The organism is Arthrobacter sp. P4_F10, assembly GCF_056401435.1.
In genome coordinates this window covers 1-57,671 of the sequence record NZ_JBFUJJ010000018.1, presented here as the reverse complement: position 1 = coordinate 57,671, position 57,671 = coordinate 1, and the positions used below count along the sequence as shown (strand labels likewise).

51 protein-coding genes and 1 pseudogene (1 of these 52 running past the window's edge) are annotated in these 57,671 nt (G+C 66.4%); 31 read left to right on the top strand and 21 right to left on the bottom strand.

What is annotated here, in order from left to right; translation table 11 throughout:
- The 8 genes from AC1DR1_RS16580 to AC1DR1_RS16545 form a co-directional block, all read left to right on the top strand.
- Positions 1 to 682 carry the 3' portion of a YebC/PmpR family DNA-binding transcriptional regulator gene (locus AC1DR1_RS16580; RefSeq protein ID WP_229995062.1) on the top strand. It extends 74 nt beyond the left edge of the window, so 682 of the gene's 756 nt are visible here — the last part of the coding sequence; the start codon falls outside the window, past its left edge; the stop codon is at positions 680 to 682.
- A 34-nt stretch (positions 683 to 716) separates the two neighbouring features.
- Positions 717 to 1,295 carry a crossover junction endodeoxyribonuclease RuvC gene (ruvC, locus tag AC1DR1_RS16575; RefSeq protein ID WP_090578046.1) on the top strand — a complete coding sequence of 193 codons (579 nt, stop codon included), beginning with the start codon at positions 717 to 719 and terminating at the stop codon, positions 1,293 to 1,295.
- Between the two features lie 92 nt (positions 1,296 to 1,387).
- Positions 1,388 to 2,032 carry a Holliday junction branch migration protein RuvA gene (gene ruvA, locus AC1DR1_RS16570; protein WP_476992916.1) on the top strand — a complete coding sequence of 215 codons (645 nt, stop codon included), beginning with the start codon at positions 1,388 to 1,390 and terminating at the stop codon, positions 2,030 to 2,032.
- Positions 2,025 to 3,173 carry a Holliday junction branch migration DNA helicase RuvB gene (gene ruvB / locus AC1DR1_RS16565; protein ID WP_476992915.1) on the top strand — a complete coding sequence of 383 codons (1,149 nt, stop codon included), beginning with the start codon at positions 2,025 to 2,027 and terminating at the stop codon, positions 3,171 to 3,173. Before ruvA ends, ruvB begins: the two co-directional genes overlap by 8 nt.
- Before the next feature lie 261 nt (positions 3,174 to 3,434).
- A complete protein-coding gene (gene yajC / locus AC1DR1_RS16560) occupies positions 3,435 to 3,857 on the top strand; it encodes a preprotein translocase subunit YajC (protein WP_476992918.1) in 423 nt (140 codons plus the stop codon).
- 105 nt (positions 3,858 to 3,962) lie between these two features.
- Positions 3,963 to 5,738 (top strand): protein translocase subunit SecD, encoded by a 1,776-nt coding sequence (secD, locus tag AC1DR1_RS16555; RefSeq protein ID WP_229995066.1) that lies wholly within the window; start codon positions 3,963 to 3,965, stop codon positions 5,736 to 5,738.
- Positions 5,739 to 6,758: a protein translocase subunit SecF gene (gene secF / locus AC1DR1_RS16550; RefSeq protein WP_476992914.1), complete on the top strand. Its 1,020-nt coding sequence runs from the start codon at positions 5,739 to 5,741 to the stop codon at positions 6,756 to 6,758.
- 254 nt (positions 6,759 to 7,012) lie between these two features.
- A complete protein-coding gene (locus AC1DR1_RS16545) occupies positions 7,013 to 9,304 on the top strand; it encodes a RelA/SpoT family protein (RefSeq protein ID WP_364743768.1) in 2,292 nt (763 codons plus the stop codon).
- A gap of 62 nt (positions 9,305 to 9,366) precedes the next feature.
- Here the strand turns inward: AC1DR1_RS16545 and AC1DR1_RS16540 are convergent, their stop codons facing one another.
- From AC1DR1_RS16540 to AC1DR1_RS16530, 3 genes are all read right to left on the bottom strand, one after another.
- Positions 9,367 to 10,059 carry a hypothetical protein gene (locus AC1DR1_RS16540; RefSeq protein WP_476992913.1) on the bottom strand — a complete coding sequence of 231 codons (693 nt, stop codon included), beginning with the start codon at positions 10,057 to 10,059 and terminating at the stop codon, positions 9,367 to 9,369.
- Positions 10,060 to 10,160: 101 nt separating this feature from the next.
- Positions 10,161 to 11,837 (bottom strand): DUF349 domain-containing protein, encoded by a 1,677-nt coding sequence (locus AC1DR1_RS16535; protein WP_476992912.1) that lies wholly within the window; start codon positions 11,835 to 11,837, stop codon positions 10,161 to 10,163.
- 61 nt (positions 11,838 to 11,898) lie between these two features.
- Positions 11,899 to 12,705: a peptidylprolyl isomerase gene (locus AC1DR1_RS16530; RefSeq protein WP_229995069.1), complete on the bottom strand. Its 807-nt coding sequence runs from the start codon at positions 12,703 to 12,705 to the stop codon at positions 11,899 to 11,901.
- Positions 12,706 to 12,982: 277 nt separating this feature from the next.
- Between AC1DR1_RS16530 and hisS the strand changes: the two genes are divergently transcribed.
- Positions 12,983 to 14,323, top strand: coding sequence for a histidine--tRNA ligase (gene hisS / locus AC1DR1_RS16525; protein ID WP_229995070.1), 1,341 nt, complete (start codon positions 12,983 to 12,985; stop codon positions 14,321 to 14,323).
- Between the two features lie 40 nt (positions 14,324 to 14,363).
- Here the strand turns inward: hisS and AC1DR1_RS16520 are convergent, their stop codons facing one another.
- On the bottom strand, positions 14,364 to 15,701 hold the full coding sequence (locus tag AC1DR1_RS16520; RefSeq protein WP_229995071.1) for an APC family permease: 1,338 nt from the start codon (positions 15,699 to 15,701) through the stop codon (positions 14,364 to 14,366).
- A 126-nt stretch (positions 15,702 to 15,827) separates the two neighbouring features.
- Here AC1DR1_RS16520 and aspS point away from each other — a divergent pair, with 126 nt between their 5' ends.
- Together aspS and AC1DR1_RS16510 are read left to right on the top strand one after the other, a co-directional pair.
- Positions 15,828 to 17,615: an aspartate--tRNA ligase gene (aspS, locus tag AC1DR1_RS16515; RefSeq protein WP_476992911.1), complete on the top strand. Its 1,788-nt coding sequence runs from the start codon at positions 15,828 to 15,830 to the stop codon at positions 17,613 to 17,615.
- A 101-nt stretch (positions 17,616 to 17,716) separates the two neighbouring features.
- Positions 17,717 to 18,610: a GNAT family N-acetyltransferase gene (locus tag AC1DR1_RS16510; protein WP_476992910.1), complete on the top strand. Its 894-nt coding sequence runs from the start codon at positions 17,717 to 17,719 to the stop codon at positions 18,608 to 18,610.
- Positions 18,611 to 18,940: 330 nt separating this feature from the next.
- Here AC1DR1_RS16510 and AC1DR1_RS16505 read toward each other — a convergent pair whose 3' ends face one another.
- The 5 genes from AC1DR1_RS16505 to AC1DR1_RS16485 all read right to left on the bottom strand — a co-directional run bounded on the left by AC1DR1_RS16505 (position 18,941) and on the right by AC1DR1_RS16485 (position 24,155).
- Positions 18,941 to 20,353, bottom strand: a complete 1,413-nt coding sequence (locus AC1DR1_RS16505; RefSeq protein WP_364743603.1) for an MFS transporter — start codon at positions 20,351 to 20,353, stop codon at positions 18,941 to 18,943.
- A gap of 10 nt (positions 20,354 to 20,363) precedes the next feature.
- On the bottom strand, positions 20,364 to 20,693 hold the full coding sequence (locus AC1DR1_RS16500) for a Dabb family protein (RefSeq protein WP_364743600.1): 330 nt from the start codon (positions 20,691 to 20,693) through the stop codon (positions 20,364 to 20,366).
- A 1-nt stretch (position 20,694) separates the two neighbouring features.
- A complete protein-coding gene (chcC1, locus tag AC1DR1_RS16495; RefSeq protein ID WP_229996054.1) occupies positions 20,695 to 22,377 on the bottom strand; it encodes a 4-oxocyclohexanecarboxylate 2-dehydrogenase in 1,683 nt (560 codons plus the stop codon).
- A gap of 95 nt (positions 22,378 to 22,472) precedes the next feature.
- Complete coding sequence (locus AC1DR1_RS16490; RefSeq protein ID WP_229996055.1) at positions 22,473 to 23,234, bottom strand: SDR family NAD(P)-dependent oxidoreductase; 762 nt, start codon at positions 23,232 to 23,234, stop codon at positions 22,473 to 22,475.
- Positions 23,235 to 23,369: 135 nt separating this feature from the next.
- Entirely contained in the window at positions 23,370 to 24,155 is a 786-nt protein-coding gene (locus AC1DR1_RS16485) for an IclR family transcriptional regulator (protein ID WP_229996056.1), read from the bottom strand.
- Positions 24,156 to 24,287: 132 nt separating this feature from the next.
- Between AC1DR1_RS16485 and chcC2 the strand changes: the two genes are divergently transcribed.
- The 3 genes from chcC2 to AC1DR1_RS16470 all read left to right on the top strand — a co-directional run bounded on the left by chcC2 (position 24,288) and on the right by AC1DR1_RS16470 (position 28,827).
- Positions 24,288 to 26,009 carry a 4-oxocyclohex-2-ene-1-carboxylate 5-dehydrogenase gene (chcC2, locus tag AC1DR1_RS16480; RefSeq protein ID WP_229996057.1) on the top strand — a complete coding sequence of 574 codons (1,722 nt, stop codon included), beginning with the start codon at positions 24,288 to 24,290 and terminating at the stop codon, positions 26,007 to 26,009.
- Between the two features lie 21 nt (positions 26,010 to 26,030).
- Complete coding sequence (locus tag AC1DR1_RS16475) at positions 26,031 to 26,804, top strand: IclR family transcriptional regulator (RefSeq protein ID WP_229996058.1); 774 nt, start codon at positions 26,031 to 26,033, stop codon at positions 26,802 to 26,804.
- Between the two features lie 265 nt (positions 26,805 to 27,069).
- Entirely contained in the window at positions 27,070 to 28,827 is a 1,758-nt protein-coding gene (locus tag AC1DR1_RS16470; protein ID WP_476992909.1) for an HNH endonuclease signature motif containing protein, read from the top strand.
- 138 nt (positions 28,828 to 28,965) lie between these two features.
- Here AC1DR1_RS16470 and AC1DR1_RS16465 read toward each other — a convergent pair whose 3' ends face one another.
- Together AC1DR1_RS16465 and AC1DR1_RS16460 are read right to left on the bottom strand one after the other, a co-directional pair.
- On the bottom strand, positions 28,966 to 29,850 hold the full coding sequence (locus tag AC1DR1_RS16465) for a 3-hydroxyacyl-CoA dehydrogenase family protein (RefSeq protein ID WP_476992908.1): 885 nt from the start codon (positions 29,848 to 29,850) through the stop codon (positions 28,966 to 28,968).
- Entirely contained in the window at positions 29,847 to 30,608 is a 762-nt protein-coding gene (locus AC1DR1_RS16460) for an enoyl-CoA hydratase/isomerase family protein (RefSeq protein WP_476992907.1), read from the bottom strand. Before AC1DR1_RS16460 ends, AC1DR1_RS16465 begins: the two co-directional genes overlap by 4 nt.
- A 181-nt stretch (positions 30,609 to 30,789) precedes the next feature.
- Between AC1DR1_RS16460 and AC1DR1_RS16455 the strand changes: the two genes are divergently transcribed.
- The 4 genes from AC1DR1_RS16455 to AC1DR1_RS16440 all read left to right on the top strand — a co-directional run bounded on the left by AC1DR1_RS16455 (position 30,790) and on the right by AC1DR1_RS16440 (position 36,993).
- The gene (locus tag AC1DR1_RS16455) at positions 30,790 to 32,211 is read left to right on the top strand and encodes an NAD-dependent succinate-semialdehyde dehydrogenase (RefSeq protein WP_356815817.1); all 1,422 of its coding nucleotides are present in this window, start codon (positions 30,790 to 30,792) and stop codon (positions 32,209 to 32,211) included.
- A gap of 32 nt (positions 32,212 to 32,243) precedes the next feature.
- Entirely contained in the window at positions 32,244 to 33,443 is a 1,200-nt protein-coding gene (locus tag AC1DR1_RS16450; protein WP_476992906.1) for a thiolase family protein, read from the top strand.
- Positions 33,444 to 33,561: 118 nt separating this feature from the next.
- Positions 33,562 to 34,623 carry a hypothetical protein gene (locus AC1DR1_RS16445; protein WP_229995303.1) on the top strand — a complete coding sequence of 354 codons (1,062 nt, stop codon included), beginning with the start codon at positions 33,562 to 33,564 and terminating at the stop codon, positions 34,621 to 34,623.
- 384 nt (positions 34,624 to 35,007) lie between these two features.
- Positions 35,008 to 36,993: an aconitate hydratase gene (locus AC1DR1_RS16440; RefSeq protein ID WP_476992905.1), complete on the top strand. Its 1,986-nt coding sequence runs from the start codon at positions 35,008 to 35,010 to the stop codon at positions 36,991 to 36,993.
- Positions 36,994 to 37,145: 152 nt separating this feature from the next.
- Here the strand turns inward: AC1DR1_RS16440 and AC1DR1_RS16435 are convergent, their stop codons facing one another.
- A complete protein-coding gene (locus AC1DR1_RS16435) occupies positions 37,146 to 37,484 on the bottom strand; it encodes an Ig-like domain-containing domain (protein WP_229995301.1) in 339 nt (112 codons plus the stop codon).
- Between the two features lie 247 nt (positions 37,485 to 37,731).
- Here AC1DR1_RS16435 and AC1DR1_RS16430 point away from each other — a divergent pair, with 247 nt between their 5' ends.
- On the top strand, positions 37,732 to 38,838 hold the full coding sequence (locus AC1DR1_RS16430) for a DUF3616 domain-containing protein (protein ID WP_229995300.1): 1,107 nt from the start codon (positions 37,732 to 37,734) through the stop codon (positions 38,836 to 38,838).
- Between the two features lie 60 nt (positions 38,839 to 38,898).
- On the opposite strand, the gene AC1DR1_RS16425 is transcribed toward AC1DR1_RS16430, so the two are convergent.
- On the bottom strand, positions 38,899 to 39,747 hold the full coding sequence (locus AC1DR1_RS16425; RefSeq protein WP_229995299.1) for an alpha/beta fold hydrolase: 849 nt from the start codon (positions 39,745 to 39,747) through the stop codon (positions 38,899 to 38,901).
- A gap of 80 nt (positions 39,748 to 39,827) precedes the next feature.
- Between AC1DR1_RS16425 and AC1DR1_RS16420 the strand changes: the two genes are divergently transcribed.
- The 4 genes from AC1DR1_RS16420 (at position 39,828) to AC1DR1_RS16405 (ending at position 42,530) form a co-directional block, all read left to right on the top strand.
- Positions 39,828 to 40,139: a hypothetical protein gene (locus tag AC1DR1_RS16420; RefSeq protein ID WP_229995298.1), complete on the top strand. Its 312-nt coding sequence runs from the start codon at positions 39,828 to 39,830 to the stop codon at positions 40,137 to 40,139.
- A gap of 72 nt (positions 40,140 to 40,211) precedes the next feature.
- Positions 40,212 to 40,727, top strand: coding sequence for a hypothetical protein (locus tag AC1DR1_RS16415; protein ID WP_476992904.1), 516 nt, complete (start codon positions 40,212 to 40,214; stop codon positions 40,725 to 40,727).
- 128 nt (positions 40,728 to 40,855) lie between these two features.
- On the top strand, positions 40,856 to 42,130 hold the full coding sequence (locus AC1DR1_RS16410) for an MFS transporter (RefSeq protein WP_229995309.1): 1,275 nt from the start codon (positions 40,856 to 40,858) through the stop codon (positions 42,128 to 42,130).
- Positions 42,131 to 42,227: 97 nt separating this feature from the next.
- Positions 42,228 to 42,530 (top strand): hypothetical protein, encoded by a 303-nt coding sequence (locus AC1DR1_RS16405; RefSeq protein WP_229995296.1) that lies wholly within the window; start codon positions 42,228 to 42,230, stop codon positions 42,528 to 42,530.
- A 38-nt stretch (positions 42,531 to 42,568) separates the two neighbouring features.
- Here the strand turns inward: AC1DR1_RS16405 and AC1DR1_RS16400 are convergent, their stop codons facing one another.
- Positions 42,569 to 42,820: a hypothetical protein gene (locus AC1DR1_RS16400; RefSeq protein ID WP_476992903.1), complete on the bottom strand. Its 252-nt coding sequence runs from the start codon at positions 42,818 to 42,820 to the stop codon at positions 42,569 to 42,571.
- 91 nt (positions 42,821 to 42,911) lie between these two features.
- Positions 42,912 to 43,964 carry a PKD domain-containing protein gene (locus AC1DR1_RS16395; protein WP_476992902.1) on the bottom strand — a complete coding sequence of 351 codons (1,053 nt, stop codon included), beginning with the start codon at positions 43,962 to 43,964 and terminating at the stop codon, positions 42,912 to 42,914.
- Here AC1DR1_RS16395 and AC1DR1_RS16390 point away from each other — a divergent pair.
- Positions 43,942 to 44,130, top strand: a complete 189-nt coding sequence (locus tag AC1DR1_RS16390; protein ID WP_476992901.1) for a hypothetical protein — start codon at positions 43,942 to 43,944, stop codon at positions 44,128 to 44,130. The two genes, AC1DR1_RS16395 and AC1DR1_RS16390, sit on opposite strands and share 23 nt — an antisense overlap.
- Here AC1DR1_RS16390 and AC1DR1_RS16385 read toward each other — a convergent pair.
- A complete protein-coding gene (locus AC1DR1_RS16385) occupies positions 44,119 to 45,054 on the bottom strand; it encodes a hypothetical protein (protein WP_476992900.1) in 936 nt (311 codons plus the stop codon). The genes AC1DR1_RS16390 and AC1DR1_RS16385 overlap by 12 nt on opposite strands.
- 202 nt (positions 45,055 to 45,256) lie before the next feature.
- Here AC1DR1_RS16385 and AC1DR1_RS16380 point away from each other — a divergent pair, with 202 nt between their 5' ends.
- The 5 genes from AC1DR1_RS16380 (at position 45,257) to lepB (ending at position 51,000) form a co-directional block, all read left to right on the top strand.
- On the top strand, positions 45,257 to 45,769 hold the full coding sequence (locus AC1DR1_RS16380) for a hypothetical protein (RefSeq protein WP_364742863.1): 513 nt from the start codon (positions 45,257 to 45,259) through the stop codon (positions 45,767 to 45,769).
- Between the two features lie 117 nt (positions 45,770 to 45,886).
- Positions 45,887 to 47,440, top strand: a complete 1,554-nt coding sequence (locus tag AC1DR1_RS16375; RefSeq protein ID WP_476992899.1) for a response regulator — start codon at positions 45,887 to 45,889, stop codon at positions 47,438 to 47,440.
- Complete coding sequence (locus tag AC1DR1_RS16370) at positions 47,424 to 48,776, top strand: sensor histidine kinase (protein ID WP_476992898.1); 1,353 nt, start codon at positions 47,424 to 47,426, stop codon at positions 48,774 to 48,776. The genes AC1DR1_RS16375 and AC1DR1_RS16370 overlap by 17 nt, the downstream gene beginning before the upstream one ends.
- 230 nt (positions 48,777 to 49,006) lie before the next feature.
- The gene (locus AC1DR1_RS16365) at positions 49,007 to 50,494 is read left to right on the top strand and encodes a multicopper oxidase family protein (protein WP_364742872.1); all 1,488 of its coding nucleotides are present in this window, start codon (positions 49,007 to 49,009) and stop codon (positions 50,492 to 50,494) included.
- 5 nt (positions 50,495 to 50,499) lie between these two features.
- The gene (gene lepB / locus AC1DR1_RS16360; RefSeq protein WP_229995308.1) at positions 50,500 to 51,000 is read left to right on the top strand and encodes a signal peptidase I; all 501 of its coding nucleotides are present in this window, start codon (positions 50,500 to 50,502) and stop codon (positions 50,998 to 51,000) included.
- Positions 51,001 to 51,077: 77 nt separating this feature from the next.
- Here lepB and AC1DR1_RS16355 read toward each other — a convergent pair whose 3' ends face one another.
- Both AC1DR1_RS16355 and AC1DR1_RS16350 read right to left on the bottom strand, forming a co-directional pair.
- Entirely contained in the window at positions 51,078 to 52,781 is a 1,704-nt protein-coding gene (locus AC1DR1_RS16355) for an alkaline phosphatase D family protein (protein WP_364742875.1), read from the bottom strand.
- 66 nt (positions 52,782 to 52,847) lie between these two features.
- A complete protein-coding gene (locus AC1DR1_RS16350) occupies positions 52,848 to 53,633 on the bottom strand; it encodes a potassium channel family protein (RefSeq protein WP_229995294.1) in 786 nt (261 codons plus the stop codon).
- A gap of 265 nt (positions 53,634 to 53,898) precedes the next feature.
- On the opposite strand from AC1DR1_RS16350, the gene AC1DR1_RS16345 reads away from it, so the two are divergent.
- Positions 53,899 to 54,765, top strand: coding sequence for an MIP/aquaporin family protein (locus AC1DR1_RS16345; RefSeq protein WP_229995293.1), 867 nt, complete (start codon positions 53,899 to 53,901; stop codon positions 54,763 to 54,765).
- Between the two features lie 69 nt (positions 54,766 to 54,834).
- A complete protein-coding gene (locus AC1DR1_RS16340; RefSeq protein ID WP_364742879.1) occupies positions 54,835 to 56,001 on the top strand; it encodes an alanine racemase in 1,167 nt (388 codons plus the stop codon).
- A 26-nt stretch (positions 56,002 to 56,027) separates the two neighbouring features.
- Here AC1DR1_RS16340 and AC1DR1_RS16335 read toward each other — a convergent pair whose 3' ends face one another.
- The 3 genes and pseudogenes from AC1DR1_RS16335 to AC1DR1_RS16325 all read right to left on the bottom strand — a co-directional run.
- Positions 56,028 to 56,312 carry a hypothetical protein gene (locus tag AC1DR1_RS16335; RefSeq protein ID WP_229995291.1) on the bottom strand — a complete coding sequence of 95 codons (285 nt, stop codon included), beginning with the start codon at positions 56,310 to 56,312 and terminating at the stop codon, positions 56,028 to 56,030.
- Between the two features lie 493 nt (positions 56,313 to 56,805).
- Positions 56,806 to 57,441, bottom strand: a pseudogene (locus tag AC1DR1_RS16330) (FMN-binding negative transcriptional regulator); the annotation flags it as partial.
- Positions 57,399 to 57,671: integrase core domain-containing protein (locus AC1DR1_RS16325; protein WP_476992897.1), on the bottom strand; the 273-nt coding region annotated here is incomplete at its 5' end. The pseudogene AC1DR1_RS16330 and the gene AC1DR1_RS16325, both read right to left, overlap by 43 nt.

The window sequence follows — 57,671 nt, the reverse complement described above, 5'->3', positions numbered from 1 at the left end:
CGCCAAGCTGATCAAGAACATCGAAGTCGCCGCGCGCATGGGCGGCCCTGACCTGTCCGGCAACCCGAGCCTGGAACTCGCCGTCACCAAGGCGAAGAAGACCTCGGTGCCCGCCGACAATATCGACCGCGCCATCAAGCGCGGCGCCGGGCTCACCGGCGAAGTCGTGGACTACACCGAAATCATGTACGAGTGCCGCGGCCCGCAGGGCTCCGCGCTGCTGATCGAGTGCCTCACGGACAACAAGAACCGCGCCGCCTCCGAGGTCCGGCTCGCCATCTCCCGCAACGGCGGCACGATCGCCGATCCCGGTTCGGTCAGCTACCTCTTCAGCCGCAAGGGCGTCGTCTCGCTGCCGAAGAACGGCCTCAGCGAAGACGACGTCCTGATGGCAGTCCTCGACGCCGGAGCCGAGGAAGTCAAGGACAACGGCGACGGCTTCGAGATCCACTCAGAGCCGACCGACCTCCAGGCCATCCGCGATGCCCTCAAGGAAGCCGGAATCGAGTACGACACCGATGAGGCCGAGTTTGTGCCGTCGATGCAGGTGCCGCTGGACCTCGACGCCGCCAAGAAGTTCATGAAGCTCGTGGACGCCCTGGAAGAACTCGACGACGTCCAGAACGTCTACAGCAACGCCGACCTCAGCGACGAAGTGCAGGCCGCACTGGAAGCCGAGTGACACCCTCACCCAGCCGTGATTTTGAGGCCCGGTCTTGACCCTGCGCGTCCTGGGGGTTGACCCGGGCCTCACCCGTTGCGGGATCGGCGTCGTCGACGTCGAGAGGAACCGGCGGGCCACCATGGTGGCCTTCGGCGTGGTGGGCACGTCCCCCGAGGAGAGCCTGGACCAGCGGCTGCTTGTCATCGCCACGTCCATCGACGAGTGGCTGGACAAGTACGAGCCGCACGTCCTCGCCGTGGAGCGGGTCTTTTCCCAGCTCAACGTCAGCACGGTCATGGGGGTGGCCCAGGCCTCCGGCGTGGTCATTGCGGCCGCCGCGCGCCGCGGCATCCCGGTGGCGCTTCACACCCCGTCCGAGGTCAAGGCCGCCGTCACGGGAAGCGGGACCTCGAACAAGGATGCCGTCACGAAGCTGGTGACCAAGATCCTCCGGCTGGACGCGCCCCCGCGCCCGGCCGACGCCGCCGACGCCCTCGCGCTGGCCATTACGCACGCCTGGCGGGCCGGCAGCGGCGCCGCCGTGGCGACGACGGGGCCTGGCAGCCAGTCCCTCACTCCGGCCCAGCGGGCGTGGGCGGACGCAGAGGCAAAAGCGCGCCGTGCGCGCTGAATGTCCGGCTGTCCCCCCTTGGAACTTGGTAGGGTATTCGTAGATATGTTCGGATAGTCGGGTTACCCGGCTGCAGACCCAGGAGCCCGGCCTTGATCAGTTTTCTTCGCGGAACCGTTGCGCACGTTGGCCTGTCCTCCGCCGTGATCGACCTCAACGGCGCCGGCATGAGCGTCAGCGCCACGCCCCAGACCCTCAGCGGCCTCCGGGTGGGGGAGGAGGGGAAGCTGTTCACGTCCCTGATCGTGCGGGAGGACTCGCTGACCCTGTTCGGCTTCGCCAGCGATGACGAACGTGTTGTGTTCGATATCCTGCTCAGCGTCAGCGGCGTCGGACCCCGCCTGGCCCTGGCCGTGCTGGCAGTCCACGAGCCGGAAGCCATCCGCGTGGCCGCCCACTCCGGCGACGGCAAGGCCTTCACGAAGGTCCCCGGAATTGGACCGAAGGTGGCCGGCCGGATCGTGCTGGAACTCGCCGGCAAGCTCGTGCCGCACGGCACCGCTGGTGCGCCCGTCGCGGCGGTTTCCGCGGAATCCGTCTGGAAGCCGCAGGTCGTCGCCGCGATGACCAGCCTTGGCTGGTCCGAAAGGGACGCCACCGCCAGCATCGACAAATCCCTGGCCGATTCCCCGGACCTGGCCGCGAACGGCAATGTGGCGGAAATCCTCCGCGCGACGCTGCGCTGGCTGGGGCAGGACGGCGCCCGCGCCGGAAACCGGGTAGGCGCGCGTGGCTGAGCCATCGATTGTCGCAGGGGGAGAAGAGCCGGAGGAGCGCGTCATCGAAGCCGCCCTCCGGCCCAAGAATCTGCACGACTTCGTGGGCCAGCACCGGGTCCGCAAGCAACTGTCCCTCGTCCTGGAAGCCTCGCGCATGCGTGGCCGCAGCGCGGACCACGTGCTGCTCTCCGGCCCTCCAGGGCTGGGCAAGACCACGCTGTCCATGATCATCGCCGCCGAAATGAACGTCCCGCTGCGGATCAGCAGCGGCCCGGCCATCCAGCACGCGGGCGATCTCGCAGCCATCCTGTCCTCGCTCTCTGAAGGCGAGGTCCTGTTCCTGGACGAAATCCACCGCATGTCCCGCCCGGCCGAGGAAATGCTGTACATGGCGATGGAGGATTTCCGCGTCGACATCGTCGTCGGCAAAGGCGCCGGCGCCACGGCCATCCCGCTGGAACTGCCGCCCTTTACGCTGGTCGGCGCCACCACGCGGGCTGGCCTGCTTCCAGGGCCGTTGCGGGACCGGTTCGGTTTCACCGGCCACCTTGAGTTTTACTCAGTGGAAGAGTTGGAACTGGTTCTGCGCCGTTCCGCCGGCTTGCTGGACCTCAAGGTCAACTCGGCCGGATTCAGCGAGATCGCCGGCCGGTCCCGGGGCACGCCGCGCATCGCCAACCGGCTCCTGCGCCGGGTCCGGGACTGGGCACTCGTGCACGGCATCGAGCAAATTGATGCCAGGGCGGCGTCCGCCGCCCTGGATATGTACGAGGTAGACAAACGCGGCCTGGACCGGCTGGACCGCGCCGTTCTCGAAGCCCTCATTACCAAGTTCGGCGGCGGGCCGGTGGGCCTGTCCACCCTCGCGATCGCCGTCGGCGAGGAAACGGAGACCGTGGAAACGGTCGCCGAGCCCTACCTGGTGCGGGAGGGGCTGCTGGGCCGGACGCCACGCGGCCGCATAGCCCTGGCGCCGGCGTGGACGCACTTGGGCTTCGCCGTTCCTGCCGGCGTCTTCGGCCAGGACCCGCTGGAGCTGTTCCGGGCCGATGAGCTGTCCGATGAGCGGGCCGATGAGCCGGGCGGGGGCCCGCAGGGCGAGTCCGGCGGGGTTCTCGGTGACGAAACAGGTCCGCAGCGAATCAGAAACAGCCGCTAGCACCGTACTTTCAGCTTTTCCCTTTAGACTGGTATGACGCTCGGCACGTTCGGGTTTTGTTTCCGTGGGCGGAGAGCAGGTAGCCGCCGGCGGTTTGGGGATGGTCTCTTTGCCAGCTTGCTGTGCAGACCCCTGCCCGCGCCGCCCGGAGCAAACGGACGTTGCTGAAAAACAGCTATGCAAGTAGAGAACGGAACAATCCCTGTGTTCGGACTTATTTCTGCCCAGACCCAGCCGCAGGCCGGCGGCGGCATCGACATCATGACGGTTCTCCTGTTCGTCATGCTCGGACTTTTCGTCTTCATGATGTTCCGCCGCAACAAGAAGACCCAGCAGCAGCAGGCCAAGCTTCAGTCCAAGTTCGAGCCCGGTGTGGAGGTCATGACGAGCTTCGGACTGTTCGGGCGGATCATCAACATCGATGAGGCCGAGAACAAGGTCACGCTCGAGCTCTCCCCGGGCAACACCGCCACCGTGCACCGGCAGGCCGTCACCAAAATTGTGGAGCCGGTTGTTGCGGCCGAGGAGCCGACGGTTGTTCCCGACGACGCGTCCTCGCTGACCACTGAGAAGGTGAACGCTGAGAACACGGACAGCGCCGCCGCTGTCAACGAATCGCCCATCAATGAAACTCCCGAGGAAACCCTGCGCCGCCTCAATGACGAAGGTAAAAAAGACAGCTAGTCTGCCTACCTGAGCTGTCCCGCGAAGCAACGGTTGCGGGCATCCGTCGGCGGGGGCCCAGAGCCCGCGCCGGCGGATCCGCCGCAAATAATAGAAAGATCGACAATGGCACGAACTGGCCCCAAAAACTCAGCCATCAGGATGCTGGTCTGGCTTGGCGTACTCATCGCCGCCATGACGGCTGTCCTGGCGGGCGGCACGATTGCCGGCCAGGCGGGCTGGGCTCCAAAGCTCGCCCTGGACCTTGAAGGCGGCACCCAGATGATCCTGGCGCCCAAGGTTGAGGGTGGTTCGGGTATTACCGAAGACCAGCTCAACCAGGCCGTGGCGATCATTCGTCAGCGCGTGGACGGCTCGGGCGTAGCGGAAGCGGAAATCAGCACGCAGTCCGGCCGCAACGTGGTCGTCAGCCTCCCGGGAACGCCTGCCAAGGAGACCCGTGCGCTGATCCAGGCCTCCGCCGACATGAACTTCCGCCCGGTTATCCAGACTGGCCCCGGCGCTGCGGTCCCAGAGGCGTCCCGGACCCCGGCCGACCAGCTGCCGAAGCCGACGGCGGAACCCGCCAACAGCAGCGACGAGAACTGGATTACCCCCGAGGTCTACAAGCAGTTTGAGGCACTCGACTGCGACAACCCGTCCCAGGACAAGCAGCAGCGCTCCGACCCGACCAAGCCGCTGGTGACCTGTGAGCCGGCGTCGGCCAATTCGCCGGCGATCAAGTACATCCTCGGTCCGGTTGAGGTGAAGGGCTCGAACATCAAGTCGTCCTCGTTCCAGCTGCAGCGCGGCGCCCAGGGTGCCGTGACCAATGAATGGGCCGTCAACATCCAGTTCGATGACGCGGGCACCACCAAGTTCAAGGAAATCACAGAGCGTCTGTACAAGTTCTATGCCGCCGGCGGCGGCCAGACCGGCTCGGATCCGAAGTCCCAGTTCGCAATCGTCCTGGACGACCAGGTCATCTCCGCCCCGCGCTCTCTCGCCGTCATCACCGACGGCCGGCCGCAGATCACCGGCGGGTTTACCGAGGAGTCGGCCAAGGCCCTCTCGGACCAGCTTCGTTTCGGTGCCCTGCCGATCAGCTTCGAAATCCAGAGCGAACAGCAGATCTCGGCAACCCTCGGCGGGGAGCAGCTCCGCATGGGTATGCTCGCCGGCGTGATCGGCCTCCTGCTGGTGTTTGTCTACTCGCTGTTCCAGTACCGGGCCCTTGGCCTCGTGACCGTGGCTTCCCTCGTGATCGCCGGGGTGCTGACGTTCCTGGCCATCGCCATCCTCGGCTGGACCGAAAACTACCGGCTTTCGCTCGCCGGCGTCGCCGGCCTGATCGTGGCGATCGGCCAGACGGCCGACTCGTTCATCGTCTACTTCGAACGCATCCGCGATGAGCTCCGCGAAGGCCGCGGCCTCGTCTCGGCCGTGGAAAACGGCTGGAAGCGGGCCAAGCGCACCATCCTCGCCTCCAAGGCCGTGAACCTCCTCGCGGCCGTGGTGCTGTTCTTCGTGGCGGTGGGCAACGTCCGCGGCTTCGCGTTCACCCTCGGCCTCACCGCGATCGCCGACCTCATCGTCGTGTTCATGTTCACCCACCCGACCCTGCAGTTGCTGGCCCGGACCAAGTTCTTCGGCGAAGGCCACAGGTTCTCGGGTCTGGACCCGAAGCGCCTGGGAGCCGTCCCGCTGTACCGCGGTGCCGGCAGGATGCGTACCCCGGAGGACAAGCCCGTGGCAGTGGTGCGCGCGAAGAACACCGGCGCCGCCGCCGAGGCAGAACGCCGGATGACCATTGCAGAACGCCGTCTCGCCGAAAAGCAGGATCAGGCACAACAGGCACAGCTCGCCGGTACCTCCAAGAGCGCGTCCAAGGAGGGCAAGTAAATGGTCAACTTCTCAACATTCGGCAATGAGCTGTACACGGGCAAGCGCTCGTACGACTTCGTCGGTTACAGGAAGATCTGGTTCCTGATCGCCGGGATCGCCGTCGCCCTCTCGATCCTGATCCCGATCGCCAAGGGTGGTTTCAACCTCGGCATCGAGTTCCGCGGCGGCTCTGAATTCACGGTCTCCAACGTCAAGACCACCGATGCCTCCCTCGGCGAGAAAGCCGTCCAGGGAGTCGTGACGGGATCCGTGCCTCGCGTGGCTAACGTCGCCGGCACCACTATGCGCATCCAGACGGACAAGCTCACCGACGACGAGACGCTGCAGATCAAGGAAGGCCTCACCACGGCCTACGGCGTGACGGATAACGAGGTCACCTCAACCTTCGTCGGCCCCACCTGGGGTGCGGACGTCACGAAGCAGGCACTGATGGGCCTGGCAATCTTTGTGGGTCTGGCCGCCGTCCTGATGGCGCTCTACTTCCGGACCTGGAAGATGTCGCTCTCGGCACTTGTCGGCATGGCCGTCACAATGTTCATGACCGCCGGTATCTACGGCCTCAGTGACTTCGAAGTGACGCCGTCGGCCATCATCGGCTTCCTGACGGTGCTCAGCTATTCGCTGTACGACACCGTGGTGGTGTTCGACAAGATCCGCGAAAACACCTCGGACATGCAGGCGTCCACCCGGCGGACCTTCGCCGAAGAGGTCAACCTCGCCATCAACCAGACCCTGGTCCGGTCCATCAACACCATGGTGGTTGCCATCCTGCCGGTCGGCGCGATCCTCTTCATCGGTGCCGGGCTGCTCGGTGCCGGAACGCTGCGGGACCTGTCCCTGGCGCTGTTCGTGGGCATCCTGGTGGGCACCGCCGCGACGATTTTCATCGCGGCTCCGCTGTACGCCGCGCTGCGGCAGGGCGAACCTGAACTCGTCAAACAGGCCAAGCGGGTGGAACAGCGGCGCGCCGAAGCGGCCGCCAAGACCACGTCTTCTGCGTCGCCAGCTACGGCCTGAGCCTCCCGCCAGACCCTAAGCACAAGCCCAGCAGACGGGCCGGAGGCGTCAATTTCGACGGCCCCGGCCCGTCGCCGTATCCCGGCCGGTTATCGAAGTATCCTGCCGCGGGAATACACTTGAATAATTAACCGGTCGCGAGAGGTGCTCCCTTGGAAGAACGTTCGACGCCGGTGCCGAAGGCACCTGCGGACGAGGGCCTGGGTCAGGGTTCTCAGACTGACCTAGTGGGTCCCGGACGTCCCGATGTTTCCGTGCCGGTTCACAATTCAGGTGCCCGGCCGACGTTTCCTGGCCGGCGCGAGCGCACGAGATCACGCCTTGCCCGGCTGACTGGCCGCGGTGCTCCCGCGTACTCGCCGATCCTGGAGCCGTTGCTGCGCACGGTCCGTGCCAACAACCCCAAAGAGGATTTCGACCTCATCCAGCGCGCCTTTGTGGTTGCCGAGCGCTGCCACCGGGGCCAAAAGCGCAAGAGCGGGGACCCGTACATCACGCACCCGGTCGCGGTGGCCACCATCCTCGCCGAACTTGGCCTCAGCGGCACCACGCTGGCCGCGGCCTTGCTGCACGACACTGTCGAAGACACCTCCTACACGCTGGCAGACCTGAAGGCCGAGTTCGGCCCGGAAGTGGCCATGCTCGTGGACGGCGTCACCAAGCTGGACAAGGTCAGCTTTGGTGAGGCGGCCCAGTCCGAGACCGTGCGCAAGATGGTCGTCGCCATGGCCAAGGACATCCGTGTCCTGATGATCAAACTCGCCGACCGGCTCCACAACGCCCGCACGTGGCGCTTTGTCTCGGCTGAGTCCTCGGCCCGCAAGGCGCGCGAAACCCTGGAAATCTTTGCGCCGCTGGCCCACCGGCTGGGCATGAACACCATCAAGTGGGAGCTGGAGGATCTGTCCTTCGCTGCCCTGTATCCCAAGGTGTACGAGGAAATCGTGCGCATGGTGGGGGACCGGACGCCGGAGCGCGAAAAGAACCTTTCGGTCATCCGTAACCAGATCACCGAAGACCTCCGGGCAGCGAAGATCAAGGCCACGATCACCGGACGGCCAAAGCACTACTACTCGATCTACCAGAAGATGATCGTCCGCGATAAAGACTTTGACGACATCAACGACCTCATGGGCGTCCGTGTCCTGGTCGATTCAGTCCGCGACTGTTATGCGGCCCTGGGCGCGATGCACTCGCGCTGGAACCCCCTGCCCGGGCGGTTCAAGGACTATATCGCGATGCCCAAGTTCAACATGTACCAGTCGTTGCACACCACGGTGATCGGTCCCGGCGGCAAGCCGGTGGAAATCCAGATCCGCACCCATGAAATGCACCGGCGGGCCGAGTACGGCGTCGCCGCGCACTGGAAGTACAAGGACCAGCCGAACAGGACGGCCGCCGGGCCAGGCAGCCCGCGCGACGGCGACATGGGCTGGCTGCGCTCCCTCGTGGACTGGCAGCAGGAAACGTCGGACCCCGGCGAGTTCCTCGACTCCCTGCGCTTTGAAATCAACGCCCGCGAAGTGTTCGTGTTCACCCCCAAGGGCGAGGTCATGGCCCTGCCTGCCGGATCCACGCCCGTGGACTTCGCCTATGCCGTGCACACCGAGGTGGGCCACCGGACCATAGGCGCGCGCGTCAACGGCAAGCTCGTTCCACTCAACAGCGAACTGAACCACGGCGACTGGGTGGAAATCTTCACCTCCAAGGCTGAAGGCGCCGGCCCCAGCCAGGACTGGCAGCACTTCGTCAAGAGCGCCCGGGCCCGTAACAAGATCAGGCAATGGTTCAGCAAGGAACGCCGCGAGGAAGCGATTGACCGCGGCAAGGACCTGCTGACCAAGGCGATGCGGAAGCAAAACCTCCCGCTGCAGCGGCTCATGACCCACGACGCCCTCGCCGCGATCGCGGAGGACTTCAAGTATGTCGACATCTCCGGGCTCTACGCCGGCGTGGGCGACGGCCACACCTCCGCACAGTCCGTCATGGAACGCCTGGTGGAGAGCCTCGGTGGAAACGAGCACCCGGACGACGCCCTCACCGAAGTCTCCATCCCCACCCAGGTCAGCAAGACCCGGTTCTCCGATTCCGGTGTTGTTGTCCGCGGCGTGGACGACGTCTGGGTGAAGCTGGCCCGGTGCTGCACGCCGGTCCCGCCGGACCCGATCCTTGGCTTTGTCACGCGCGGCTCCGGCGTCTCTGTGCACCGGACCGACTGCACGAACGTGAGCGGTCTGATGGGTCAGCCGGACAGGATCGTGGAAGTGGACTGGGCGCCCACGCAGGCCAGCGTGTTCCTCGTGGAGATCCAGGTCGAAGCACTGGACCGCAAATCGCTGCTCTCCGACGTCACCCGCGTGCTCTCGGAAAACCACGTCAACATCCTGGCGGCGAGCGTCCACACGTCCACGGATCGCGTGGCAATCTCGAAGTTTGCGTTCGAAATGGGCGATCCCAAGTACCTCAGCCATGTGCTTAGCGCAGTCCGCCGGATCGACGGCGTCTTCGACGTGTACCGCACCACCGGAAACCGCCGCCGCAGCTGATCCGGCCCCGGCGGTCGGACCCGGGAAGCCGGGCCAGGATACCTGTCCGGCACCCAGCAACGCTAGCCCGCTGCATCGGGCGCCTCCGGCTGTGCCGGGAGGGCGGCCAGCTTCGCCAGCGCCGCCCGTTTGTGCGGGACGCGCGGGCTGGCCTCGACGGCAAGCCTGAGCAGCCGGAGACGCACGCCCAGCTCGGGACGGGCCAGTAACGCCCTCAGGGCCGGCACGGCCCGTTCCGCCTCCACATGCAAGGCCACGTCCACGGCCGTGCGCAGCGGGCTGGACACCATCAGACCTCCCATGCTGACGACGTCGAACGGCCCCAGCCGAACTTCGTGGAAGGTGCAGCCGCGCACGGACCTCAGGCTGGAAATCCGTCGGTTGGCGTCAACCAGCAGCGCCAGGCGGTCCGGCTCCGCGGCGCAACCATAGATCCAGGCCGCGGTCATCCGCCCCGCCACGACCCGCTGCCGGATCGCCGGCGCCACAGCCAGTGACGCGGCACGGGCGCGCAGCTGCGGACTGGCAGGGGCGCCCGGGGGCAGATAGCCGCGCTGGTACAGCTGCGTCAGCACGCCGTCGGCGGCCATGGCCTGCAGCTCCGGCCAGGAGAACAGTGCGCCGGGGGAGTAGAGCTCGCAGTGCTCCGGCCCCGGCCCGGGAGCGCGCCGGCCCGGAACAGGCATTCCGGGGGCGCACCGGTCCGGAGCAGGCTGCCCGGAACGTGCGGCGGGAGCGCGGGGCATGAGTACCATTCCGCCATCGTTCCCGGTTCCCTGGACATGGAACAGGCCCCGTTCCGGTCATGTGGATAACCGAAACGGGGCCTCGACTGGCTTGCTGGTGTGCCGTGTGCCTAGGAGAGCTCGCTCGCCGAGCGCTCGAGCTGCTCCAGCCAGGCCTGGCGCGCCTCGAGGGCTTCCCGGGCTGCCGTGATCTTGCGCTCGTCGCCCGCCTTCTCCGCCTTGGCCRGGTCTTCCTTGAGACCGGCAATGGCGGCTTCGAGCTGGGTCAGGGCACTGTTGGTGCGCGCCTTCGTCTCCGGGTTGGAGCGCTTCCAGTTTTCGTCCTCGGCGTGGCGGACGGCGTCCTCCACCTTCCGCAGGCCGGCTTCGATACGGCCCATGTCGGCGCGCGGAACCTTGCCGGCTTCTTCCCAGCGGTCACGGATGGACTGCAGCGCCTTCTTGGCCGCCGGTAGGTCCTTGATCGGCAGGAGCTCGTTGGCCTCCACCAGGAGCGCTTCCTTCACCACCAGGTTCGCACCGTATTCCTGGTCGATCTCGTCGTTGGCTGCCTGCCTGTTCGTGAAGAAGACGTCCTGGGCGGCGCGGAAGCGGGCCCACAGAGCGTCGTCGTCCTTGCGGCTGGCGCGCGGGGAGGCTTTCCACTCATCCATGAGGCGGCGGTATTCGCCGGCGGCGAAGCCCCAGTCGGTCGAGGAGGAAAGGGCCTCAGCCTCGGCGATCAGCTTCTCTTTGGCTGCCTTGGCTGCCGAGTTGGTGCTGTCCAGCTGGGAGAAGTACGCGCGGCGGTGCCGGTCAAACACAGTGCGGGCGGCACGGAACCGCTTCCACAGCGCGTCCTCGTTGCTGCGGCCGAGCCGGACCCCGCTCTTCTGGGCGGTCTTCCAGCTCTCGAACAGTTCGTTCATCCGCGCACTGGAGGTCTTCCACTGGATCTGCGCGGGATCGTGGCCGGCGATTTCCTCGGCCTCGGCCACGATGGCCTCGCGGGCGGCAAGCTCAGCGGCGCGGACGGCGTCGTGCTCGGCTTTCTCGGCCTTTTCGAGCTCGCCGATCTGCGTCACCAGTGCGTCCAGCCGTGCCTCGGCCGAGCGGAAGTCGCCCACCATGTTCCGCTCGGCAAGCTGCTCGCGCAGGTGCGTGACGGTCTTCTGCATGTCCGCGGTGGGCGCCTTGGAGCTCACACGCTGTTCCAGCAGGACGATCTGGGCCACGACGTCGTCGAACTTCCGGGCAAAGTAGCCCAGGGCCTCGTCGGCGCTGACTCCCGGGTACTGGCCGACGGGATATTCCGTGCCGTCAACGGTCAGGAAGACATGGCCGTCGCCTTCAACACGGCCCCAGCGGGCTGCTTCGGCCAGTGAGGCTGCGGAGGACACGGCCACCGGCGCGGGGGCCGGTGCGGCCGGGGACGGCTTGGCCTTCGGCCGGGCAGCAAACGCTGCCGGGCTCGGCGCGGGACGCGCGGCCGACGACGGAGCAGCAGTGGCCCCGGTTTCGGCAACAGTCTCGGCTGCCGGCTCAGTAGCAGGCTCGGCTGCCGTCTCCGCCGACGGTGCCTCGGCGGGCTGTGCGGACTCGGTGGGCGCTGCTGGCACCGCGGACTCGGTGGCCGCTGCGTCCTCGCCGGCCTCGGCGTCCTCGCCCGCGGCTGGGGCTGCGGTTGCCGCAGCCTCGCCGGCGGCGTCTACGGCAGCGCCTGCACTCTCGGCTGGGGTTGCCTCGGCTTCGGTTTCGTTGGCAGCTGCTRTTGCCAATGTTTCGTCGGATTTCTGACTGTCTGTCACCGCTAGAAGTCTTTCGCTTGGAGGGAAATACCGGGACCACGGCCTTCAGGGCCGTGGCTGGTCACTTCAGTGAGAACGAGTCTATCGTGACTGGTTCCGCAGGTGCGCCGTCGGTGGCGTTGTCGCCTGGCTTCAGTCCGGCGGCGGCAATCCCGCTCACCACGTCGAGACCCGAGGTCACCTTGCCCACCACCGTATAGCCACCGGCGGCATCCGCCGGGATAACGGTGTCCTTGTACACAATGAAGAACTGGGTGCCGTTGCTGTTGGCGTTCCCGCCGGTCCGGGCCACGGCGATCGTCCCGGCAGGGTACTTGTTGTCCTGCGGGGTGTTTTCCAGCGGGCCCCACATGTAGCTCGGGTCGCTGCTGCCGTCTCCGGCCTTGGAACCGCACTGCAGTACGCCAAAGTTCTCGGCCGTGGTCAGCCGGTGGCAGCTGAGGCCGTTGTAGAAGTTTTGGTCGGCGAGGGATTTGAACACCGCCGCCGCCTGCGGGGCCTTCGTTCCGTCGAGCTCGACGCCGAGCCCGCCACGGTTCAGCTTGAGCTCGCCCGTGAAGGTCTTGCCCGCGGCCGTTTCCGGCTTGGGGATGTTCTCGGCATTCGTGGGGGCAGCTGTCGGCGTGGCGGACGCTGACGGGCTCTGGAGCCCCTCCTGCACGGCCGCGAACTCCTCCTCGGTCGGGTTGGACGCGAAGACTGTGAGCTGCAGGACCAGGGCCAGGCCGATCGCCGCTGTGCCGACGCTGATGGCCAGGACGTTGTCGCGCTTGCGGCGCTTGTCCTGGTCCTTGCGCAGGCCTCGCCTGGCCTCCATCTGCTGAACGCGCCGCTTCGCCTCGCGTGCGCTGCGTGAACTGGCCGCCAATGGTCCTCCTGGTTGTATGGCCGCTTCCGTTACGGGCCGTAGGCGCCGTCGCGGCAGCGGCAGCAAGCTGCCGGCAGTCCCGCCGGGGCCGGCTCCGTTGGAAGAAGCGGGCGCCGAACGCATAAACTGACTGCCGCACACAGTTTATGCACGACTGGCCGGTCTGCCGCTTATCTTCGTTACGTTTCGACAGATGAATGCCGCGTGGGACCCGCGCCCGAAGATGCTGCAGTAGCAACGAGATACCGCAGTGGTAACCAGAGGAGAAAATTTCACCATGGCACGCACAGCCTCCCTGTCAGGATTCCCCGAGTGGCTTCCCGAGGAGCGGCTGGTGGAACTCCATGTGCTGGACACGCTGCGCCGGACGTTCGAACTCCATGGTTTCTCCTCGATCGAGACCCGCGCCGTGGAAACGGTGGGCCAGTTGCTGCGCAAGGGCGAAATCGACAAAGAGGTCTACGGCCTCAGCCGGCTCCAGGACGATGAGGACTCCGCGGCCAAGTTCGACCCGCATGCCCTTGCCCTGCACTTCGACCTCACCGTGCCTTTCGCCCGGTACGTCGTGGAAAACGCCGGCTACCTGGCCTTCCCGTTCCGCCGCTACCAGATCCAGAAAGTCTGGCGCGGGGAACGTCCCCAAGAGGGACGGGCCCGCGAGTTCACCCAGGCGGACATCGATGTTGTCGGCGACGGCGAACTGCCGTTCCGCTACGACGTTGAAATCGCGCTCGTGATCGCCGAGGCGCTCAACGCGCTGCCCATCCCCGATTTCCTGCTGCGGATCAACAACCGCAAACTGGCCGAAGGCTTCTACACCGGGATCGGGCTCACGGACACCGCGGGCGTTCTGCGCAGCATCGACAAACTCGAAAAGGTCGGGCCCGCGAAGGTGGCCGAGCTGCTCAAGGAGGAACTCGGCGCCACTGACGATCAGGCGCAGGCCGCCCTGAAACTCGCCGGTATCCGTACCCAGGACACGTCCTTCGTGGCGCAAGTCCGGGCGCTGGGTGTCACCAATGAGCTGCTGGAAGAAGGCCTGAACGAGCTCGAGCAGGTCATCGCGGCCGCCGTCCTGCACGCCCCGGGACGAGTCGTTGCCGATCTCAGCATCGCCCGCGGCCTGGACTACTACACGGGCACCGTGGTGGAAACCGTCCTAGTGGGACACGAGCAGCTGGGCTCGATCTGCTCCGGCGGCCGCTACGACGCACTGGCCAGCAAGGGCAACCGCAAATTCCCCGGCGTCGGCCTCTCGATCGGCGTGACCCGCCTGGTGTCACGGATCCTGAGCCAGGACCTCGCCAAGGCCTCGCGCTCCGTGCCGACCGCCGTGCTGGTGACGCTCAACAACGACGAGAGCTGGGGCGCGGCGCAGGATGTCGCGGCAAAGCTGCGCAGCCGGGGCATCGCCACTGAGGTCGCCGCGAAGGCCGAGAAGTTCGGCAAGCAGATCAAGTTCGCCGACCGCCGCGGCATCCCGTTTGTCTGGTTCACCGACGACGACGGCAAGCACCAGGTCAAGGACATCCGCACCGGCGAGCAGTACGACGCCGACCCGGACGCGTGGACGCCCTCCGAGGAGGACCTGCACGTGCGCGTAACCGCCGCGCGCTAGTTCCTCCGGGCCTGGTTCTAAGGGCCAGTCCTGGCGGGGCCTACTTTTTGCTGGGAGCCCGGCGCACCCGCACGACGAGGAACCGCCCGGCCACCCCGGCGGCCAGCACCGCGGCCATGAACAGCATGGAGGCCGGCGGCAGGGTGACGGCCAGGACCACGCAGCCGAGGAACCCCAACACATTGAGCCAGCGCGGCGCATGCCAGGGGCGGCCGGCCAGCGTGAATGCGGCGGCGTTGGTCACGGCGTAATAGATCAGTACGCCGAAGCTGGAAAATCCGACCACGGTCATGACGTTGGTGCTCAGCAGCAGGATGACGACGGCGGCGGCGACGGCCAGTTCCGCAACGAACGGGACGGTGTGGGCGCGGCCCACCCTGGCCAGCGGGGCGGGCAGGTCCCGTTCCCGCGCCATCGCCAGCGTGGTCCGGCCAACCCCGGTGATCAGGGCCAGCAACGCGCCAAGGCAAGCGGCCGCCGCTCCGGCCTGGACGAAGGGGACGCCGCCGCTGAAGCGGGAGGCCGCCACCGCGTCCAGCAGCGGCGCCGTCGAACCCGCCAGCTGCTGCGGCGGCAGGTGCCACTGCAGCAGCGCGGCCAGGCCAAGGTAAATCACGAAGGCCGCGGCCAGCGCGGCCAGGATGGCCCGCGGGATGGTACGGGCGGGGTCTTTGACCTCCTCGCCCAGGGTGGCGATCCGCGCATAGCCCGCGAAGGCGAAGAACATCAGGCCCGCCGCGGGAAGGACGCCCCAGCCGCCGGAGGGCGCCGCAAGGTAGGCCGGCGCCGCCGACACCGCGGGGGCGCCATCCGGGTGCGGGCCCAGCAGCGACGCCACGGCGACAAAGACAAGCGTGGCCAGCACCACGGCCAGCAGGACCCGGGTCAGCATTGCGGTCCGCGTGATGCCGAGCAAATTAACGCCCGTGAGGACCACGACGCCGGCGACAGCCAGCGGCGTGGCGTAGGCCGGCGCCACGTAGTGCCCGAACGTCAGCGCCATCGCCGCGCAGGACGCAGTCTTGCCCGTCACGAAGCCCCAGCCCGCAATGAAGCCGGGCCACTCGCCGAGCTGCCGGCGTCCGTACACATACGTGCCCCCGCTGGCGGGGTATCTGGCCGCCAGCTGCGCCGACGCGACCGCGTTGCAGTAGGCGATGGCGCCGGCCACGGCCACGGCGAGAGTCAGCAGCGGCCCGGCCAGGGCGGCGGCGGGGGAGAACACGACGAACACGCCGGCGCCGAGCATGGAACCCAGGCCGATTGCCGTGGAATCAAACACGCCTAGCCGGCGCTGCAGCTGCCGGTGGGGCCGCTGCGGGCCGGGGCGGTCACCGGGCACATCACCGGGCTGGGTTCCGTTGTGCCGGGTTGCCATGGCGGGAGGGACCTTTCCAACGGGTAAACTCGAACGGGATCGTTCCTGAAGCGATCCTATTGAACTTCATTTACTGAATATCGATTTCTTGAACGTCACTTTTGATTTTCCGCTGAAAGGAATGCTGTGCTGCGCACACATGACCTCGGATCGCTTCGCTCCGAGCACATTGGACAAACCGTAACCCTCGCCGGCTGGGTCGGCCGGCGTCGTGACCACGGTGGTGTCGCATTCGTTGACCTGCGCGACGCGTCCGGCGTCGCCCAAGTGGTGGTCCGCGAAGAAGAGGTCTTCCACGGCCTGCGCAACGAGTACGTGCTGCAGATTGTCGGCACGGTTTCCCAGCGCCCTGAGGGCAACGAGAACCCGGCGCTTCCCACCGGTGAGATCGAGGTCATGGCCGAGAAGGTCACCATCCTCAACACCTCCGATCCGCTGCCGTTCCAGATCGATGAGCACGTTGAGGTAGGCGAGGAAGCGCGCCTGAAGCACCGTTACCTGGACCTGCGCCGCCCCGGCCCCGCCCGCAACCTGCGCCTGCGCTCGGAAGCCAACCGCGTGGCCCGCGAGCTGCTCCACCAGGACGGCTACGTGGAGATCGAAACCCCCACGCTGACCCGTTCGACGCCGGAAGGCGCCCGCGACTTTGTGGTTCCCGCACGCCTCGCGCCGGGTTCCTGGTACGCGCTGCCGCAGTCCCCGCAGCTGTTCAAGCAGCTCCTGCAGGTGGGCGGCTTCGAAAAGTACTACCAGATCGCCCGCTGCTACCGCGATGAAGACTTCCGCGCGGACCGCCAGCCGGAATTCACGCAGCTGGACATCGAGGCCAGCTTCGTGGATCAGGACGACATCATCCGCCTGGGCGAGAACATCGTCAAAGCCCTGTGGAAGCTGATCGACGTCGAGATCCCGACGCCGATCCAGCGCATCACCTACCACGACGCCATGGCCCGCTACGGCTCGGACAAGCCGGACCTGCGCTTCGGCCAGGAGCTCACCGAGCTGACCGAATTCTTCAAGGACACCAATTTCGGTGTCTTCAAGGCGCCCTATGTCGGTGCCGTCGTCATGCCCGGCGGCGCCTCCCAGGCCCGCCGGGCCCTCGACGCCTGGCRGGAATGGGCCAAGCAGCGCGGCGCCAAGGGCCTGGCGTACGTCCTGTACAAGGAAGACGGCGAGCTCGCCGGTCCCGTCGCCAAGAACCTCACGGACACCGAGCGTGCGGGCCTCGCCGACGCCGTCGGCGCCAAGCCCGGTGACTGCATCTTCTTCGCAGCCGGCGAGAAGAGCCCGTCCCGGGCACTCCTCGGCGCTGCCCGCGTGGAGATCGGCCACCGTACCGGCCTCATCAATCCCGCTGACTGGGCCTTCTGCTGGGTCGTGGACGCGCCGATGTTCGAGCCGGCGGCCGCCGCGGTCGCCTCCGGCGACGTCGCCGTTGGCGCCGGCCAGTGGACGGCCGTGCACCACGCGTTCACCTCGCCCAAGCCCGAGTTCATGGGCTCCTTCGACACGGATCCCGAGTCGGCGCTGTCCTACGCCTACGACATCGTCTGCAACGGCAACGAAATCGGCGGCGGCTCGATCCGTATCCACGAGCGCGACGTCCAGGAACGCGTTTTCGAGCTCATGGGCCTGGACAAGGCCGACGCGCAGACCAAGTTCGGCTTCCTGCTGGAGGGCTTCAAGTTCGGCGCCCCTCCGCACGGCGGCATCGCGTTCGGCTGGGACCGGGTGGTTGCTCTGCTGGCCGGCGTGGAGTCCATCCGCGACGTCATCGCGTTCCCGAAATCCGGCGGCGGCTTCGACCCCCTGACCCAGGCTCCCGCTCCCATCACGGCGCAGCAGCGCAAGGAAGCCGGCGTCGACTTCAAACCAGAGGCCAAGAAGAAGCCCGAGGACGGCAAGAACTAAGCCGGAAGCATCAACATGATCAGCAGGGGCTCCCCGGGCAACCGGAGAGCCCCTGCTGTTGTCATAATCGGCCGCGTTTGTACCGGATGGAGAGGACCCCGGTGGACCTGAGTCCGCACCGTGAAGCGAGCCCCGAGTCGGGCGCGGAAACCAATTCCGAAGCCATCGCGGCAGCCAACACTGAAGCCATCCCGGGGCTGGAGGCGCTGATGGATGCGGCGTGGCCGGCCGCCGAACGGGAGGAGTCCGGCGGCTGGGTGCTGCGGGCGGCCTCCGGGGTGACGCAACGGGCGAACTCGGTCTGGGTGCGGGACCCCGGCGATGACGACCCGCACCGGCAACTGGCCGCACTCCGGGCGGCGCGGCTTTGGTACCGGAACCGCCGGCTTCCGCTGATCTTCCAGATCTTTGACGGCCCGCGCCAATCGGCTTTGCAGTCGGTGCTCGATGCCGAAGGATTCACCCGGCAGTCCGAAACCCTGGTCCTGGTCCGCGGACCCGGCCCGCAGCCCGGCCCGCAGCCCGGCACGGGTTCCGGCGACCCCGACCCCGCCGTGGAAATCTCGGCGGAGCCGTCGGCGGATTGGCTGGACCTGTGGTGGAGCGTTGACGGCCGCGGGGGAGCGGCCGAGCTCGACGTGGCCCGCCGCATCCTGGCGGGGTGCCCCGCCCTGTACGCCCTCGTGCGGGACGACTCCGGCGCGCCCGCCGCCGTCGCGCGGCTCGCTTTGCCTGGCACAGGGCGCACTGGGCCCGCGTGGGGTGGACTGTACTGCATGGCTACGCGTCCGGATGTGCGGCGGCTGGGCTATGGCGGCCGGATTGTCCGGGCGCTTTTGCGTGAGGGCGGGGCCCGCGGCGTGGCCGGGTACTGGCTTTTGGTGATGGCATCGAACGCAGGTGCCCGGAGTCTGTACACCCACGCCGGCTTCCGCGAAGCCGGCCGGTACCTCTACCGGCAGGAACGGCCGAAGCGGCACCTGACCGGCTGCTGAAACGGCGTCTGCGGCACCCGAGCGAATCGGGCGCCGCAGACGCCGTCGGGCCTCTAGGAGCAGTAGGCGCAGTACGGGGGCTCTACATGTCTTCAGTTTCGTAGTGCAGGCCGAGCCACGGCGAGGCAGTCAGTTGACCATTGGAGGGCCGAGGTGCGGCCGGCGGTACCTCGCCGCGTGCAGTCGGGGCCACCCATGGCATGGGCCTTTGTGTGTTGGATCCCTGCAGTCCCAGGGTCCGGGGCCCGGTCAAGTGAAATGGCCAGTGGTGCGGGAATGCGCTGTGGGGACTGGTTCTGGACATGTTGGTCTCCTCGGGCTCGGGGCGGTTCAGGGAAGCCGCATGGCCGGCAGAGCCTGCTGCCCGGCGAGATTTTCCTCGGCAAGCAGTTCCCGGCGCCGCGCGGTTCCGGCCAGGTAGGGGCCGCCCAGATCCTGGATGGGGGTCTTGTACGTCTCGCGGGAGAAGTACACCGAGACGGCGGCGATCAGCATGCAGACCGTGCCGAAGACGGCCACGGGAACCCAGCCGGCGATGCCCGGGGCCAGGAGCATGCCAGCGATCATCGGGGCGAAGCCGGCCAGGACCAGGCCCAGCTGATTGCCCATCGCCATGCCCGTGTAGCGCACCGGGGCGGCGAACTGCTCGGCGAAGAACGACGGCCATATGCCGTTGAAGCCGGAGTAGAGCACCGTCATGTTCAGGAGTGCGGCCAGGAAGACCAGCACAATGTTGCCCGAGGACAGGGCCAGGAAGTACAGGAAGATCGTGAGCGAGCAGCCGATCGCGGCGGTCAGCAGCACCGGGCGCCGGCCGATCCGGTCCGAGAGCTTCGCGGCCAGCGGCATGGCGAACATCGACAAGCCGATGGCCACGGCGTTGACGGTCAGGATGGAGGCCCGGTCAAAACCGGCCGTGGAGGTGGCGTACGCCAGTCCGAAGACCGTGAAGATGGTCTGCATGACGGACATGATCGACATTCCCATCACACGCAGGACATCGGCGCCCTGGAACTTGAGGACGTCCTTGACCGGCATCGGGGCGACCTGCCGGTGCTCCTGGGCCTCCTCGAAGACCGGAGTTTCGTCCAGGTGGGTCCGCACCCAGTAGGCGATGGCCAGGACCACGATCGAGAGCCAGAACGGGACCCGCCAGCCCCAGCTCATCATCGCGTCCTGCGGCATGGACGTGACGGGAATGAAGACGAGCGTGGCCAGGACCATGCCGGAGGCGTAGCCGGTCATTACGAAGCTGGTGAAGAAGCCGCGTTTGCCGTCCGGGGAGTGCTCAAGCGTGAGCGTGGATGCGCCCGCCGACTCGGCCCCCGCGGAGAAGCCCTGGGCCAGCCGGCCGGCCACGAGCAGGATCGGGGCCCAGACGCCGACCTGTTCATAGGTCGGCAGGAAACCGATACCGAGCGAGGCCAGACCCATGATGCCCAGGGTGAGCAGCAGGATCTTCTTGCGCCCCAGCTTGTCGCCGAAGTGGCCCATGACCAGACCGCCCACCGGCCGCGCCACGTAGGCGACGCCGAAGGTGGCGAAGGCGCCGATCAGGCCGATGGCAGGGTCGGCGGAGGGGAAGAACAGGTGCGGGAAAACCAGGGCGGCGGCTGTCCCGTAGATGAAGAAGTCGTAGTACTCCAGGGTGCTGCCCAGGAACGATGCCAGGGCTGCCTTCCGCGGAGTCTTGCGCGCGGCCGGGGGTGGGGTGGCAGGGCGTGGGGCGGGTGCGGTGTGCATGGGGGTCTCCTTAAGACGACGATGTCTCAGTGGCCGCCGGCTGGGTATCCCCGAGGTGGAAGTCCACCGAGAGGATCTGCTGGCTGTTGGGGAATGAGTATGCCTTGAGCGGTTCGTGCAGCGGATGGGTGTTGTACACCGCGATGTCCTCGACCTTTTCGAAGTCCGCCACGATGGCGTAGTCGAAGGAGCGCTCGGTGCTGAGCACATCCGGGCCGTGGGTGAGGCTGAGCATGCCGGGGATATTCCCGGTCATCCTGTTGAGGCCTGCGATCCATGCCTGCTTGTCGGCCGGCGGGAAGTCCGGTTTGAACTTGAAGAGGACGGTGTGGCGGATCATCTCAGGCTCCTACCAGTTCGGCGGCGGCCTCGACAGCGGTTGGGCCACCCGAGACGAAGTCGGGGTCCTGGCCGGCGATGGTGCGGCCGGCGAGGTAGCCCATGGTCATAATCGGGCCGAGCGTCGCGCCGGCGCCCGGGTACCCTGCCGCGTAGGCGTTTTCGGTCGTATTGCCCGCGGCATAGAGGCCCTCGATGGGGCGGTTGTCCACGTCCAGGACCCGGGCCCGGCCGTCAGTGGCGACGCCGCCGTTGGTGCCGAACGCGCCGTTGACCACTTCCATCGCGTAGAACGGCCCGGTCCGCAGCGGACCCAGGGACGGGTTCGGGTAGGGGTTCTCGTCGTCGCCCCAGTATTTGTCGTAAGCGCTTTCGCCGCGGCCGAAGTCGGGGTCCTCGCCCTTGACGGCGAACTCGTTGAAGCGGGCCACCGTCGCGGCCAGGTTTTCGGCAGGAACGCCGATTTTCGCCGCGAGCTCCTCCAGCGTCGGCGCCTCGATCAGGTAGGCGGGGGTGGGCTGGCCGGCGCGGTGGGCCAGGATGCCGTAGCGCTCCATGTAGGCGTGGTCCACGATCACATGCGCGGGGGTGTTGAGGGTCTGGTTCCTGGCGGAATCCCAGGACTGCAGGCTGCGGGCGAGGTCGTTGTAGTTCTGGGATTCGTTGGCGAAGCGGCGGCCGTGGCGGTTGACCATCAGCGAGCCCGGGCCCTGGCGTTCGAAGCGGAGCAGGGTGCCGATCGGCTGCCCGTCGCGGGTGTCGCCGGTAATGGACATCGGGGCCCACCAGGCTTCGCGGGTTCCGCGGGTCTGGCCGCCGATCCGCTGGGACATCCGCAGGCCGTCGCCGGTGTTCGAGGGCGGCGAGCACATCGTGTACAGCCGCGAGGCGAGCATCGAATCGGCCAGTGCCTTGTCCCATTCGAAGCCGCCGGTGGCCAGCACCACGCCGTCGTTCGCCCGGAAGACGTCGCCGGATTCGAGTTCGACGCCGGTCACCCGCCCGCCGCCCGTGAGCAGCCGGTGGCCGCGGGCGCCGGTGACGAGGGCGGCGCCGTCGCGGACCAGGCTCGCAAGGAGCATGGACACCAGGGCTTGGCCCTTCGCCACGAGCCCGTCGGCCTGGCGCTGGTTGAGATCATCCCAAGGGAACTTGGTGAACGCTCCCCAGTTTTCGTATTCCTGCATCGTGAACGGGGCGCGGCCGTCGGTGCGGACATGGGAGGTGAGCGCGCCGAGGGCTTCCTTGCTGTTGAACAGCTCGGGCTCCACCGTGCGGCCACCCTCCATGGCGCCGGGCAGGTCCTGGCGGTAGTCCGGGAAATTGTTGAGGAAAATGAAGCGGACGCCGCATTCCTCTTCCACGAAGCGGAGCATCTGGTCGCCGTAGTTCAGGGCGGCGTCCAGGAGCTCCTCCCGCCCACGGCCCCGCGCCACGGCGCGGACATACTCGGCGGCCGCTTCCTTCGAATCGGTGATCCCGGCTTCCCGGGCGTGGTGGTTGTCGGCGACCCAGAGCATGCCGCCGGAGACGGCAGAGGTGCCGCCCAGCAGGACGCTCTTTTCCAGGACGACGACGGACTTGCCGGCACGTGCGGCGGTGGCAGCCGCGGTGAGGGCGCCGGCGCCGGAGCCGACGACGACGACGTCGTAACTGGCCGATGCGGTTCCACTGACGAATTTCATGGGTATTGCCTTTCAAAGAATGAAGAAGTTCCTGCGTGGCCGGGAAGCCTCCCCGGGGAAACGGGGGCAACAGCGGCAGGTCAGGGGCGGAGAGGTCAGACGGCGGTGTAGCCGCCGTCGATCACGAGTTCCGAGCCCGTAGTGAAACGGGATTCGTCCGAGGCCAGGTACAGGACGCCGTAGGCGATTTCGTCCGGTTCGCCCTGCCGGGGCAGCGGATTGGAGCCGACGAGCTGCTTGTAATACTGTTCCGCGCCGATCTCCGACTGTTCGGCGGAGCGGCGGCTCATCCGGGTGTTCATAGACCCGGGATGGATGGAGTTCACTCGGATGCCGTGGCTTCCGTAGGCCGCCGCATCCGACTTGCTCAGCAGCCGGACGGCGCCCTTCGTGGCGTGGTAAAGCGGCACGTTCCTGCCGCCGGTGATGCCGTGGATGGAGGAGAAGTTCACGATGCTGCCGGCGCCCTTCTTGATCATTCCCGGGACCACGTACTTGGTCATCAGCCAGACGCCCTTGACATTGACGTCGAAGATCGTGTCGAAGTCAGAGACGGTGGCGGTGTGGGACGCGCCGGCCGGGCCGATGATGCCGGCGGCGTTGACCAGGACGTCGGGGGCGCCGAGGTCGTCTGTCACCCGGCGGATCGCCTCGGCGACGCTGTCCTCGCTGGTGACGTCGACGTCGTACTGGCTGATGTTTTCGTGAATGGCGGCGGACGGAATGCCCGCAACGTCCAGGCTGGCGACCTTGGCGCCATGTTGGGCCAGCAGGGCGGCGGTGGCGCTGCCCAGATCGCCGCGGCCGCCGGTGACGATTGCGGTCTTTCCGGCCACGCGGTTCGCTGTGGGGTTCATGTGGTCTGCTCCTCGTAACTCCAGCAGCCTCTTTGCTGCGTCCCAGCCAGAGTGACAGCGGAGCTGTGACGCCAACCACACGATTGCCGATGAACGGAAAAACGACCTTTTGGTGGCTTTGCTTAGTGGCTCCGTTTAGTGGCTCTGGCGGAGGGCGCCCTTGAGCTCCCCGCGCCAGCCCAAGGCGCGGGAGATGCCGCGTGCGGAAGCCAGCAGAACCGGAACCCGGGCGGGGACATTCTCCTCGTTCCGGGGCACCACGACGCTCAGCGCCGCGACGACCGTATTGTCCGGGCCGAAGACGGGGACGGCGATGCCGCTGGATTCCTTCACGATCACCCCGGGCATCACGGCGTAGCCCCGCTGCCGGATCTCGGCCAGGTGGCGGCGGAGCTGGGAAGGGTCGGTGAGTGTGGTTTCGGTGAACTTCGTCAGGGCCCGGGCCAGGACGGTTTCCTGATACTCGGACGGCGAATTGGCCAGCAGCACCAGTCCCGACGATGTGGCGTGCAGTGGGAGGCGGCCGGCGATTTTCGTGATGTCCACAATGGTGGAATGCGAGCCGATCCGCTCGATGTAGAGGACCTCATCGGAGTCCAGGATGCCCAGCGTGGTCGAATGCTGGACCACGGCCTGGACGTCCTCCATGAACGGCAGGGCGGCCTCCCTCAAGCCCACCATCTTGGACCCGCGCGACACCAGTTCCCACATCCGGGTCCCGATGTGCACATTGCCGCCCGGCTCACGATCGAGCAGACGCTCGAGCAGCAAGTCATTGACCAGGCGGTAGGTGGTGGTCACGGGAAGGCCGGTACGCCGGCCCAGTTCTGCGACGCTCATGGACGGGTGGCGGTCGTCAAAGGCGCTGACGATCTTTACAAAGCGGCCGATGATCGACTCGCCCGATGCGGAGTTGGCCAATGAACCTCCTCAGGATTCCCGCTCAATGGTAATCGTCCTCGCGGTGATCCGCGTCACCGGCTCTACTGGGGGTCTGGCATTCCACCCCGGCTGCCGCAGCGAAGCGCGCGGCCGACTGAACGGAGCAAAACCATGAGTAAACCCGTCCTCTGTGATGTCCTCGTCATCGGCTCCGGTGTGGCCGGAATGGCCGCAGCGTTGAAAGCCGCCTCGCAAGGACTGAACGTGATCGTGGCCGAGAAGGAACGGTACTTCGGCGGCACGACGGCGATCTCCGCCGGTTGGGCGTGGGTTCCCGGCAACAAGCAGGGCGTGGAGCAAGGGGACACCCGGGAGGAAGCGGAGACCTACTTGCGAAACCTGGCGCCGGATACGTTCAACGAGGCCGGGGTGAGCGAGTTCCTGAACACCGCGCCGGAAGCCATCTGCTTTTTCGAGAACGAGACCGAGGTGAAGTTCACCTACCCGGAGAAGTCACCGGACTACAAGATGGACCTGCAGGGCGCCAAACTCTCGGGCCGGGCAATCCTTCCGCAGGATGTCGACGCGCGCGTGCTGGGGGACAAGCGGCTCCTGATGCAGCCCTATATGAGTTCCTACACCGTCTTTGGCTACATGCCGCAGGTGGGTCCCGACATCAACGAGTTCTTCCATGTGAACCAGTCGGTCAAGTCGTTCGTCTACGTGGCGAAGAAGCTGCTGCGCACCTGGGCCGACGCCGCCCGGTACAAGCGGCCGGTCCTGCGTTCCAACGGCAACGCGCTGATGACCCGCATGGTGAAGAGTGCCGATGACCTGGGTGTGCGCCTCTGGAATTCATCTCCTGTCCTCTCCCTGACCAAGGACGACGCCGGAACCATCACCGGCGCTGTCATCGGCGGTGAGCATTCCACCACCGTGGAGGCACGCCTGGGCGTCATCCTCGCCGCCGGCGGTTTCTCCGGCAGCAAGGAACTGCGGAAGCAGTATTTCCCGCACGACGCCGACGACCACTTCACCCCGACCGTGGGCCACGGCGGTGACGCCGCCAGCCTGGCGATCAGTGCCGGCGGCCACATCGACGATTCGGTGTTCAGCGTGGGGTCCTGGGCGCCGGTGACCGTTTTCAAGTACCTCAATGGCAAAGAGCGTCTCTTCCCGCACCTGCGCGCCATCGGACTGCCGGGGCTGATCGCCGTCGACCGTCACGGCAAGCGCTTCGGGAACGAAGCCCTGAGCTATCACGACTTCGGCGGGACCATGATTGAGCACAACAAGGACGAGGACAAGACGTTCGGGTATGTAATCGGCGATGCCAAGACCATGCACAAGTACGGCATAGGCTATGCCAAGCCCTGGCCGATGCCGCGCGGCTACTTCTACAAAACGGGCTACCTGGTCAAGGGCGCCACCCTTGCGGAGCTGGCCGGCAAGCTCGGCATCGATGCAGCGGGTCTGAAGGAGACCGTGGCCGGGTTCAATCCGGCAGCGGAACGCGGCGAGGATCCGGCGTTCGGCCGCGGCTCCACCCTGTACAACCACTTCCGCGGGGATATGGAGCACATGCCGAACCCCAACCTGGCCCCAGTCGGCAAGGGACCGTACTACGCGGCCACGATCCAGATGGGCGACCTGGGCACTTTCGCCGGCATCGGCGTCAATGAACACTCCGAGGTCACCACCGAAGAGGGAACGGCGATTCCCGGCCTGATGGCGGTCGGTGCGGCAGCCGTCAGCGTTTTTGGGGGCGGCTACCCGGGCTACGGCTCACACATCGGCCCGGCCCTGGTGTTCGGTTACCGCGCGGGCCGAGACATCGCGAAGCTCGCCGCCAACCGGGGTGTGGAGCGTGCGGCCACCGTGGAAGCCGGCTAAGGCGAAGGGCCGGAGACGTCCGTGGCAAACTCACCCACCGGTGAATCGGTCATCAGCCGCGTCGTGCGGCTCATGAGCGCGTTCGACCGCGACCTTCCGACCATGACGCTCACCGGCCTCGCCCGCCGGGCAGACCTGCCCCTGACCACCGCCCACCGGCTCGTGGACGATCTGGTGCTGCACGGCCTGATCGAGCGGCTGGCGGACGGGAACCTGCGGTCGGGGATGCGGATGTGGGAGCTGGCCGCACGGGGATCGCGTGCGCTGAATCTTCGTGAGTTGGCGTTGCCCTTCATGGAGGATGTCCAAGCGGCCGTCCACCAGCACACCACCCTCGCCGTGCTGGACCACGGGACCGTGCTCTACGTCGAGCGGCTGTCCTCGCCCCAATCCAGCCTGGACGCCGCCCATATTGCCCAGAGGATGCCGATTCACGCCGCCTCCTCCGGCCTGGTGCTGGTCGCCTACGCGCCGCCCTCCTTTCAGGACGAGGTGCTTTCACGCCCGCTGGCGGCTGTGACCGCGGAGACCATTACTGACCCGGCACTCATCCGGAAGCATCTGGCGGACATCAGGCAGCGCGGCTACGTTGCCCTGCCGGGTATCGGCGTCACAGAGTGGACGGGCATCGCAGTGCCGGTCTTCGGCCCGGACAACACCGTCGCCGCCGCGCTGAATGCCATCGTTCCGCGGCAGGAAGCCGCCGTGCCCCTCACCGTCCCGGCGCTCCTGACCGCAGCGCACGGGATCTCCCGTGCGCTGAAGGCCTCCAGCCCGGCGCCCCGGCGCGCCTGAGGGCGCCGTCTGAGGGTGGCGGTCTGCCGGGCCTCTGCTGGGCACGCACCTCAGCCCGCAGCGCCGGCCTGAGCCTTGATGGACGGGAGGGCGAGTTCCAGGCTTGCACGAACAGGCCCGCAGTAGACCCGGTTGCAGGCACCACGGCGACCACAGCGCCGGTCAAAATCCCTGCCCGGGCATGGCTGTCACCGCAGATCAGAGGTCATGCGGCATCCCAAGCAACTGCCTCTAAAATGTCGGTGCGTCCTGAGATGCTGTGGGTATGGACAGCAGGACAGCTCACAGCAGGACAGCTCACAGCAGGACAGCATGGAGTGCGGAGAGCAGGGCGGCCGTGGAGGCCGTCGCCGCGTCCGCTGCCGCGCTTGCTGGCCTGATCGGGGCCGGCGCGGACCGCTCCGATCCGCCCGGCGCCGACCCSSTGMGYGAYGCCGATCCGCTGCGGAGCGTGGCGGACGGTTGCCTGGACGGGCTSGCCGAGGCGGCCCGGCTGGAGGCCCGGACCGCGGCGCTGAAGGTGCGGCTGGCCGCGGACTACGCGCGGGCCACCGGGGCGCTGGCGCCGCCGGCGGCGTCCCCGCCCGAACGCACGGCCCATGCCATGGCCATGGTCGCCGAGGTCGCCTGTGTCCTGACCGTCAGCGAACGGACCGCCGGCGCCCTCCTGTCCGATTCCCTGGCGCTGACCACGGCGCTGCCGCTGGCCCTGGCSGCGCTGCAGGCCGGGACGATCTCCTGGCAGCACGCCCGGATCATCGTCGAGGAAACCTCCGGCCTGGAACCGGCCGCAGCGGCCGGGCTGGAGGCGCACTTCCTGGACCCCGGCGCGCCCAGCCCGGCCCGCGGCTGCCCGGCCGGGGACCTCATCCCGTCCCGGTTCCGGGCCAAGGCACGCACCTGGCGYGAACGCCACCACCCGGTCAGCATCGAACAGCGCCACGCCAAGAGCGCCGCGGACCGGCGGGTCGATTTCGCCCCGGACCGGGACGGCATGGCCTGGCTYTCGGCCTAYCTCCCGGCCGACACCGCCGCSGGGATCTGGGAACGGACCACCGCCGCCGCCCGCGCCCTCCAGGGCCCGGACGAGGCCCGGAACCTCTCCCAGCTCCGCGCCGACGTCGCCGCCACCTGGCTCCTCACCAACGAAATGGCCGRCGGCGGCACCGGCCTGGGCGGAACCGGCGGAATGSCCGACGGCGCGGCCGGCCTGGGCGGGGGTGSGGCCGGGGGTGGTGTGCCGTCGCCGCGGGCGCAGGTGCTGATCACCGTCCCGGTCCTGTCGCTCCTGGGCGCCGGCGAGGAACCGGCCRYCCTGGACGGGTACGGGCCGATCCCGCCGTCCATGGCCCGCCGCCTGATCACCGGCGGCGCGGACTCCTTCTACCGGGTCCTGACCGACCCCCGYGACGGCGCCCCGCTGGAAATCGGCCGGASCAGCTACCGTCTGACGAAGGCCCAGCGCCACTGGCTCCGGCTCCGCGACGGCMRRKGCCCGTTCCCCGGCTGCGGCAACCACTCCCTGGACAACGAGGCAGACCACCTCCTGGCCTGGGCCGACGGCGGCACCACCGGCATCTCCAACCTGGGCCARCCCTGCCCCAGRCAYCACCGGCTCAAACACGGCTCCGCCTGGCAACCCACCCGGGCCGGCAAGGACCACCCGCCGGGCTGGATTTCACCGTCCGGCCGGCACTACCCCAGCGAGCACCAGGACTGGGAACCRCCCCRCTGGCCACGCAATATCCCGGCCGCAGACACGCTCCCGGACCGCAGCCTGCCCACGGGCCCAGGACTTCGTCCGGACCCGGCATTCACCGGGGACCCTGGCCAGGAAACCGGCCAGGATCCCGGCCGGGAACCCGACCGGGATCCCGAACCGGACCTGCCCCCGGACCCCTTCCCGGAATGGCACCAATTCACCGCCGCGCACCCACTACCGTCGGTGGACACGGACAATCCGGGCTGGTCAGTACCCCGGGGCAGCCCCTCCCCGGAATCCGGCCTACTTCAATGCGTCTGAGTGACGAGTTGTGTGGTGCCTGGTGCTGAGAGTCAGCGATTCGTCGCGCGAAGGACGCCGCAGCCGCGACTGCTCTGTTGAGCAGGATGGCGGCCAGCGAGAATCGCTGGCCGCCATCCAGTACCTGACCCAGGCAGTTCAGGAGTAGTCGTAGAACCCCTTGCCGGACTTGCGTCCGAGCTCGCCTCGCGCCACCATCTCGCGGAGGATCCGTGGTGGGGCGAACCGTTCGCCGAGCGTTTCGTGCAAGTATTCGGAGATTCCGAGGCGGACGTCCAGGCCCACGATGTCCGTGGTGCGCAGTGGTCCGGATGCGTGCCGGTAGCCGAGTTCCATGGCGGCGTCGATATCCTGGGCACTTGCCACCCCGTCTTCCAGCATTCGCATGGCTTCCAGTGCCAGTGCAACGCCCAGACGCGAGCTCGCGAAGCCGGGTGCGTCGTTGACCACTATTGGGGTCTTACCCAGCCCGCGCACCCAGTTGGTAGCGGCGTCCGCGAGTTCAGGGGCGGACTGTGGGCCAAGGACGACTTCCACCAGCGTTGACGCCGGGACCGGATTGAAGAAGTGCAGCCCGCAGAGCCGCTCCGGCCCGCGCAGTGAGGCGGCCAGCCGCGCGACGGACAGCGAGGACGTGTTGGTGGCAATCCAGGCATCCGCGCCAAGGTTGCGCTCAGCATTGAGCAACGCGTCCTGCTTGAGCTTGAAGTCCTCGGGAACGGCTTCGACAACAAGGCCCGCGCTGCCGAAGTCGACGGCGTCCGTCGAGACCGCAAACCTGCTGAGGAGCGAGTCAAGATCTTCGGTGACGGCAGCCCTCTCAATGGCTTTGGCCAGTGTGCCGGTGACGCGGTCGCGGGCAGCTGCGGCGGCTGAAGCATCACGTTCGACGACGGTCACCGCCGCTCCGGCGACAAGGAAGGCGTGCGCGATGCCGGCACCCATCCGGCCTCCGCCGAGGACGCCTACGTTCTTAGGAACGCCCGGGGATTCTGGTTGTGACGTGGAAGTGGAAATGGTCATGTGCTGGTTCCTTTGTGTTTTTTTCGGTCCAGAAATGCCTGCATCCGCTCAAACTTTGCCTCTGATTCAAAGAGGATGCCTTGGGCGAGTTCGTCAATGGCCGGGTGTGCGGATCTTGGTGCATGGAGGACACTCTTGGTGAGGCGGACCGCGAGCGGATCCTGGGACGCGATCCGGGCCGCGAGGGCGAAGGCTGCGGGGATCAGCTGGTCTGGTTCATGCAGCTCGGTGACGAGCCGGACAGCCATCGCCTCTGCGCCGTCGAGCACTTTCCCGGTGAGCAGTATTTCCTTGGCCAGGGGCTCGCCCACGAGTTCCACGAGGCGCCAGCCGGCGCCTGCGGCAGCGAGGATGCCGAGCCCGGTTTCGGGATTGCCGATCTTTGCCCGCGGTGTGGCGATCCGGAAGTCTGCCGCGTAAGCAAGTTCAGCGCCGCCGCCGAGCGCAAAGCCGTCAATCGCAGCGATCACAGGCATTGGCAGCCTGGAGATTCGCTGGAAGAGACCGGAATTGATGCCGGCCAGGGCATCATTACGGCGCCGTTCCCGGAGTTGGGCGATGTCCGCACCGGAAGCAAAGATGCCGCCGGAGGGGAGTTGCGCCCCGGAGAGGATGAGGATTTTGGGATTCCGCTCCAAATCCGCGCATAAGGTGTGCAACTCGTTCACCATGAGCTGGTCTATGGCGTTGCGGACTTCTGGCCTGTTGAGTTCGACATGGACGGTCGCGCCGGCGTCGTGGATCTTGATCGTCTTCACTAGCCCACCATGGCACCGCTGATTACTCAGCGTCCAATACCTAATGAGTGCTCAATTATTGCGGAAAACTAATAGATGTGGAGTTGAGGCGTGAGCGCCCGAGGCCGACTGCCATTGATCCATAAATCACATTGATCATGCGGTTAATAAGTATTGGACTGCATAGCCGGAAGCTGGGATCGTGATTGCTAAGACAAGGACGTACCTGCAGAAAGAGTTCCGGATCATGAGCAACTACGCGACCATCAACCCGGCAACCGGAGAACGCGTTGCCGAGTTCCCGACACTCACCGACGAGGAAGTGCAGGACGTACTCAAGCGCTCCTTCACTGAATACCGTAACTGGCGCTCAACGCCGCTGGCCGAACGGGCCGCAGTGTTGAGCCGCGTCGCGGAACTGCACCGTGAACGATCCGAAGAACTCGCCGCCCTGCTGACCCTGGAGATGGGCAAGCCGATCGCCGAAGCGCGCGGCGAGGTTGCCCTCGTGGCCTCGATCTACGCCTACTACGCAGACAACGCCGAGCGCTTCCTCCGCGATGAACCGTTGGAGATCAGCGGACCCGGCTCGGCCGTCGTCCGCACCGAACCGATCGGACCGCTGGTCGGGATCATGCCGTGGAACTTCCCCTACTACCAGGTCGCCCGTTTCGCCGCACCCAACATCGTGCTGGGGAACACCGTGGTCCTCAAGCACTCACGCAACTGCCCGCAGTCGGCACTGGCCATCGAGGCTGTCTTCCGCGACGCCGGGCTTCCGAGCGATGTCTATATCAACGCGTTTGCCACAAGCGGCCAGATTGCCACCATGATCGCCGACCCGCGGGTGCAGGGCGTCTCCCTGACAGGGTCCGAGAAGGCCGGATCCGCCGTCGCGGAAATTGCCGGCCGCCATCTGAAGAAGTATGTGCTGGAGCTTGGCGGCTCTGACCCGTTCATCGTGCTGCCGGATGCTGATTTGGACAAGGCCGTGGCCGGAGCAGTGGCCGGTCGGATGTACAACGGCGGCCAGGCCTGCACAGCGTCCAAGCGCTTCATCATTGTCGGTGACATTTACGACGAGTTCCTGCGCCGCTACACCGACGCCATGTCCAAGATCGCGCCGGGCGATCCGACCGATGCGCAGACGACCTTCGGGCCGCTGTCATCCCGGGCCTCCGTCGACGAAATCGCCGAGCTGGTCCAGGATGCAGTTTCCAAGGGCGCGACTGCCGTCACGGGTGGGGGCGCCCCCAACGGATCAGGCGCTTACTACCCCGCAACAGTCCTCACTGGTGTGACGCCGGAAATGCGGGCCTATTCGGAAGAGATCTTCGGCCCCGCCGCCGTGGTCTACCGGGTGGACTCTCCCGAAGCTGCCGTTGACCTGGCCAACGACTCGCCCTTCGGCCTCTCCAGCTCCATCTTCACCACCGATGTTGAGGCCGCCCAGCGGCTTGCCGAACAACTGGAGACCGGAATGGTCTGGATCAACAGCATCAGCCGCAGTGCCGCTGACCTTCCCTTTGGCGGGGTGAAGCGTTCCGGCGTCGGCCGTGAACTGGCGCAATACGGCATCAACGAATTCGCCAACAAAAAGCTCATCCGGATCCCGGCTGCTTAGGCCGACGACGGCGAGAAGGAATACGAGGAAATATGAATCAGGCTTTTGTGTACGACGCCGTCCGGACCCCGTTCGGGAAGTTCGGTTCGGGCCTGGCCGGGGTCCGGCCGGATGATCTTGCCGCGCACGTGATCCGGGAAGCGGTGAAGCGCGCCCCGGGGCTGGACGTGGAGCGGATCGACGAGGTGGTGTTCGGCAACGCCAACGGCGCCGGGGAGGAAAACCGCAACATCGCCCGGATGGGCACCCTGCTGGCCGGGCTGCCGGTCTCGGTCCCGGGCACCACGGTCAACCGGCTCTGCGGGTCCTCGCTGGACGCGGCGATCATCGCGTCCCGGCAGATCAACACCGGCGACGCCGAGCTCATGCTGATCGGCGGCGCCGAATCGATGTCCCGCGCCCCCTGGGTGCTGCCCAAGACCGAGAAACCGTACCCGGCCGGGGACCTCACCCTGGCCTCCACCACGCTGGGCTGGCGGCTGGTGAACCAGGCCATGCCGACGGAGTGGACCATCTCCCTGGGCGAGGCCACCGAACGGCTGGCCGAAAAGTACGGCGTGACCCGCGAGCAGCAGGACGAATTCGCCGCCGGCTCGCACAACCTCGCCGCCGCAGCGTGGGACGAGGGCTTCTACGACAACCTCGTCGCCCCGGTCCCGGGCACGGACCTGGTCCGCGACGAGGGCATCCGGGCCGGGTCCTCGGCCCAGAAGCTCGCCGGGCTCAAGACCGTGTTCCGGGCCGAGAACGGCACGGTCACAGCCGGGAACGCCTCCCCGCTCTCCGACGGCGCCTCCGCGGCCTGGCTCGGCTCCGAGGCTGCTGCCGGGATCCTGGGCATGGACCCGCTGGCCCGGATCGCCGGGCGCGGCGCGCACGCCAACGACCCGCAGTACTTCGGCTACGCCCCCGTGGAGGCCGCGAACAAGGCCCTCGCCAAGGCCGGCATCGGCTGGGACCAGGTCGGCGCCGTCGAACTGAACGAGGCCTTCGCCGCGCAGTCCCTGGCCTGCATCAACGCCTGGGGCATCGACCCCGGAATCGTGAACCGGCACGGCGGCGCGATCGCCATGGGCCACCCGCTCGGCGCCTCCGGCGGACGCATCCTCGGCACCCTGGCCCGGTCCCTGCAGGCCTCCGGGCAGCGCTGGGGCGTCGCCGCGATCTGCATCGGCGTCGGCCAGGGCCTCGCCGTCGTGCTCGAAAACGTAACTTCTGGAGTCAAGGGCTGAGCCGTTCCGGCACTGGCGGTTGGACACCGGGAGGTCCAAGCTTTAACCATTCGGCCGGAGCAAGATACGGGCCGCCCCGGCAGCCTGGGGAGGCACGTTGAGTGCGAGGAGAGAGACCATGGTTGACACGGCAGCACGGACTCTCCGGGCAGGGGCGCGGAACGATCTTGTGACGGAACTGCTGGGCATCTGGCTCCTCCTGGCCGTCTTCCTGGACGGCTGGGCCCACATGCACGTTCCCGGGCTGGAAACCTTTTTCACTCCCTGGCACGCGGCGCTCTATTCGGGCCTCGTGGCCACCGCCGCGTGGACGGCAAGCGTGATCTGGAGGAACCGTCAGCCCGGGAGGCCGTTGACCCGGGCGGTTCCGGCGGGCTACCAGGGCACGGTGATCGGACTCGCCCTCTTCGCAGTCGCCGGCGTTCTGGATCTGGCCTGGCACGAGATCCTGGGCATCGAAGTCTCCCTCGATGCTCTGGTGAGCCCCACACACTTGCTGCTGGGGTTCAGCCTCTTCCTCATCCTCGGCACAGGTATCCGTAGTGCGCGGGCCGCCAGCGGCTCAGAGGCCTTCAAATGGTCGCCGCCTGCGGTACTGTCGCTCGCCCTGCTGACCGGACTGGGCTCCTTCTTCCTGATCTACTGCTCGGCCTTCGTCCGGACCCCGCCGGCCGTCCCATATCTACAGACGCCGATCGGGAGCCCCGGGCACACCCAGGCTGAGCTGCCCCCGGCCCTCGGACTGGCCAGCTATCTGGTGACCACAGCGCTGATCATCGCCCCCTTCCTCTACACCCTCTCCGGGGCCCGACGGCCGCCTTACGGCATAGCCACCATCCTGGTCGCCGTGGTGGCGTGGCTGCCCCTGGCCATGTCGGGGCTGCGCCCGGCAGCGGTCGCCGGTGCGGCCGGGGCCACGATAATCGCGGTCGTGGCGGACCTGCTGCTGGCCCTACGGGCGGGGCCGTGGCTGAGACGCCGGTTGCCTGCGGTCACCGCAATACTGGCGGCACTTATCTGGACGGGCCAACTGGCCGGCATCGCCCTGGCGTCATCGATTCAATGGCCCGTGTCGATGTGGCTGGGAGCCGTTGTGCTCAGTGCGGGATTGGCTGCGGCCCTGGCCTTCCTCAGCTCTTGGAACACCAGAAGCGTCCCGGGGCCGGCAGCGCTGCGATGACTGACATACGCGGCAGCGGCCCCGGGGCCGGCAGCGCTGCGATGACTGGCAGACGGGGCAGCGGCCGGCGACAGGCGTAGCGCAGTTGAGCACGAATGCCGAACCGGCCGGGGTGCGAGGCGCCGCCCCTGCATCGTTGGGGGACTCTGCAGGGACGACGCACCCTTCACGCTACCTCGGGATACCGGCGCGTGGGCCGGACCGAGAAAGTCTTAACGTTTCCCTAGCGTGCCTGTACCGCCCGGGCTTCCCTGCCAGGGGCGCCTGATCTCTACTGTTCCCGGCGCCCGGAGTGGGCTATTTTGGGGATAAGGGAGAGTGCCCGGTGGCCGGTTAGTTGCCGACGGATGCGTCCGGCCTCGCCATCGAGTAAGGAAGCCCGCCGTGGCCTACAACGTGGCCCAAAAGCTCATCGCATCCCACCTGGTCGCCGGAGAGATGACGCCCGGGTCTGAGATTGGTTTGCATATCGATCAGACCCTCACCCAGGACGCGACCGGGACGCTGGTCATGCTTGAACTGGAGGCCCTCGGTCTCGACCAGGCACAAACAGAAGTGTCCGTGCAGTACGTGGACCACAACCTGTTGCAGGCCGACAGCAGGAATGCGGAGGACCATGATTTTCTCCGCTCGGCCTGCCGCCGGTTTGGCCTGTGGTTCTCGAAGGCCGGAAACGGAGTCTCCCACCCGACTCATATGCAGCGGTTCGGCGTCCCGGGCAAAACCATGGTCGGCTCCGACAGCCATACCCCGGCCGCAGGTTCACTGGGGATGCTGGCAATCGGGGTCGGCGGGACCGAGGTAGCCCTGGCAATCGCGGGGGAGCCGCTCTACCTGAAGATGCCGGAGATCTGGGGCGTGAGGCTTACCGGCAAGCTGCCACCGTGGACCAGCGCCAAAGACGTCATTCTCGAAATGCTGCGCCGGCACGGCGTGAAGGGCGGCAGAGACCGGATCATCGAGTACTACGGTCCCGGCCTCGCCACGCTGAGTGCGATGGACCGGCACGTGATTGCCAATATGGGCGCCGAACTCGGTGCGACGAGCACGGTCTTCCCGGCCGACGACCAGGTCCGGGCCTTCCTGCGCTCCGAACAGCGCGAGGGCGACTTCACCGAACTCCTCGCCGATTCCGATGCCACCTACGACGTGACCGAAGAGGTCGACCTCGCCACGATCGAGCCGCTCATCGCCCTGCCCAGCTCGCCCGGCAACGTCGTTCCGGTGCGGGAGGTCGCAGGCAGGGCAGTGGCGCAGGTGGTGATTGGGTCCTCAGCGAACCCGGGCCTGCGCGACTTCGCAATGGTCGCCGCAATCACGAAGGGGCGGCAGTGCCACCCCGGACTGTCTTTCGACGTCAATCCGAGTTCCCGACAGGTCCTGCAGGACCTCACCAAGATGGGGGCCACGTTTGATCTGATCAGCGCCGGAGCCCGGCTGCATCAGACCGGATGCATGGGCTGTATCGGTATGGGCCAGGCCCCCGCGAACGGAAGCAACAGCCTGCGCACGATGCCCCGCAACTTTCCCGGCCGTTCAGGCACGAAGGAGGATTCGGTCTACCTGTGCTCACCGGAGACGRCCGCCGCGGCCGCACTCACCGGAGTTGTCACCGATCCGCGGGACCTGACAGAGCTCTTCGACCTCGAATATCCCGAGATCGAACTTCCCGGGGTGTCGAGCGTGAACCTGTCAATGCTGGAGAGTCCGTTGGCGCCGGAGGAAGCCGGCAAAGTGGAACTGGTCAAGGGCGACAACATCTCCTCGCTTCCGGTCTTCGGTCCCCTCGCCGACCGTATCGAGGCGCCAGTCGCCTTGGTTGTGGGCAACGATGTCTCGACGGATGAGATTCTGCCGGCCGGAGCGCGCGTTCTGCCCTACCGCAGCAACATCCCCAAACTCGCCGAATTCACCTTCGACCAGGTCGACCCCACCTACGCCGCCCGCGCCGCACGAACCCGCGACTCGACAGGCCACATCCTGGTCGGCGGCACCAACTACGGCCAGGGATCCTCACGGGAACATGCAGCGATCACTCCGCGCTTCCTCGGGCTGCGTGCAGTGGTGGCCGTCTCGTTCGCGCGGATCCACTGGCAGAACTTGGCCAATTTCGGCGTCCTCGCACTCGAGTTCACGAATCCCGCCGATCACGACCGTATCGAACAAGGCGATGTGCTCCTGCTGACAGGCATACATGACGCCCTCGTCACAGGCACGGAGATCCTGGTCCAGAACGAGACCCGCGGCGAGGTCTACCCTGTGCGGCACAGCCTCTCCAATCGTCAGGTGGACATGCTCCTGGCCGGTGGCCTCATCCCCTGGCTGCGTGAACGGAGAGCGCGGGACGCCGCGGCCCGGCCTAGCGCGTGAGTGCCCGGCTGCCATCGCTGCGAACGGCGGCAGGAGCTGCCCTCCGGGGTATCCGGGCCGGTTGAAGCTCCTCAGGGGAGTTGCCTTTTAAGAACCCCGCTGGCTAGGGAGCACTGTGCTCGCTGGCCGTGACTTCATCCTGCGGCCGCGCGTTACGGGCCGGTGGTGAAGCTCCAACGAGTGGTCTGGAGGGGATTGCCGCCAGCGTCGAGGATGCCGCCATACAAACCGTTGGTCAGCGTGGCGGTGTACTTGGTGTTGGCGGCCAGCGTATCGTTCGGGTTCAGCGTGGCTACCCGCGTAACGGCGTTGTAGGAGAACGCCTCAACCGGGATCATGGCGTTCGTGGTGGCGTTGCGCAAGTCGAAGTGGTTACCGGTACTGGTGCCGGCGACGGCTTCGCTGAAGGTTGCCGTGATATTCGCAGTTCGGGCGAGCTTCGATCCGTCCGCAGGTGCGGGCTGAAGGGGATTGATTCCCCGTGTGCGCACAGGCATGCCCCTGACGCAGACGTTCAGCCCGTCGAGTTGCACAGGACGCTACGGGCGGAGACTTGGAGAAATCTTGGGCCCGACATCGGGCCAGACGGTACCAGCCCGTACCAGGGGTGTCCGGTATTCCGGGTGGCGGGGTGCTGTGGCCTCGCCCGCCCGCCGGGTGGATGATGATGGTGACGTGATGAAGCATGGGAGCTCAATTGTGGGACCGACTGCTGCTGACGAGGATGGGTGATCCGCGGTGAGCGGATGGCCGCGGCCGGACGAGCCTTCCGGCGACATCACCCTCGTACTCGATCAGCGCAGCACCCTCGATCCGAAGGCTGACCTCCGCGATGGGTTGTCTGCCGTCGCCCGCCAGGGGCCCCACCTTTGGGTCGCCAATGATGAGACGACCAGTCTCGAGCGGCTCACGCTGGAGGACGGTGACCAGGCTCGCGCCCATCGCAGCTTCGATCTCACCCAGGTCCTTGAGCTGCCTGGAGACAAGGGCGAGTTGGACATCGAAGGACTCGATGTCGAGCGTGACACGCTGTGGCTGGTCGGATCGCACAGTTCGGCCCGCAAACAGGTCAAGAACAACTCCACCCCCGCGGAGGCGCAGAGATCCCTGGCGACGGTGGAGGTCAGCCAGCGCCGTCGGGTGTTGGCCCGGCTTTCGACTAAGACCCTGCTAGATCCCGATGAGGTTCTCCTCGATCCGGGTGGCAGCCCGATGGGTCAGCAGCAGCGCCCCGCCGTGCTGGGCCTCGGCCGGGGCGCGGACTTGGTGGATCTCCTGGCCGATGACCCACACCTTGGAAGCTTCATCCAGTCCTCGAAGACCGGTCGCCCGATCCCGGGCAAGGACAACGGCATTGACTGCGAGGGCCTCGCCGTAGCGGGCGACCGGGTGTTCATCGGTCTGCGCGGGCCGGTGCTGCGCGGGTGGGCGATGATCATAGAGCTCCAGGTTGGTGACGGGGCCGGCCTGGAGCCGCAGCCGATCGGTCCCGGGAATCGTCGCTACCGCAAGCACTTCCTTCGCCTGCATGGCTTGGGCGTGCGGGATCTGTGCCGTCACGGGGAGGACCTGCTCGTGTTGGCGGGACCCACCATGGAGCTCGACGGGCGCGCGGCCGTGTTTCGCTGGCGGGACGCGCTGACGTCGCAGGCCGAGGCTGTCCTGCCGAAGGACGACTTGCAGTGCGAATTTGACGTGCCGTTCGGTGAGGGCGAGGACCATGCCGAGGGGATCGCCGTTCTCGACGACGGCAGGTCGGCGTTGGTGTTGTATGGGTCGCCGGCCGGAAAGCGCAAGACAGGACGCCATGGGATCAAGGCCGATATCTTCCGGCTCAGCAAGTAGGGACCAGCGCCGCCACGGTGCCGCGGGGTTGAGGGCCTTCCTATTGCCCGCTGCCCACTTCTACTCCCGGCCCACTGTTCCGAGCCAGGCCTGCAGGAGAGGAACGACGACGTCGCTGTGCATCGCGCTCAGGTGATCGAGTGCGGGGAGTACTTGCACGTCCCACCCGGCCTCGATGAGCTCGCGCTCGTGGGCAGCAAGAGGTTCGCCGATTCGCACCGTCACGTCTCCCCAGCGCGGTCCGTAAACGATTTGATCGGCGGAGCCGGCGAACGCAAGCCGCGGCAGATCCGGCGCCACGCCAACAGTTGAATCGTCGAAGTCTTGGAGCGCTTCGTAGAGCGTGAGGAACTGGCGGGTTTGTGCTTCGTTGGTCTGTATTGTGGCGGCATCCCAGTCGCCGGGTTCCACTGGGAGGTTCACCGCCGGGGGATGTTCCGAGGATCTGGCAGCCGCCGCGTGGGCCGCCTGCGTCACCGCCAGCATGCTTTTGTAAGGGCCTTCGAGCGGTGGGAATCCGCCCATGATGAGCGCCCAGAGTCGATTTGTGCGGATCGCCAACTGCAAACCGCACAGGGCCAGCCAGGAGTAACCGTAGTATCCGAAGGTTTCGGCGTGTGCCGCATCAGCGATAGCCAGGAAATCGGCGGCGACGTTCTCCGGGGTGAGGGTATCCGGCGCAGGGTGCGCCATCCGGTGCCCCTCGTAGTCGGCCGCGATTACCCGATAAGACTGCGAGAGAGCCGACACAAGGTTCGGCCCGAGTTCAGGGTCCGCGCCCCACTCGAGCATTGTCTGGGCTTCCGACGCGGAACGCGGCCTCAAATCCGCAGGGATGAGCAGCGCACGGCCGTCGCCGCTCACCAGGATGGGTATTGCCGTGCCGTCGTGCAAAAGGGCCTCAGCCATGTGGGCCACAGGGATCCTCCTCATTGGTACTGCACCGGTGGACAAAGTCTGCCACCGCGAACCCCAAGGGAAGGACTTTCATGACGCTGTATCAGCCTGAACCGGTCGAAATCTCAACGAGGATGCGGCCGGGGGAGTGGACCGAGGAAAGCCTGATTGCCCTGGAGGCGTCCTATCGCGAACAGCTGTTGCGCATGGGGGCTGCCGCCTCCGAGATCGACGTCGTGATTGACCGCGACGACGGCGGCGGGGTCAGCGTGGTGGCGTCCTGGCTGAAGCCGGACGTCGCGCAGGAGCTGACGGAAGTGGTGGACGATACCGGTCTCGTGGCCATGGACCCGGACGCCGGGTCACTGCGGTCACCGGCCCGCGACGAGTCCGAGCCCCGATAACCTTCTGGGCGTGTTGGAGGCTCCTGTAGGGTGGTGATTCCCAAGCAACTCTTCCATCAGAGTGGAGCTTCCATGGCACTCCAGATTTCCGGCGCAGTCGATAAGAAATTGTTCGGACTCTACCTTTCGGACCACCTCGCGGGGGCCACAGCGGGGCAGGGCCGCATAGAGCGCATGGCGCGCGCCTTCACGGACACTCCCTTCCACACCGAACTTGCGGCGCTCGCCACCCAGATCCGGGAAGAGCGGGAGTATGTACGCGGACTGGTGGGGGATTTTGGCTTGCCGCGGCGAACTCCGCGGCGGGCGGCGGCGTGGGTCGCCGAGCGTGCCGGCCGACTCAAGCTCAACGGGCGCGTAGTGAGCCGCTCGCCGACGACGCTGGTGCTGGAGTCCGAGCTCATGCGGTCGGCGGTCATGGGAAAACTGGGGCTGTGGCAGACGCTGCACGACCTCTCCGGCGATCTGGGACTGGACGGGGCCAGGTTCGACGGACTGGCCACGAAGGCACGCGAACAGATCGCGACCCTGGACCGGGTCCATGAGTACGCCCGCCGTCGGTCGTTCTACACGAACCAGGGCAGCTGAGCAGGCCGGGCCGCTTCGGCTCGATCGTTCGCGTTATGCCCCCAGCCTGATTTGCTCTGGCGCGTGCCGGCAGGGGAGACGAGAATGGGCTCGTGCTCCCTCCTCGCCCCGGCGGGGACGGCGATGTGATGAACGCCGCCGCCCGAAAGATTCAGCGCATCTATCTGACGTTGACGCTGGGCAATACCCTTGCGGCCTCGTTCATCTGGGGGATCAACACCCTCTTCCTGCTGGATGCCGGACTCAGCAACCTCGAGGCCTTTGCCGCGAACGCCTTCTTCACGGCCGGCATGGTGCTGTTCGAGGTGCCCACCGGGGTGGTTGCCGACGGTTGGGGGCGCCGCGTATCGTTCCTGCTCGGAACCGTGACCCTGGCCGTCTCGACCTACTTCTACTACCTGCTGTGGCAGTTTTCCGCCCCGTTCTGGTGGTGGGCGGTGGTCTCGGTCCTGCTCGGCCTGGGCTTCACCTTCTTCTCTGGAGCGGTCGAGGCCTGGCTCGTCGATGCGTTGCGCTTCTCGGGGTATGAAGGCGGGATGGAGGCCGTGCTCGGGCGGGGCCAGATGGTGTCCGGCGTCGCGATGCTCGCCGGCTCTGTGGCCGGCGGCGTGATCGCGCAGGCCACCAATCTGGGCGTGCCGTTTCTGCTGCGCGTGGGCGTGCTGCTGGCCATGTTCGCGGTGGCCTTTGCGCTCATGCACGACGTCGGATTCACCCCCGAACGCTCGACCCATCCTCTTCAGGCAACCCGAGCTGTGCTCGCCGCCTCGATCGAGAACGGCCTGAAGAATCCGCCCGTACGGTACGTGATGCTGGCCGCGCCGTTCAGCGCCGGCGTCGGGATCTATGTGTTTTACGCCCTGCAGCCATACTTGCTCAATCTGTTCGGGGATCCTCACGCGTATTCCGTCGCAGGCCTGGCGGCGGCCATCGTGGCCGGAGCGCAGGTGGTTGGCGGCTGGATGGCGCCCCGCGTCCGGCGCCTCGTCCGCAGACGCACCACCGTGCTGATCCTGAGCAGCATCCTGGGTGCTGTGATCCTGGCGGTGCTCGGGTTCACCCAGGTGTTCTGGGTGGCCCTGGTGCTGTTGGCGCTCTGGGCGCTGGTAGCGTCGGCGGGCATCCCGGTGCGGCAGGCGTACTTGAACGACATGATCGCCTCAAAGCAGCGGGCAACAGTGCTCAGCTTCGATTCGCTCATGGGCTCAAGCGGTGGCGTGGTGGTGCAGCCGCTGCTCGGTCGTGCGGCAGATGTGTACGGCTACCCGGCCTCGCTGGCGATCGGCGGCGCGATCGAGTTGATCGCAGTGCCCTTCCTGCTGGCGAGCCGCCGGCAGCGCAACCAGGCCGATCAGGCCAACGCCCCGACCAGTTCGACGAACACCGGATCCCAGCCAGCGTAGGACGCTTTCCGGTATAACACTTCGGCTGGGCGCCTTACTTGGTGAGGCCTTCCGGGCCTACAGTTGGGCGTGTAGAACCGTCGACAGGAGCGCCTCAGTGATTACCCTGCAGATCGAACACCAGGTCCGGGATTTTGCCATGTGGCGGCGGGCTTTTGACAGTGATCCGCTGGACCGCGCCGCGTCGGGCGTGCGGTCATACCGGATCTCGCGCCCGATTGACCAGCAAGACTATGTGATGCTCGAGATGGATTTCGATACGCAGGCGGCTGCAGTGGACTTCCTGGGCCGGCTGCAGAACGACACGTGGAAAACTGGTGTGACAGCTCCGGCGCTGGTTGGTGAGCCATCGACCAGAATCATCGAAACGGTCGCCATCGAGAACGTGGGCGCCCCCTAAGCGCGTCCTTCGTTGAATGGTCTGCTCCGGCGAGGCCATTACCTGTGGGCGCCTGGCAGCCCGGGTGGAGTGGCAAGGTGCTGTTCGCGGTCCCAGAGGTACCGCAACAGGGCGGTTTCCGGGTCCCAGGGATGCTCTTTGAGGTGACTTCGCAGAAGGACCCGGTGTTCCTCCAGTTCCGGCCCGGCGCTGTTGAGGAGGCTGTCGACGATTTCGAGCACCTGCAGCCGCAGGGACGTGCCTGCGTACGCATCGGACGCGGTTCCGGAGGACGACGCCGGTGGCGCCACACCGTGTCCTTCAGAGTCAGCATGCCTGGCACCGAGGTCCCGGGAAGCGGCCGGCCTGGCGGCCGCCTCCCGGGGTCCGGCGGCAGGATGGTTACTGGACACGGACGGCAAAGCCGGTTGCGGTGCCGCCCAGTGGGGACTCAACGCTCACGCTCTGACCGGCCCGGCCGACAACAGTCGAAGTAACTCGTAGGGCGAACGATCCCGTGGCGTCCACGACGGCCGTACCCAGGACGGTTCCGTCCAATCCGCCGAGGTGTACCGTTACCGCCTGGCCGGCCGGGATGGAGCTTGTGCCGTCCACCCGCCATTCGCGCTTGCTGGCCGTGTAGCGGGCGGAGGTAACCGCCACCGTGTCCGCCCGCGGGGTGACCGTCACCTGGGCGTCGCTTGAGGATCCGTCAGGGCTTCCTACCGTCAGCTTGAAGGTCAGCGCGCCTGAACTCGCAGGGAACTTGTAGAGCGGGAACGTAAACGAGGGACGGGCGGAAGTGTCACCGGCGAGGGTGGCCCTGGGATCGCCCGGGCCCACAACCTGTGTCCAGGAATAGGTAGCCGCACCGGTAGAACCGCTGCCGTCCAAGGTGACCTTGGTTCCGCGTTGCACGCCTTGTTGGTTTGGTCCGGCGTTCGCCGCCGCCGGGACGGAGGCCGTGACCGTCACGGTGACAGTTGCCGTGCTGGGCCCGCCCGGCCCGTTGACCGTGAGGGAAAAGACGTAGTCTCCCGGCGCGGGTGCCGTGAAGCTGGGCCGGGCCGCGTTGGGATCGCTCAGGACAATTCCGGTCGGGCTGGTCCACGAGTATGTGGACACCGGACCGCTGGAGGCGGACCCGTCCAGGTCGACCTTCTGACCTTCGTGGACCGTTTGGTCGGCGCCGGCCTGGGCCGCCACTGGAATCGGAGTGCGGGCGCTGCCCGTCACCTCGACGGGCAACACCACTTCGCCCTTGCCGTCGGACCGAACGGTCACAGAAACTGGGGGAGCCGCGAGGGGGCCCGAGGCCAGGGAACCCGATGCGAGCTCGCCGAACCCGAGGGCGGTCAAGGTCCGCCCGCCCGCTGTATCGCTGGACACGGCTTCGATCGACAGAACAGCGCTGTCGGTGTTGAAGGTGGCCTTGCCGCTGACCCTGTCAACCACGTCGATCTTCTTCGCCGACGCCGGAACGTCGCTCAAGTTCGTGACAGTGACCGTGGCCGGTGGCTGGGGTCCGTCAAAAGCGATCCTGGCGAAGTACTTGCCGCCGGATCCCTCCAGCGCCGTCGGGCTGAAGACCGCGCCGGAAGCGGACGAGTCAGAGAGCTGAATTGATTGGGGTCCGGATTCGCTGGATGCGAAGACATCCACCGTCCCTGAGTTGAGCGATGACCGGGAATACGTCGCCCGCTCCGGGGCCACACCGCTGTTGGTCGCGAGCTTTCCCTGCACCGTGAAAAGGTCGGTTTCTACGCAGTCCGCCACCGGTCCCGGAACCGAAGGGCATGCATCCGTGGTTCCCGGATTGATGCCAGGACCCTCGATGCGGAAGATATTGGACCCGTACGGGCTGCCCGTGATCTTGTGGGGGGGTGGTGCCATCGCCGACGTACGTGGCCTTGCCGTTGGCATCGGGCTTGAGGGCGGGATCGGTCGGGTAGGTATCCCAGGTCAGGAACGGTCCGATCCTTCCACCCAGGGCGCCCGAGAAGTCTCCCTTTCCGCCGATGCCGATGTCCTCAGTGTCGAAGACGATGCCCGGCTTCGACGTCCGGACGGTCTTGGTCCCCGCCGGCGTGGTGAACTTGTAGTCAACCCCGTCCCTGACATTCGTGATTTTCAGCCGAAGCCGGGCAAAGGTGACCTGGTCGCCGTCGGCAACCGGCCCACTGCCGAATGCCTGCTCGAGCGCAATCACGGCGAGCGCTTTTCCACCGCCTGCTGTGTCCATCGTGCCGGTGGTCAGCGAGTAGAAACCCTCATCCGGGTAGTTGTCCGGGAAGGACACCGGCGCGGTTTCATCGGGCAGCGCACCGCGGGCCGGGCACAGCGGATCGGCCTGCGCGATGCACTTCTCCAGTCTGAGACCGGTATGGTCGCGATACCAGACCGGGTAGCCGTCCGTCGCATCCACGGGGCCGGCCTCCGCGAGTCCGGGCCCGTTGACTCCGGGAGGGCCGACGGCGGCCGAGGCCAGGCCAGCCAAAGAGACGACCGCGAAAATCGCCATAAGGAACGCAAGTATTCGTTTCATCACGACATCCATCCTGTGCTTTTTCGCCCCTCCGCCCTGGCGGGAGGAACAGGGTGCGCCGGCCGGCGCACTTGTGAGCGTCACGGTATGGATCKGGACTTGTAACAATCCTGTGATGAGGCGAACCTGCTGCCGCGGGCCGGTGCCCGGACGCCGCGGGTTCCAAGGGTTTCCCTAGGGCACTCCGGGGAAGCTAGTCCACATGTCAAAGGTAGCCACGCTTCAGCGCGCGAAAATCTTCGTTCCGGTAGTCCTGCTCGTCCTTGTAGGGGCCCTTGTTGCCAGCGTCGTCACCGCTGCTCCGCGAAAACCGCCCTCCCCGTTGGGCGCCTCAGCAGGCATCACTGGGGGACTGGCGCGGATCAACGGCGTCGTGCCGGTCGAGAGCGGCGGAGGGCTGCCTACGGCCGCCTCCGCCGCGCTCGCCGATCCACCCTCCGAGGGGCTTCACCGGGTTTGCCTGCTCGTGGAGCTGACGGCGCTGGAAGCAGGCGGCCTCTCCTATGATCCCGCTGACTACTCCGTGTCAGGCCTCGGAACCGGGACGAGGAAAGCGATCTGGTTTTCTCCCGGCCCCGCGAACGTCCCCCAAGGGCAAAGCCTCACCGCCACGCTTGTGTTCGAGCTTCCGGACCGGGCCATCGATCTGATGCTGGAGCTGCCGGGCGGGCCGGGGCTGTCTTTGGGGGCGGCGCACCACCGGGGACGCGGCTGACTACCTGTCGCAGATTGGCCGTAATGCCCGGAAAGATGAGTAGCGGATACTCGTGCCGAGGTTGRCTCGATGGAAAAAACTGGGGAACATTAATTCCGTCCGAAATGCAGGTCTGCCATGCTCCCCACCCCGACCCAAGAGAGTGCCGGTCCATCAACCACGGGGGACGTGTTGCCACAGTGCGTCCTCGAAGTCCGACTTCTCGGTCCACTGCGAATCCGGCGCGGCGCCGAAGTCATCGATGCCGGCGAGCTTGGCGGCCCCAAGCCCCGGCAAGTCCTTGAAATACTCTTGCTCAATCTCGGCACGCCCATATCAAAGGACCGCCTCATCGACGTGCTGTGGTCCGGGCGGCCACCGGCAGAGGCGCTGCCGACGCTGGAAAGCCACGTCAGCGTCCTTCGGCGACGTGTGCAGCCCGGCCAGGGCAAGTCCGGTCCGCTGCGGACCGTCACGGGCGGCTATGTCATGGATCCCGCCCTCGTAGACCTGGACGTCGGCCGCTTTAATGACTTACTTCGCCGGGCCTCGAGGTGCGAGCCCGGCGATGCCCTGGAGCTCCTGCAGGAAGCACTGGGCATGGCATCCGCGCCGTTGCTGGGGGATGAGCTGACGGCACCCTGGGCCGAGGAAGAACGGGACAACCATGAGCACCGGGTCTGCAGGGCCCGGGCGCAGGCCGCCGAATTGGCGCTGTCGCTGCATCAGCCCGAGCGCGCGGTCCACTGGGCAAGGGAGACCCTGGAAAGTGATCTTCTCAGCGAGAGCGCCTGGTCCTCCCTGGTCCTGGGGCTGGAGGAATCAGGGCAGCCGCTCGAAGCGCTGAAGGCCTTTGAACAATGCAGGCGCACACTGCACCAGGAAATGGGGTGCACCCCGGGCGATACCCTGCGTGCCGCGCACACGCGCCTCCTGCGGCTGACCGGCGGAGCCGTAATACCGGCTGCCGCAGCTCCCGCGGGCCAGGCATCCGCCGCGGGCACCCCCGCCGGCGAAGCAGGAGCCGGCGAGGCCACCCTGCGGATCCTGACCATCGATGACCACAAGACTTTCACCGAACTGCTGACGGGCGCGCTGGACCGGGAACCGGACCTTCGCAGCGTTGGCTCCGCGGCTTCCGTGGCCAGCGGCGTACAGATGTGCCGCGAACTGGAGCCCGACGTCGTTGTCATGGACTATCACTTGCCGGACGGCGATGGGCTGTCGGCCGCGGCCGACATCCTGGAACACCGCCCGGATACCCGCATCATCATGCTGACAGGCGATCCGTCCCAGGATGTCCTGCGGCAGGCGGCGGGCATCGGAATATGCGGGTTCCTGCCCAAGGACGGCTCGTTGGCCACGATGCTCGACACTCTCCGGCACGCCCGGGCAGGAAACATGGTGGTGCATCCCTCGTTGGTGGCGCAGATCGGAGCCCCGCCCGCTGTGAGCGCCGGGTTCCCTCCTGGACCACCCCTCAGCCCCCGCGAGCTGGACGTTCTGCGTTTGATGTCCGAGGGGCATGAGGTGCGGATGGTCGCCAACAGCCTGGGCATCTCGATCCGCGCCTGCCGCGGCCACGTCAAAACCATCTTTTCCAAACTGGGCTCGCACACCCAAAGTGAAGCCATGGCTGAGGCTGAAGTCCGGGGCATCCTGCGCGTGAAGTCCGATGTCCAGGCCTTCTGAACCTGAGGATGGCACTAAGCCGGATCACCTTCGGGGAACAGCTGAACGCTTCCTGGTCCGGGCCGCCGTGGCGAAATTCCTGCTGATGGGCTTTCTTGCGTTGCTGATTGTGGCGACTCCGGTTGCATTTTGGATCCGGGCCGAGGCGGAGCGGCACGCCCTGGACAATGCCCTTCTCCTCACCCAACGCGTGGCGGACCTTGCCATTAGACCGCTCGTGAACCAGGACCTGCTCGCCAGGGACAGATCCGCGCTGGACGCACTGGACAAGGCCTTGCAGCCATGGCGAAACGACGCCTCGGTGCTGCGAATCAAGGTGTGGGACAGCAGTGGCCGAGTCGTGTATTCGGACATTCGTTCGCTCGTGGGACAACGCTTCGACTTGCCCGACTGGGGCCGGGACCTCTTGGCCGGGGGGCCGGGGACGGCTTCCCTGGAAAGCCAGCAGGAACTGGAGAATGAGTACGAGCTGGCCTCGGGAGAACTCGTGGAGGTCTACGTCAGTTCCTCGGCCACCGACGGTACACCACTGATCTTTGAGGCCTACTACGACGACGACCCGGTGCGTGACGAGCAACAAGCAGTCCTGTACAGCATGATCCCGCCCCTGCTGCTCGCCCTGGCGGCACTGCAGCTYGCCCAACTGCCCCCCGCCATCCGGCTGGCCCGCGGCATCCAGGACCATCAGGTATCCCGGAACCGGTTGCTTAAGCGCGCTGTTGAGGCCTCCGACCTCGAGCGGCGCAGGATCGCCCGGGACCTGCACGATGAAGTGATCCAGGACCTCTCCGGGCTGGGCTATGCCCTTGAATCAGAAGAGCTCCACGGCCCACTCGAGCAGCGGCCGGTCCTTGGCGGAGCCCGGACAATACTGCAACAGAGCGTCCGCGCCCTGCGGGCCATGACGCAGGAGCTGTATCCGCCCGATCTTGAACAACTGGGGCTGCGGACATCTCTGGAACGGCTCGTGGAGCCGCATCAGGAACGCGGCCTCACGGTGCATCTGCTGATCCCGGACGACGTCCCGCTTGGCCGTGGTTCGTCCGCGCTGTTATACCGCGTGGCCCGGGAAGCACTCTCCAACAGCGCAAAACACTCCGGTGCAACCACTGTGGTGCTCTCGCTGCGGACAGACCAACACGGCGCCGAAATAAGCATTTCGGACAACGGCAAGGGCTTCGACACCTCACATGGGTCCGCCGAGGGCCATCTTGGCCTGCGGATACTCCAGGACACCATCCGTGAAGCGGGCGGAGCATTGGAAATTCTCAGCGTCCCAGGCGCAGGAACCACCGTGACAGCGCGGCTGCAACCGCGTCTTGCGGCGGCCCGCTGACTCGCACGCACGTTCACAGGCTTCTCCCAAGGTCGCGGAATCGGTCTCAGGCTATCTCCAAGCAGGTTCCTGCAAAGTCTGGTAGACGAACACGAAGGAGACCGGCCATGTCCATTTCACGTCGTCAGGTTTTGTTGATCGGGGGCCTGGGTATTCTCGGAGCCGGTGGCGCCATGTTGCCAACCGGTTCGGTCGAAGCCAAGTCGGCCAGCCGCATAAGTTCCAGCGACATGCCGAAACCATTCCAGACGGCATTTGTCCAGGCACCGGTACTTCAGCCCTACGCCTCGGGTACAGACTCCGCGGACGGCCTGCCCGTCAACTATTACAAACTGACCCAGAAAGCCGCTAAGGCCAACATTCTGCCCCGGCTGAGCACTCCCATCCTGGGTTACAACGGCTCGTTCCCTGGACCGACGATCAGCCTGGATCAGGGCACCAAAGCCGTACTGAGGATTCGGAACCAGCTGCCGGCCGAGCATGCGCTGGACGGACACGCCCTGTCCACGTCCACCCATTTGCATGGTTCTGCTTCGAAGCCGCAATTCGACGGTTACGCCAGCGACATCACGCACCCGGGATTCTACAAGGACTACCACTACCCCAACTTCCAGCCGGCACGCACCCTCTGGTACCACGACCACGGCGTCCACTTCACGGCCCTGAATGCCTATTCGGGGCTCGCCGCGCAGTACCACTTACACGATCCCGTGGAACGGCAGCTCCTCCCGCAGGGCAACTTCGACATCGCGCTGACGGTCAGCGATGCCATGTTCGCCGCGGACGGTTCCCTGGGCTATGACGACAACAGCCACTCTGGGCTGTGGGGGGACGTGATCCTCGTCAACGGCAGGCCCTGGCCGGTCATGAAGGTGCAGAAACGTGTCTACCGATTCCGGATCCTCAACGCTTCCATCTCGCGCTCCTTGCGGCCCACGCTCAGCACCGGTGATCCGGTCGTGGTGGTGGCTACCGACGGCGGCCTGGTCCCTGTGGCCAAGACCGTGGGCAACTGGCGCCATGGTGGAGCGGAACGGTACGAGATCCTCGTCGACTTCCGGAAATACAAGGCGGGGCAACGGATTGAACTCCGCAACCTGTCCAATAAGAACAACGTGGACTACGACTTCACCAACAAGATCATGGCCTTCGACGTCACGGACGAGCCGGTGGACACCTCGGACCCCACGTGGAACCGGATCCCGACCACCCTCGCCACCAGCGAGGCCATGTCGCTACAGCCAGGGCAATCCGTGAAGACACGCAAGTTCCGGGTCAAACGGAACGACTCCACCAACATGTGGACCATCAATGACGACAGCTGGCAGGACGTCATCGCCAGCGGCTACAAGAAGGTCATCGCCGATCCCGACCTCAACTCCGTGGAAATCTGGGAGATCGAGAATAGGTCCGGCGGCTGGTTCCATCCCCTCCACATCCACCTCGTGGACTTCCAGATCCTCAGCCGCAACGGGGCGCCGCCCCTGGCCCACGAGCGCGGCCCAAAGGACGTGGTGTACGTGGGGGAGGACGAGACTGTCCGGCTCCTGATGAAGTTCACGCCGCACCGGGGCCTTTATATGATGCACTGCCACAACCTGCCGCATGAGGACCACGACATGATGGTCCAGTTCCGGGTGGGCCTGACGGAAAGCGACTGGGACGCGGACGATCCCATGACGGCGGCGAAGGCTGCCTGGGACGATGAGCGGGATTGAACGCGGTGGAACAGGCCGGCCTTGGCAGCCGCTCGCGGCGCAGGCTCCTGGTAGCTGCTTTGATCCCCGTCCTGGCTGTCCTTGCTGTCCGCACCTGGCTGGTGGAACCCGTGGCAGTCTCCTCGGACAGCATGGCCCCCACGATTCCCCCGGGCGCCGTCGTGTTCGTGTACAAGCCGGCGGCAGCTGCGGGCCTGATCCGCAATGGCGTCGTCGTCGCCTTTGCCAGCCCCGTCGATGGCCGGACGGTGATCAAGCGCGTGATTGCGGGAGAGGGGCAAAGGGTAGCCATCCGGGATTCGGAACTGTTCGTCGATGAAGTTCCCGTCGTCGAGCCATTCATCGATCACAGCCGAATAGACGGCACATACTTCGGGCCCGAGACGGTACCTGCCGGAAGTGTCTTCGTCCTGGGGGACAACCGCGGCGTGTCAATAGATTCCAGGGACTTCGGAGCAGTGCCGATAGCGGCGATCCAAGGCACCTTGCTGACCGGGCAAAAGTAGCTGGCCGGCCAAAAGTCGACGCGTCCCGGACTGCGGCGGTGACGCCCGCTGCCGCGCGTGATCCGCTTCCGCTGCAGTCATGCGTTTCGCTGCTGTCCCTGCTGCCCCTGAACGGGGTCCTGGGCGCTCCGCGCAGACACCGTGAGGGTAGCAACACGCTCCAGCCCGGGATGCTGGTGATCGCCGCCGTCCACGACGCCGGTCTCCCACCATAGTTTCAGCCCTTCCGGTACCACCTCCAAGTGGGCCAGGTTGTTTTGGAACCACGGACCCCTGACGCCGGACCAGTGAAACGGCGGGTCCGGTACCTTTGCCGAGCGCGCAACCAAGGCGCCCACCGGCGTGGCCAGACCGTAGGACATGATGGCCGCGAAGGACCTCATCAGTCGGGGCAGCGGGTTGCGGATGGGGGAGCAGACCGCCTGCAGGATCCGGCTGCCCGAGGCACGGTCCACTTCCGCAACGTAGGAGTAGTGGACGTCCCCGGAAAGGAACGTGATGGTTTCCGGTGCCGGGCCGCGTTTGCCATCGGCCACCTCGCTCGCCATGGCCGCCATTTCCCGGAAGCTGTTTTGGAATGCGCCCCAGTGTTCAAGGTCCAGCACCTGGCGCACCTTCTCGCCGGCCCGGGCAGCACGTTTTCCCCACGCACCTTCAGAGACGGCCTCATTCCACGACTCGACGTAGTGCAGGCCCATCGGCAACAGGAAAGGCAGGGACGTCGCCACGAGCACGTGGCGGAAACCGCCACGCATCCGGGCATCGACCCAGGCCATTTCCGGCGAGTCAACCAGCGCCCGGTCGTCCGGCGTCAGGTCCCGGGCTGCGCGGGAGTCAACCACGATCAGCCGGGTGTCCCCGAAATCGCGGCAGTAACTCCACCGGTAGGATTTCGGGTCCCGATCAGCCCGCTCCGCGAAGCTGTCAAGCTCTGCGCCAACGTCGATCTCATCCTCGCTTGCGTGCCGGACAATCCTCTGCCAGACAGCATCGTCCGCCCGTTCCTGCGGCGACAGGTTCCCCAGATGCTGATAAACCCAGTACGAGGCCAGCCCCGCGACTATGCGCTCATGCCACCATGAGGTCGCTTCCATTTTCTTCTTCCAGCTCAGCGAGGTATTCCAGTCGTCGCGGATGTCGTGGTCATCGAAGATCATGGCGCTGGGCAGGGTGGACAGCAGCCACCTGTTCGCGGGGTCGGACCAGGCTAGAAAGTAAAGGTGGGCGTACTCCTCGTAGTCCTTGAGCTCTTCGCCGGGGGGTGCCTTAATGTCCCGTCGGGCGCGGATGAACTCCTGCATCTGCTCGCTGGTCAAATCGGCGTACACCTGGTCTCCGAGGAAGGCCACCAGATCCGGCCACGGCAGGTCACCCCCGGAGGCCATCCTCAGTGCGTAGGCGCGCAGTGAGTCCACGCCGTGGGTCCGGTTGCCGGAGGCATCGTGCGGCACGCTGGTCCTGCAGGAGCCGTAGGCCAACCGCAGCGGCTTGCCGGTGGTCAGCGTGGCGATCATGGACGGCGGGAACCCGGACGAGGGATCGGGCCAGACCTGTGTTCCGTTGACATCGAGGGCGTAAGGCGTGACCGTACCGGGTTCCAGACCGTCTAATTCCACCAGGGCGTAGTGGTGACCGTGAACTGCGAACGTACGCGCGGCCCAGTCCCTGCCGCCGGCACGGATGGAAACCCGGGCAGCAGAATGGGTCTCCACCCAGACACTCGCCGACGTCTCATCCACGTACCGCACCATAGGGCCGAGCACCAACGGGGAGGTTGTCATGAATCAGTTGTACCCGCTCCGGCCGGATGCGGCCATGGCGTCAGGGATTAGACGGCTGGATTGCCCCTAACGTGGTTCCTTGCGTCCTTGTCCTTCGGCAGGGCCACTGTCGGATTCGTTTCTGTCTGTCTCGTTAAGGCTCAGGGCCAGTTGGTCGTGAAGCCTGTTGATCTGGGCCGTGAGGAGGGCAAACTCCTCGCTCCTGGAGGGTTCGGCYGCCTTCTTTCGCGCAGCGGTTGCGGCGGTCACACTCTCTATCAGCCAGGACGACACTGACGCAGTGACCATGCTCAGGACTGCAAACCCGCCGACCATCAGAGCCGCCGCCGCCCACCTGCCAAGAACGGTGACGGGGAAATAGTCCCCGTAGCCGACCGTCGTGATGGTGACAATGGCCCACCACAAGGATTCACCCATCGTGGTGATATTTGCGTTCGGGGCGTCCTTTTCGAAACTGAGAACGCTCAGCGCCACCGTATAGACGAGCAGGAGGGCGGACGCAATGACATAGGCCATGACGCGCGTTCTGATGGCAGTGCCCGGGGCCCGTTCCATGACCTGGCGCAGCGTGAATGGGCGCAGGAGCCGCAGCGGCCTCGCAACCGGAAGTACCACCATGAGCAGGTCCATGGGATGGCGGACGAACCACCGGCCCCGCTGGGGCGCCAGGAGCAATTTGATGAGATAGTCGACGCCAAAAGCGGCCCACGTCGACCAGATGACAAGCATCAGAACTTCGGCGTAGGGGGAGGGCGGGTCCACTATGACCAGGATGGAGTAGGCCGCCAGGAAAGCAAAGGCCGCGCCGACCAGGGGCCATTCGGAATGCTTTTGCCATGTCTGTTGCGTCATGGCTGAATCGTAGGACTTTGTTCCCCGGATGTCCTCAGGTAATTGCCGCCAGTCCTGTGCCCTCTGCGGCCCACTCACCCTCTTCAAGGGTGCCCCGGGCGGCCGACGGAACAAGGCCTGCCGCCAGCCAGAGCCCGCGCAGCAAGGACAACAGCGATGACAAGTGAGTGGGGCAGCGGTACATTGGGGTTCTGAGGTGGCGGACCGCGCTGGGACGGCAGACCACGGCAGGCCAATTTGGCAGAACCTGCGGAGGCTGAGAGCCATGGCGGAAGATCAGGGCAAGCGCGCGACCGGACGCGGCAATACTCACCAGGACCAGGCGCATCGCCACTTCATCCCCAGCAGGCTGGGCACAGCGGAGCAGAACGCCCTGCAGCGAATTGAGGACTTCAATGATCCGCGCCAGGAATGGCGGCGCCTGTTTTCGGAGCTGTACGGCACATTCCTGCTCGTGATTGTCGCGGCCGGCGGCGGAATGATGAGCCAGGCCTTCCCCGGAGTCATCAGCCGCACCGCTGCCGTGGTGGCCCCCGGCCTGATGGTGATGGCGATCATCCTGTTCATGGGCAAGGTCTCGGGTGCGCATCTGAACCCCGCTGTCAGCATCGCGTTCGCGCTCCGCGGCGACTTCCCGTGGCGCCGGGTCCCTGGCTACATCGTCGTTCAGCTCATCGGCGCGACGCTGGCCTGTCTGCTCCTGCAGGCCGTGATCGGAGTATCCGCGACCTACGGTTCGAACTACCCGGCGCAAGGCTATCCGGCGACCGCCGCGTTTTGGATGGAGGCGCTGCTCACGATGGTGCTGGTCAGCGTCATCCTGGGGACTGCCTCCGGAGCACAGAATATCGGGATTCTCGGGGCGTTTGGCGTCGGCGGGTACATTGCGTTGGCCGGCCTGTGGGGCAGTCCCATCTCCGGCACGTCGATGAATCCGGCGCGAACGTTCGGGCCTGATCTCGCGAGTGGCAACTTCAACGACTATTGGGTGTATGTCGCCGGGCCACTGGTCGGCGCAGCGGCTGCCGTCGGAATCGCCTTCATCCTGCGCGGCCCGGGCGGCGGGCGCTCAGGCTCAGGAGCTGCGCAGGGCGCTCTATTCACCGCAGCCGCCGAGGAAGAGAAGCCGTAGCGCCTGCTAGGACCTCCGGCAAGGCCTAGGTTGGCGACAACGCAATTCGCAGCCGAGTAGATTGTCAGAGTGAAAGAACAGTATTTGGCGACGGCGTATCCGCAACTGCGGCTCGACAGCCATGCCCTCGAGAACAATATCCGGGTCATGGCGCAGTGGTGCCGGGAACGGGGCGTGGAACTTGCCCCGCATGTAAAGACCACGATGTCGGCGCCGATCATCGAGCGGCAGCTGGCCGCTGGCGCGGTCGGCGTTACCGTCGCCACCGTGGATCAAGTCGCCTCAGCCCTGGCTTGGGGACATGACCACATTCTCGTCGCCAATGAGATCGTCGACAGGTTCGGAATGGTGCGTGTCCGCACGTGGCTGGAGGAAGACGCCGGCCGGGAAATCCGGTGTTTTGTCGATTCGGCAGCCGGGGTCGAGGCGGCGGCGGAAGTCTTCGACGGCGGCGCGGTCGACCTTGAGGTGCTGATCGATGTCGGCACACCCGGCGGGCGCACGGGAGTGCGCAGCCTGGACGAGGGTCTGGTACTGGCTGAGCTGGTCCGGGCCACGCCGGGGCTGAGGCTGGTGGGTGTTGCCGGTTACGAAGGAGTCGTGCCCAACAGCAGGGCGGAGGATAAGGTCACAGCCGTTGACCGACACTGCCGACTGGTGCGGGACGTGTATCTGGAAGCGGCGAAGTTCTTTGAGGCCGCCACTCCCATCTATTCAATGGGTGGGTCCGCGTTCCCGGACCGCGTCGTTGAGTTCCTTCCCGCCGGCGGCCAGGTGCCCGGAACACGGATTATTCTGCGCTCAGGTTGCTACGTCACCCACGATCACGGCACCTATGCCGCGGTCAGCCCCGTTCCGGGGCTCATCCCGGCGATTTCCGTTCGCGCCGTCGTCCTGTCCACCCCCGAAGAGGGGATGGCTGTTGTCGGTGCCGGCAAACGGGATCTTCCCTACGACGCCGGACTGCCAACCTTCCTCTCGGCCCGGACGGCCGACGGTATCGAAAAGAAAGGCGCAGCCGCAGGGGTGCGAAATCTCTACGACCATCACGCAGTCCTTACCGGAGTCACCGGACTCGATGTCACCGATACCGTGGATTTCGGCCTATCCCATCCCTGCTCTGCGTTCGACCGCTGGCCCGAATACGTCCTCACCGACCGTGACGGTCACGACCTTGAGGTGTGGCACACAGACTTCCGCCGATCGTCCCTGGCGACAGTCCCTGGCGCCGACTGATTCTGGCCCGTCACTCCTTCAGGCCCTTAAGCCTTGAGCTGCCGGGTCAGCACTTCGAATTCCTCGACGCCCAGGATCTGCATGTGCTGTTCCGCGCTGGTCTCGGCGCGGATTTTGCCGGCAGCCTGCTCGCTGCCGGCAAGGGCGTCCGCGTCCTCCCACAGCGTGATGGACAGTGACTTGTTGTCTTTCCCAAGCAAGTAATAGATGCCCAGGCATCCCGGCAGCTGGAGCACCCGGTTGACGGTGTCATCGGTGGGGGCCCCGGAGCTGTCCGGGCCGGGCTGATACGTGCTGACACGAGCGAACATGACTGTCCTCCTAGATCCAGGTCCGACGGTTGGAGTCCCTGCCGCCCGAGCCGATGAACCGGGGAGCTGGATCCTTGGGATATCGCGCCCTGGTGGCCGGCGGCCTGGTCTCCTCCCACCAGTAAGGACCCGTCAGCCTGGATGCACAAGGCTGGAATTGGCGTCCCCGCGCAGCTCTGGGCCTACAGGCAGGAAACGCGCGGAGAAGCGAAAGGCCGCTTCGAACCCGTCTAATGCATGCGGCAGGGTTCCGGCGGCAGCCGCGGCGCCGTGGCCGATTCGCTCACGAGGACGCCGACGGCGGAAGGGCCTGGGCGCCGTCGTCAGCGGAGTCCGCTATGGAAACGGACGCGTGACGCGGAATAGGTCCGGCGCTGCGGTAATCCCCGTAGCGCCGGATCTATTGCGTGTCGCCGGTCCGAAAACGTAGCGAAAACAGCGGAACCCAGGGCAATGAGAGTGTGTTCCGTGCGGCGGCCAGCCCGCGCCCGGCTCAGGAAGCGGGCCCGGCCGGAGCGTCGGAGTGCGGGCATCCTGCCCGTGCACGCGCGTGCTCGACGTCGGCGGCGCTTTGAAGTTGCCCGCGGGCCCGCAGTCCGGCCACGACACCGTCAACGTCGGCGTCGGGCCGGTTCTGGCTGAGCTTGTGCTTGGCCTCGATCCGGGTGATGAGGAGTTCGACGCCGACGATCGCGCGCAGCTGCCCGGCAATGTAGCGCTCGGGGGCATCGTCGACAGTCCACGGCCGCTCGGAACCGGCTTCATTGTGATCGCTGAGCCGCCGCACATGGCTGGCGAGCCAGGCCGGGTCGTCGTGGATGACGAGGTTGCCGTACACGTGCGCGGTGGAATAGTTCCAAGTCGGCACCACTCGTCCGTGCACTGCCTTGGACGCGTACCACGACGGCGAAATGTAGGCGTCGGCACCCTGGATGATGGCGAGCGATTCGCCGGCGGCAGGTTCGGACCACTGGGGATTGTTGCGGGCAAGGTGCCCGTGCAAGGCACCATGTTCACCGGACGTCGGGTCGAAGACAAAAGGCTGGGCCGCTTGGGAGATTTCGGACAGCGGATTAGTGGTTTTCTCTACGCTGCCGCGGGCGGCTGCTGGTAACTGTAGTGGATCTCGTTGGGGTAGCGGTAATCCAGGGCGGAGTGCCGGCGCCGGCTGTTGTAGAAGCCCTCGATGTAGCGGATGACATCCCGCCTGGCCTGGGCCTTGGTGGCGTAGACAGTGCGGTACACGCGCTCGTTCTTCAGCGCCGAGAAGAACGTCTCCGCGGCGGCGTTGTCCCAGCACACCCCGGTGCGGCCCATCGAGGAACGCATGCCCAGGCCCGCCACGAGGGCCCGGAAGGA

What these genes read in the sequence shown, in the direction of transcription:
- yajC (WP_476992918.1), top strand. Translation starts at nt 3,435, where the DNA reads ATGACGGTTCTCCTGTTCGTCATGCTCGGACTTTTCGTCTTCATGATG.
- secD (WP_229995066.1), top strand. Translation starts at nt 3,963, where the DNA reads ATGGCACGAACTGGCCCCAAAAACTCAGCCATCAGGATGCTGGTCTGG.
- secF (WP_476992914.1), top strand. Translation starts at nt 5,739, where the DNA reads ATGGTCAACTTCTCAACATTCGGCAATGAGCTGTACACGGGCAAGCGC.
- AC1DR1_RS16540 (WP_476992913.1), bottom strand. Translation starts at nt 10,059, where the DNA reads ATGGTACTCATGCCCCGCGCTCCCGCCGCACGTTCCGGGCAGCCTGCT.
- hisS (WP_229995070.1), top strand. Translation starts at nt 12,983, where the DNA reads ATGGCACGCACAGCCTCCCTGTCAGGATTCCCCGAGTGGCTTCCCGAG.
- AC1DR1_RS16520 (WP_229995071.1), bottom strand. Translation starts at nt 15,701, where the DNA reads ATGGCAACCCGGCACAACGGAACCCAGCCCGGTGATGTGCCCGGTGAC.
- AC1DR1_RS16505 (WP_364743603.1), bottom strand. Translation starts at nt 20,353, where the DNA reads ATGCACACCGCACCCGCCCCACGCCCTGCCACCCCACCCCCGGCCGCG.
- AC1DR1_RS16500 (WP_364743600.1), bottom strand. Translation starts at nt 20,693, where the DNA reads ATGATCCGCCACACCGTCCTCTTCAAGTTCAAACCGGACTTCCCGCCG.
- chcC1 (WP_229996054.1), bottom strand. Translation starts at nt 22,377, where the DNA reads ATGAAATTCGTCAGTGGAACCGCATCGGCCAGTTACGACGTCGTCGTC.
- AC1DR1_RS16490 (WP_229996055.1), bottom strand. Translation starts at nt 23,234, where the DNA reads ATGAACCCCACAGCGAACCGCGTGGCCGGAAAGACCGCAATCGTCACC.
- chcC2 (WP_229996057.1), top strand. Translation starts at nt 24,288, where the DNA reads ATGAGTAAACCCGTCCTCTGTGATGTCCTCGTCATCGGCTCCGGTGTG.
- AC1DR1_RS16465 (WP_476992908.1), bottom strand. Translation starts at nt 29,850, where the DNA reads ATGACCATTTCCACTTCCACGTCACAACCAGAATCCCCGGGCGTTCCT.
- AC1DR1_RS16450 (WP_476992906.1), top strand. Translation starts at nt 32,244, where the DNA reads ATGAATCAGGCTTTTGTGTACGACGCCGTCCGGACCCCGTTCGGGAAG.
- AC1DR1_RS16445 (WP_229995303.1), top strand. Translation starts at nt 33,562, where the DNA reads ATGGTTGACACGGCAGCACGGACTCTCCGGGCAGGGGCGCGGAACGAT.
- AC1DR1_RS16425 (WP_229995299.1), bottom strand. Translation starts at nt 39,747, where the DNA reads ATGGCTGAGGCCCTTTTGCACGACGGCACGGCAATACCCATCCTGGTG.
- AC1DR1_RS16420 (WP_229995298.1), top strand. Translation starts at nt 39,828, where the DNA reads ATGACGCTGTATCAGCCTGAACCGGTCGAAATCTCAACGAGGATGCGG.
- AC1DR1_RS16415 (WP_476992904.1), top strand. Translation starts at nt 40,212, where the DNA reads ATGGCACTCCAGATTTCCGGCGCAGTCGATAAGAAATTGTTCGGACTC.
- AC1DR1_RS16410 (WP_229995309.1), top strand. Translation starts at nt 40,856, where the DNA reads ATGAACGCCGCCGCCCGAAAGATTCAGCGCATCTATCTGACGTTGACG.
- AC1DR1_RS16385 (WP_476992900.1), bottom strand. Translation starts at nt 45,054, where the DNA reads ATGAAACGAATACTTGCGTTCCTTATGGCGATTTTCGCGGTCGTCTCT.
- AC1DR1_RS16380 (WP_364742863.1), top strand. Translation starts at nt 45,257, where the DNA reads ATGTCAAAGGTAGCCACGCTTCAGCGCGCGAAAATCTTCGTTCCGGTA.
- AC1DR1_RS16375 (WP_476992899.1), top strand. Translation starts at nt 45,887, where the DNA reads ATGCTCCCCACCCCGACCCAAGAGAGTGCCGGTCCATCAACCACGGGG.
- AC1DR1_RS16365 (WP_364742872.1), top strand. Translation starts at nt 49,007, where the DNA reads ATGCCGAAACCATTCCAGACGGCATTTGTCCAGGCACCGGTACTTCAG.
- AC1DR1_RS16355 (WP_364742875.1), bottom strand. Translation starts at nt 52,781, where the DNA reads ATGACAACCTCCCCGTTGGTGCTCGGCCCTATGGTGCGGTACGTGGAT.
- AC1DR1_RS16345 (WP_229995293.1), top strand. Translation starts at nt 53,899, where the DNA reads ATGGCGGAAGATCAGGGCAAGCGCGCGACCGGACGCGGCAATACTCAC.
- AC1DR1_RS16335 (WP_229995291.1), bottom strand. Translation starts at nt 56,312, where the DNA reads ATGTTCGCTCGTGTCAGCACGTATCAGCCCGGCCCGGACAGCTCCGGG.